At 67.4% G+C, this 57,671-nt stretch carries 46 protein-coding genes, 1 tRNA gene and 4 pseudogenes (1 of these 51 running past the window's edge); 33 read left to right on the top strand and 18 right to left on the bottom strand.

What is annotated here, in order from left to right; translation table 11 throughout:
- Window positions 1-82 precede the first annotated feature (82 nt).
- Window positions 83-880, bottom strand: a complete 798-nt coding sequence (locus BJF87_RS03775; protein WP_075862665.1) for a hypothetical protein — start codon at window positions 878-880, stop codon at window positions 83-85.
- A 171-nt stretch (window positions 881-1,051) separates the two neighbouring features.
- Window positions 1,052-1,125: transfer RNA gene (locus tag BJF87_RS03780), tRNA-Gly, on the bottom strand.
- Window positions 1,126-1,283: 158 nt separating this feature from the next.
- Here BJF87_RS03780 and BJF87_RS03785 point away from each other — a divergent pair.
- From BJF87_RS03785 to BJF87_RS03800, 4 genes and pseudogenes are all read left to right on the top strand, one after another.
- Window positions 1,284-2,783 (top strand): DUF222 domain-containing protein, encoded by a 1,500-nt coding sequence (locus BJF87_RS03785; RefSeq protein ID WP_075862666.1) that lies wholly within the window; start codon window positions 1,284-1,286, stop codon window positions 2,781-2,783.
- A 20-nt stretch (window positions 2,784-2,803) separates the two neighbouring features.
- Window positions 2,804-3,376: a dCTP deaminase gene (dcd, locus tag BJF87_RS03790; protein WP_006359909.1), complete on the top strand. Its 573-nt coding sequence runs from the start codon at window positions 2,804-2,806 to the stop codon at window positions 3,374-3,376.
- A 76-nt stretch (window positions 3,377-3,452) separates the two neighbouring features.
- Window positions 3,453-4,888 (top strand): annotated as a pseudogene (locus BJF87_RS03795) (UDP-glucose dehydrogenase family protein).
- Window positions 4,889-4,969: 81 nt separating this feature from the next.
- Entirely contained in the window at window positions 4,970-6,763 is a 1,794-nt protein-coding gene (locus BJF87_RS03800) for a hypothetical protein (protein ID WP_075862667.1), read from the top strand.
- Between the two features lie 12 nt (window positions 6,764-6,775).
- Here BJF87_RS03800 and BJF87_RS03805 read toward each other — a convergent pair whose 3' ends face one another.
- Complete coding sequence (locus BJF87_RS03805) at window positions 6,776-7,366, bottom strand: TetR/AcrR family transcriptional regulator (RefSeq protein ID WP_075862668.1); 591 nt, start codon at window positions 7,364-7,366, stop codon at window positions 6,776-6,778.
- A gap of 106 nt (window positions 7,367-7,472) precedes the next feature.
- Between BJF87_RS03805 and BJF87_RS03810 the strand changes: the two genes are divergently transcribed.
- A complete protein-coding gene (locus BJF87_RS03810; RefSeq protein ID WP_075862705.1) occupies window positions 7,473-9,098 on the top strand; it encodes a DHA2 family efflux MFS transporter permease subunit in 1,626 nt (541 codons plus the stop codon).
- Here BJF87_RS03810 and BJF87_RS03815 read toward each other — a convergent pair.
- From BJF87_RS03815 to BJF87_RS03840, 6 genes and pseudogenes are all read right to left on the bottom strand, one after another.
- A complete protein-coding gene (locus BJF87_RS03815; RefSeq protein WP_075862669.1) occupies window positions 9,060-10,187 on the bottom strand; it encodes a PDR/VanB family oxidoreductase in 1,128 nt (375 codons plus the stop codon). The genes BJF87_RS03810 and BJF87_RS03815 overlap by 39 nt on opposite strands.
- Before the next feature lie 9 nt (window positions 10,188-10,196).
- Window positions 10,197-11,108, bottom strand: coding sequence for a metal-dependent hydrolase (locus BJF87_RS03820; RefSeq protein WP_006359903.1), 912 nt, complete (start codon window positions 11,106-11,108; stop codon window positions 10,197-10,199).
- The gene (locus BJF87_RS03825) at window positions 11,105-12,883 is read right to left on the bottom strand and encodes an SDR family oxidoreductase (protein ID WP_035753012.1); all 1,779 of its coding nucleotides are present in this window, start codon (window positions 12,881-12,883) and stop codon (window positions 11,105-11,107) included. The genes BJF87_RS03820 and BJF87_RS03825 overlap by 4 nt, the downstream gene beginning before the upstream one ends.
- 185 nt (window positions 12,884-13,068) lie before the next feature.
- The gene (locus BJF87_RS03830; RefSeq protein ID WP_035752941.1) at window positions 13,069-14,322 is read right to left on the bottom strand and encodes a pyridoxal phosphate-dependent aminotransferase; all 1,254 of its coding nucleotides are present in this window, start codon (window positions 14,320-14,322) and stop codon (window positions 13,069-13,071) included.
- Between the two features lie 120 nt (window positions 14,323-14,442).
- Window positions 14,443-17,976, bottom strand: coding sequence for a (Fe-S)-binding protein (locus tag BJF87_RS03835; protein WP_075862670.1), 3,534 nt, complete (start codon window positions 17,974-17,976; stop codon window positions 14,443-14,445).
- A gap of 240 nt (window positions 17,977-18,216) precedes the next feature.
- Window positions 18,217-19,589, bottom strand: a pseudogene (locus BJF87_RS03840) (wax ester/triacylglycerol synthase family O-acyltransferase).
- Between the two features lie 230 nt (window positions 19,590-19,819).
- Between BJF87_RS03840 and BJF87_RS03845 the strand changes: the two are divergent.
- The 4 genes from BJF87_RS03845 (at window position 19,820) to BJF87_RS03860 (ending at window position 24,129) form a co-directional block, all read left to right on the top strand.
- Window positions 19,820-20,332 (top strand): vancomycin high temperature exclusion protein, encoded by a 513-nt coding sequence (locus BJF87_RS03845; RefSeq protein WP_051405908.1) that lies wholly within the window; start codon window positions 19,820-19,822, stop codon window positions 20,330-20,332.
- A 131-nt stretch (window positions 20,333-20,463) separates the two neighbouring features.
- Entirely contained in the window at window positions 20,464-21,489 is a 1,026-nt protein-coding gene (locus BJF87_RS03850) for an extracellular solute-binding protein (protein WP_006359897.1), read from the top strand.
- Between the two features lie 16 nt (window positions 21,490-21,505).
- Window positions 21,506-23,044, top strand: a complete 1,539-nt coding sequence (locus tag BJF87_RS03855) for an iron ABC transporter permease (protein ID WP_139319414.1) — start codon at window positions 21,506-21,508, stop codon at window positions 23,042-23,044.
- On the top strand, window positions 23,041-24,129 hold the full coding sequence (locus BJF87_RS03860) for an ABC transporter ATP-binding protein (protein WP_006359895.1): 1,089 nt from the start codon (window positions 23,041-23,043) through the stop codon (window positions 24,127-24,129). Before BJF87_RS03855 ends, BJF87_RS03860 begins: the two co-directional genes overlap by 4 nt.
- 21 nt (window positions 24,130-24,150) lie before the next feature.
- Here the strand turns inward: BJF87_RS03860 and BJF87_RS03865 are convergent.
- Window positions 24,151-26,378 (bottom strand): annotated as a pseudogene (locus tag BJF87_RS03865) (acyltransferase family protein).
- A 156-nt stretch (window positions 26,379-26,534) separates the two neighbouring features.
- Here BJF87_RS03865 and BJF87_RS03870 point away from each other — a divergent pair.
- The 3 genes from BJF87_RS03870 (at window position 26,535) to BJF87_RS03880 (ending at window position 29,656) form a co-directional block, all read left to right on the top strand.
- Window positions 26,535-27,086, top strand: a complete 552-nt coding sequence (locus tag BJF87_RS03870) for a dihydrofolate reductase family protein (RefSeq protein ID WP_035752932.1) — start codon at window positions 26,535-26,537, stop codon at window positions 27,084-27,086.
- A 122-nt stretch (window positions 27,087-27,208) separates the two neighbouring features.
- Entirely contained in the window at window positions 27,209-28,567 is a 1,359-nt protein-coding gene (locus tag BJF87_RS03875; RefSeq protein ID WP_006359892.1) for a styrene monooxygenase/indole monooxygenase family protein, read from the top strand.
- A gap of 156 nt (window positions 28,568-28,723) precedes the next feature.
- A complete protein-coding gene (locus tag BJF87_RS03880) occupies window positions 28,724-29,656 on the top strand; it encodes an oxidoreductase (RefSeq protein WP_035752931.1) in 933 nt (310 codons plus the stop codon).
- Window positions 29,657-29,735: 79 nt separating this feature from the next.
- Here BJF87_RS03880 and BJF87_RS03885 read toward each other — a convergent pair whose 3' ends face one another.
- Both BJF87_RS03885 and BJF87_RS03890 read right to left on the bottom strand, forming a co-directional pair.
- On the bottom strand, window positions 29,736-30,821 hold the full coding sequence (locus tag BJF87_RS03885; protein WP_006359890.1) for a dihydrodipicolinate reductase: 1,086 nt from the start codon (window positions 30,819-30,821) through the stop codon (window positions 29,736-29,738).
- Between the two features lie 30 nt (window positions 30,822-30,851).
- Window positions 30,852-31,916, bottom strand: a complete 1,065-nt coding sequence (locus BJF87_RS03890; RefSeq protein ID WP_035752929.1) for a Rieske 2Fe-2S domain-containing protein — start codon at window positions 31,914-31,916, stop codon at window positions 30,852-30,854.
- Window positions 31,917-32,126: 210 nt separating this feature from the next.
- Here BJF87_RS03890 and BJF87_RS03895 point away from each other — a divergent pair, with 210 nt between their 5' ends.
- Window positions 32,127-33,155, top strand: a complete 1,029-nt coding sequence (locus tag BJF87_RS03895; RefSeq protein WP_042375179.1) for an alpha/beta fold hydrolase — start codon at window positions 32,127-32,129, stop codon at window positions 33,153-33,155.
- Window positions 33,156-33,219: 64 nt separating this feature from the next.
- Window positions 33,220-33,876 carry a TetR/AcrR family transcriptional regulator gene (locus tag BJF87_RS03900; RefSeq protein ID WP_075862671.1) on the top strand — a complete coding sequence of 219 codons (657 nt, stop codon included), beginning with the start codon at window positions 33,220-33,222 and terminating at the stop codon, window positions 33,874-33,876.
- On the opposite strand, the gene BJF87_RS26565 is transcribed toward BJF87_RS03900, so the two are convergent.
- The gene (locus tag BJF87_RS26565) at window positions 33,873-33,998 is read right to left on the bottom strand and encodes a hypothetical protein (protein ID WP_262338850.1); all 126 of its coding nucleotides are present in this window, start codon (window positions 33,996-33,998) and stop codon (window positions 33,873-33,875) included. The two genes, BJF87_RS03900 and BJF87_RS26565, sit on opposite strands and share 4 nt — an antisense overlap.
- 228 nt (window positions 33,999-34,226) lie before the next feature.
- Between BJF87_RS26565 and BJF87_RS03905 the strand changes: the two genes are divergently transcribed.
- The 4 genes from BJF87_RS03905 (at window position 34,227) to BJF87_RS03920 (ending at window position 37,988) form a co-directional block, all read left to right on the top strand.
- Entirely contained in the window at window positions 34,227-34,871 is a 645-nt protein-coding gene (locus BJF87_RS03905) for a hydroxyethylthiazole kinase (RefSeq protein ID WP_040004270.1), read from the top strand.
- A gap of 64 nt (window positions 34,872-34,935) precedes the next feature.
- A complete protein-coding gene (locus BJF87_RS03910; protein ID WP_075862672.1) occupies window positions 34,936-36,312 on the top strand; it encodes an LLM class flavin-dependent oxidoreductase in 1,377 nt (458 codons plus the stop codon).
- Window positions 36,309-37,190 carry a sulfurtransferase gene (locus tag BJF87_RS03915; RefSeq protein ID WP_075862673.1) on the top strand — a complete coding sequence of 294 codons (882 nt, stop codon included), beginning with the start codon at window positions 36,309-36,311 and terminating at the stop codon, window positions 37,188-37,190. The genes BJF87_RS03910 and BJF87_RS03915 overlap by 4 nt, the downstream gene beginning before the upstream one ends.
- 132 nt (window positions 37,191-37,322) lie before the next feature.
- Window positions 37,323-37,988, top strand: coding sequence for a GntR family transcriptional regulator (locus BJF87_RS03920; RefSeq protein WP_075862674.1), 666 nt, complete (start codon window positions 37,323-37,325; stop codon window positions 37,986-37,988).
- 7 nt (window positions 37,989-37,995) lie between these two features.
- On the opposite strand, the gene BJF87_RS03925 is transcribed toward BJF87_RS03920, so the two are convergent.
- The gene (locus BJF87_RS03925; RefSeq protein WP_187346457.1) at window positions 37,996-38,709 is read right to left on the bottom strand and encodes a cutinase family protein; all 714 of its coding nucleotides are present in this window, start codon (window positions 38,707-38,709) and stop codon (window positions 37,996-37,998) included.
- A 161-nt stretch (window positions 38,710-38,870) separates the two neighbouring features.
- Between BJF87_RS03925 and BJF87_RS03930 the strand changes: the two genes are divergently transcribed.
- From BJF87_RS03930 to BJF87_RS03950, 5 genes are all read left to right on the top strand, one after another.
- Window positions 38,871-39,254 (top strand): SRPBCC family protein, encoded by a 384-nt coding sequence (locus BJF87_RS03930; protein WP_187346458.1) that lies wholly within the window; start codon window positions 38,871-38,873, stop codon window positions 39,252-39,254.
- 133 nt (window positions 39,255-39,387) lie between these two features.
- Complete coding sequence (locus BJF87_RS03935) at window positions 39,388-40,665, top strand: hypothetical protein (RefSeq protein WP_075862675.1); 1,278 nt, start codon at window positions 39,388-39,390, stop codon at window positions 40,663-40,665.
- Entirely contained in the window at window positions 40,662-42,017 is a 1,356-nt protein-coding gene (locus BJF87_RS03940) for a lipase family protein (RefSeq protein WP_042375195.1), read from the top strand. The genes BJF87_RS03935 and BJF87_RS03940 overlap by 4 nt, the downstream gene beginning before the upstream one ends.
- A gap of 196 nt (window positions 42,018-42,213) precedes the next feature.
- On the top strand, window positions 42,214-42,726 hold the full coding sequence (locus tag BJF87_RS03945; RefSeq protein ID WP_042375198.1) for an alpha/beta hydrolase: 513 nt from the start codon (window positions 42,214-42,216) through the stop codon (window positions 42,724-42,726).
- A 153-nt stretch (window positions 42,727-42,879) separates the two neighbouring features.
- The gene (locus BJF87_RS03950) at window positions 42,880-44,364 is read left to right on the top strand and encodes a DHA2 family efflux MFS transporter permease subunit (protein ID WP_075862676.1); all 1,485 of its coding nucleotides are present in this window, start codon (window positions 42,880-42,882) and stop codon (window positions 44,362-44,364) included.
- Between the two features lie 40 nt (window positions 44,365-44,404).
- Here BJF87_RS03950 and BJF87_RS03955 read toward each other — a convergent pair whose 3' ends face one another.
- Window positions 44,405-44,824: a MauE/DoxX family redox-associated membrane protein gene (locus BJF87_RS03955; RefSeq protein ID WP_035752906.1), complete on the bottom strand. Its 420-nt coding sequence runs from the start codon at window positions 44,822-44,824 to the stop codon at window positions 44,405-44,407.
- Window positions 44,825-45,109: 285 nt separating this feature from the next.
- On the opposite strand from BJF87_RS03955, the gene BJF87_RS26240 reads away from it, so the two are divergent.
- The 3 genes from BJF87_RS26240 to lon all read left to right on the top strand — a co-directional run bounded on the left by BJF87_RS26240 (window position 45,110) and on the right by lon (window position 48,386).
- A complete protein-coding gene (locus BJF87_RS26240) occupies window positions 45,110-45,253 on the top strand; it encodes a hypothetical protein (protein ID WP_006359874.1) in 144 nt (47 codons plus the stop codon).
- Window positions 45,254-45,321: 68 nt separating this feature from the next.
- Complete coding sequence (locus BJF87_RS03960; RefSeq protein WP_075862677.1) at window positions 45,322-45,927, top strand: glyoxalase; 606 nt, start codon at window positions 45,322-45,324, stop codon at window positions 45,925-45,927.
- A gap of 131 nt (window positions 45,928-46,058) precedes the next feature.
- Window positions 46,059-48,386 carry an endopeptidase La gene (lon, locus tag BJF87_RS03965; RefSeq protein ID WP_006359872.1) on the top strand — a complete coding sequence of 776 codons (2,328 nt, stop codon included), beginning with the start codon at window positions 46,059-46,061 and terminating at the stop codon, window positions 48,384-48,386.
- Between the two features lie 57 nt (window positions 48,387-48,443).
- Here the strand turns inward: lon and BJF87_RS03970 are convergent, their stop codons facing one another.
- The 3 genes and pseudogenes from BJF87_RS03970 to BJF87_RS03980 form a co-directional block, all read right to left on the bottom strand.
- Window positions 48,444-49,262, bottom strand: coding sequence for a DUF1353 domain-containing protein (locus BJF87_RS03970; RefSeq protein WP_006359871.1), 819 nt, complete (start codon window positions 49,260-49,262; stop codon window positions 48,444-48,446).
- A gap of 117 nt (window positions 49,263-49,379) precedes the next feature.
- The gene (locus BJF87_RS03975) at window positions 49,380-50,645 is read right to left on the bottom strand and encodes a sulfotransferase (RefSeq protein WP_006359870.1); all 1,266 of its coding nucleotides are present in this window, start codon (window positions 50,643-50,645) and stop codon (window positions 49,380-49,382) included.
- A pseudogene (locus BJF87_RS03980) lies at window positions 50,645-51,726 on the bottom strand (DUF1214 domain-containing protein). Before BJF87_RS03980 ends, BJF87_RS03975 begins: the two are co-directional and overlap by 1 nt.
- 500 nt (window positions 51,727-52,226) lie before the next feature.
- Between BJF87_RS03980 and dnaK the strand changes: the two are divergent.
- The 7 genes from dnaK to BJF87_RS04015 all read left to right on the top strand — a co-directional run.
- On the top strand, window positions 52,227-54,074 hold the full coding sequence (gene dnaK, locus BJF87_RS03985) for a molecular chaperone DnaK (RefSeq protein WP_035752900.1): 1,848 nt from the start codon (window positions 52,227-52,229) through the stop codon (window positions 54,072-54,074).
- Entirely contained in the window at window positions 54,071-54,694 is a 624-nt protein-coding gene (gene grpE / locus BJF87_RS03990) for a nucleotide exchange factor GrpE (RefSeq protein WP_035752899.1), read from the top strand. Before dnaK ends, grpE begins: the two co-directional genes overlap by 4 nt.
- A gap of 248 nt (window positions 54,695-54,942) precedes the next feature.
- Complete coding sequence (dnaJ, locus tag BJF87_RS03995) at window positions 54,943-56,139, top strand: molecular chaperone DnaJ (protein WP_035752897.1); 1,197 nt, start codon at window positions 54,943-54,945, stop codon at window positions 56,137-56,139.
- A 3-nt stretch (window positions 56,140-56,142) separates the two neighbouring features.
- On the top strand, window positions 56,143-56,541 hold the full coding sequence (locus BJF87_RS04000) for a heat shock protein transcriptional repressor HspR (protein WP_006359865.1): 399 nt from the start codon (window positions 56,143-56,145) through the stop codon (window positions 56,539-56,541).
- Window positions 56,542-56,595: 54 nt separating this feature from the next.
- On the top strand, window positions 56,596-57,063 hold the full coding sequence (locus tag BJF87_RS04005) for an SRPBCC family protein (RefSeq protein ID WP_006359864.1): 468 nt from the start codon (window positions 56,596-56,598) through the stop codon (window positions 57,061-57,063).
- 75 nt (window positions 57,064-57,138) lie between these two features.
- Window positions 57,139-57,441, top strand: a complete 303-nt coding sequence (locus BJF87_RS04010; RefSeq protein WP_006359863.1) for an antibiotic biosynthesis monooxygenase — start codon at window positions 57,139-57,141, stop codon at window positions 57,439-57,441.
- 40 nt (window positions 57,442-57,481) lie between these two features.
- Window positions 57,482-57,671, top strand: the beginning of a protein-coding gene (locus BJF87_RS04015; protein ID WP_006359862.1) for a hypothetical protein. It continues 905 nt past the right edge of the window; the window shows 190 of its 1,095 coding nt (coding positions 1-190); the start codon lies at window positions 57,482-57,484; its stop codon lies beyond the right edge, outside the window.

Genomic DNA, 57,671 nt, shown 5'->3' on the forward strand with positions numbered 1-57,671 from the left:
CCTACCACCGCCGCAGACGACAGGACCGCCTCGGCAGATTGACCCCCATTGAATTCGAGACCATCATCAACCACGAGGCCCCTCAGGCCGCGTGACTAACCCTGTCACCTATCCGTGCACCAGGCCCGTCCTTGACTTCCCGCCACTGGTTGGATTGTCCGTGACCGAGGAAGATACGTGTGCCCGCCTGTGCGTCTGTCATCACTTGTCTCTCCGGTTCGGTACGCCCAAGATGTTGAGCCGCGTGTTTAGCGCTCTGTGACAAGGACCGGGCGGTATCGTAAACAGCTTTGTAAGACCGGGCGAGTCCCATCATGTTGTGGTGCGGAGCAATTGTGAAACCGCCATCGATAGCAGCTTGGTCGCGACTCATGACGATTCTGCGTGGGGGCGTTAATGAACGGGCAAACGAGTTCTTGCTCCGCGGAAAAGTTTCCTCAACTTTCTTCTTGAGCTCCTTCAAATAGGCATCCTCGTTTGAACTCAGCGCAGTGCTTAGGATTGATATCAACGATTCCTTGTGATCGAGGACCTGTTCCCGGTCTTTCGAGGCGCGGTCTTCGAGGCGCGTAATGTCTACTGCGCCTGAGCGGGCGATTATCTCCGCGTTGACCTCATCCACGCTATACGTACGCCATGGGGTTTCAGATCCACGCATCATGAATCCCCATTCCTGGCTAAAGCGTTCGTTTGAATCAGGGAGCCTGAAGTCGGCGTAATAGACTCTCGACTGGTAGCCCACGTTTGATCCGGACCACGACTTTCCGACGTCCTCGCCGGCCCCGTCGAGCGCAGCGATGTCGGCGCTGACGTCGGTGTATCCGTCGGCCAATCCCTCAAGGTCTGTCGCGATCTGTTCAAGCTCCTGGATCAGGGTCATTGCGCTCCTTTGCCCGTGCGATGCGTACCGCCGCCGATCGTATCGGGGGGCCGCGACAGACCGCCGCGATCGGAGCCTGCAAACGCACCTGTTGGGTAGCACGGGGGTAGCACGGTGACCGCCGACGCAGGGCTGGAAAGTTATGAAACACCGCTCTACCTGCGGTTACGTTGGAGCCGATGACGGGAATCGAACCCGCGTATTCAGCTTGGGAAGCTGATGTTCTGCCATTGAACTACATCGGCGTGCGAGCGCTGGGCTCGCGATCGAAAGCCTAGCAAACTGCGGTCGGGGTCTCCGCGAGCGGCGCGAAGATTTCTTGCGGATCGGGTTGCGCACCTGCGTAGACGTACGTACACTCGAACATAGTTTCGAGTAAAGCCATGATGACGGGGGTTAAATCATGGCTTTCTGCGAGCCATCTGCATCACAACCACTTCTTCTCGACCAGTACGAGCGTCTGCACGCATTGCTGGACGAGATCAGCGAGACGGCGTCCACGGACTGTTCCGACACCGACCTGCTCAAGGTCGCGATCGAGCACGAGCGCGCCGAGCGTCGCATGCTCACCTCGTTCGCCGACCACATCATCGACATCGACGAACGCTCCGCGTACCGGAAAGCCGGCTGCCAGACCGTCACCAACTTCGTCACGAGCGTGCTCAACCGCAGCGGAGAGGCCAACCGGCTCCTGAATCGCGTGTGGGCAATCGGGAAGTTCCCCGACATGCAGGGCGAGGTACTCGAGCCGCGATTTCCGGAGACCGCCAAAGGCGTTGCCGAAGGCGGGATCTCGGGGAGGAATGTCGACGTCATCGTCGAGGTGATGAAAAAGGTCCCGGCCGCCGTCGACCCGGCCGACCGTGAAGCCGCCGAGGCGACGCTTGCGCATTACGCGCGCGACTACGATCCGTCGTCGCTGCGCCAGCTCGGCGCACGCATCCTCGCGCACCTCGACCCCGATGGGAGCCTCACCGACGATCGCGATCGCGCCCGAATGCGCGGCATGCGCCTCGGTCCGCAGGACGCACAGCTGATGTCCAAGCTGACGGCCACCCTCGATCCCAAGACCCGCGCCATGCTCGACGTCGTGCTGGCGGTGTGGGCAGCGCCGGGTATGAACAACCCCGACGACCCGGAGTCACCCGCCGGAGACCCAGGGAACGCAGATCCCGACGCCCTTGCGGCGGCCGCCGAACGCGACGACCGATCGGCCGAGAAACGCAATCACGACGCCTTCAGTGCTCTACTGCGCCTGGTGCTCGACAGTGGCGCGCTCGGCCGATCCCACCACGGGCTGCCGCCGCAGGTCATCGTCACGATCACCGAATCGGCGCTCCGCGAGCGGGCCGGGGCTCCCGCGCGCACTGCTACAGGCGCGCTACTGCCGATCAAGGATGCCGTCGAACTCGCCGCCGAGTCGCAGCAGTACCTCGAGGTGTTCCGCGACCACACCAGTGAGGTCCTCTACCTCGGACGCGCCAAGCGCCTCGCATCCCGGGCCCAGCGGATCGCCGCGGTGGGCCGCGACGGTGGCTGCACGTGTCCACGCTGCACCCGGTCGTCCTTCGACTCTGAACTCCACCACGTGGCCGAATGGACGGCCGACCACGGTCCCACCGACATCGACAACATGACCACCGCATGCGGACCGCACAACCGTGCCGTCGGCCCCGGCGAGGACCAGTGGGCCACCACGATCGCCACGGAGGGGGTCGACGCAGGTCGCGCTGTCTGGCACCCGCCGACGTCGCACCCGGATCAGACCCCCAGGGTCAATCACGCCAACCGCACCGACGAGGTCCTCAACCGCATGCGCGCCGACGCCCGACGGCGCCGGTCGGGCGGCCGCGGGGGAGGTGAATCGTCCGGGCCGTCGGACACCGCCGCAGATCCACCGTGACCATTCGATAACCTCGACACGTGCTGCTCTCCGACCGCGACATCCGCTCCGAGATCGCTGACGGGCGCCTCGCCATCGATCCATTCGATCCTGCGCTCGTCCAGCCCTCCAGCGTCGACGTCCGGCTCGACAGTCTGTTCCGCGTGTTCAACAACACCCGGTACACCCACATCGACCCGGCCCAACGCCAAGACGAACTCACCACCCTTGTCGAACCGACAGAGGGTGAGCCTTTTGTGCTGCACCCGGGTGAGTTCGTGCTGGGCTCCACCCTCGAGGTGTGCAGCCTGCCCGACGATCTCGCCGGACGCCTCGAAGGAAAGTCGTCGCTCGGTCGCCTCGGCCTCCTGACCCACTCGACCGCCGGCTTCATCGACCCCGGCTTTTCCGGCCACATCACCCTGGAACTCTCCAACGTGGCCAACCTGCCGATCACACTGTGGCCAGGCATGAAGATCGGCCAGCTGTGCCTCATCCGCCTCAGCAGCCCGGCCGAGCACCCCTACGGCAGCGAGAAGGTCGGCTCGAAGTACCAGGGACAACGCGGCCCCACCCCGTCCAAGGCGTACCTGAACTTCATCAAGAACGACTGACAGTTCACCCACCCGATCACCACACGCAACGCGACGGTTGGTTGGCGGCACACCTGCCTGGGTAATCGTTGCGACCATGAAGCTCACGGTGATCGGTTGCGGGTACCTCGGCGCGACGCACGCGGCCTGCATGGCCGAACTCGGCCACGACGTCGTCGGTATCGACATCGACCCGCAGAAGGTCGAACGCCTGCAGGCCGGCGACGTCCCGTTCTTCGAACCCGGGCTCTCCGACATCCTTCGCCGCAACCTCGACGCCGGGCGACTGCGCTTCACCACCGACCATTCGGTCGCCGCCGACCACGCCTCGGTCCACTTCATCGGCGTCGGCACCCCGCAGGAGGTGCGAGGACACCGCGCCGACCTGTCCCACGTCCACGCGGCCGTCGATGCGCTCGTGCCCACGCTGCGGGGCACCCACGTTCTGATCGGCAAGTCCACCGTCCCCGTCGGCACGTGCGAGGAACTCTCGCACCGCATCTCGCACCTCTCGGCCCCCGGAGCCGACGTCGATTTGGCGTGGAGTCCGGAGTTCCTGCGCGAAGCTTCGCCGTCGAGGACACCCTCGCGCCCGACCGGATGGTCGTCGGCGTCGGACGGCTCGTCGACGACCCGCGGGTCCCGCAAGTGGAATCCCTGGCCGGCGAGGTCATCCGGGACATCTATCGCGAAGTCCTCGAAACCGGTATCCCGCTCATCGAGACCGATTGGGCCACCGCTGAACTGGTCAAGGTGTCCGCGAACGCCTTTCTCGCGACGAAGATCTCGTTCATCAACGCGATGAGTGAACTGTGTGAGATCGCCGGCGCCGACGTCGGCACACTCGCTGACGCGATGGGCCACGACGCCCGGATCGGACGGCGATTCCTGAACGCGGGACTGGGATTCGGCGGCGGCTGCCTGCCCAAGGACATCCGGGCGCTGACCGCCCGTGCCGACGAGATGGGCGCACCTCGCGCGGTCGGGTTTCTGCGCGAGGTCGACGCCATCAACATGCGACGACGCGGTGCCGCAGCGGAACTGGTCGCCGAAGCGCTCGGGGGAGAGGTGCTGGGCCGCAACGTCGCCGTCCTCGGAACCGCATTCAAGCCGGAGAGCGACGACGTCCGGGACTCTCCCGCACTCGCCGTCGCGGGCCGTCTCGCACTCGACGGTGCATCGGTCACCGTGTTCGACCCTCAGGCCATGGACAATTCGCGTCGGGTGCAACCGATGCTGAGCTATGCGAGCTCGGCGCGCGCGGCCTGCGATCGAGCGGATGTCGTCGTCGTCGCAACCGAATGGGCGGAGTTCGTGCACATGTCCCCGGACGAGCTCGCACCGGTGGTGCGGCACAAGCGCATCGTCGACGCGAGGCGCTGTCTCGACTCTCAGGCCTGGCGGTCGGCGGGGTGGGACTACCGCGCGCTCGGCGGGCCCGTGCCCGCGCGAAAAACTGAGACAACTACTTCGTTCACGCAGGTGAACGGGTTGCCGTCGAAAGCGATTCCCCGCGTAGACGTGTTAGGTTGAACCCCGCGATTGATCAGGGGGGCACCTTCTCGCCGTGGGGGCGTGCTGGGCGAGGTGCACACAAGTGCAGGAATTAGTCAGATGACCGACACAGTGTTCGATTCGGCTGTGGGGCCGGCCTCTGCGGCAGCAGAGGTCCCGGTGGACCCCACAGTGCTCGACGACGTGCGGTCCAAACTCCGTTCGCGCGGTCTGGACGACGATCCTCAAGTGGTTCTCCTGGGGCTCGACGGGAACGGATGCGTGTCGGTCGGACGTTTCGACACATCCCGCGGCACGGTCGCCGACACGTACGCCGACGCCGCGCTGTCGCTCGGGGCGCTCGACCGTGCCATCGCCGACCACCTGACCCGGATCGGACGGGTCGAATCCCCGACCTCGCCCGAGTGGCAGGACGAACTCTTCGAGCTCATCTCGCGCGGACGTGAACGACTGCAGGATTCCGATGGCACATTTTTGATGGGACGCCGACACATTCGGTTGTTCCGGATGGCGCGGCGAGATGTCGAGGAGGCCGGTGGTGCGCTCATCGCACGCGGTGAAGAGTTGGCTCGTGCGGCGGTGGCCGGCGCGCAGGCCCATGCAGTCGTCATCGCCGACGGCCTGGGCGTGTGGCCGGGTCTCCGCGACGGGATCGCGAAAGCCGTACCGGTACCGATCGTCGACGCCGCTCCCGGTCCGTTGACCGACGCAGTACCAGCCGGGCCGCTCGGTGTACCCCAAGACAAGCCCGAGGTACGCCAAGACAAGCCCGAGGTACCCCAAGACGAGCCCGAGCCAACAGTGACCGCCGAGAGTGACGCGACCGGTACCGACAGCCCGCCCACGACCGTCGAGGAGCCCGCGGCCGACAGCAACAGCGCTGACTCCGCAGAGGTCGCCGACGCGACCGACAGCTCAGACCCGGCCGAGCCGAAACCCGTGGACGACCGAGACGAGACACCGGCGTCCATGCAGGCGGAGGCGGCCGAGACGTCGGACGGTCGCGAGTCCGACCGTGACGACAGCGAGGCCGACCGTGACGACAGCGAGGCCGAGGTCGAGGACGTCGTCGACTCTGCGCCAGAGGACCTCGTCGACGTGGCGCCCGAGCGTGCTGCCGTCGAGGTGACCGCACCGACCGCTCCGAAGGTGTTGTCCGGGTCCGTCGGGCCTGACGACGCCCCGACCGGCAAACTCTCGCTGCCGTTCGATTCGCCGTCCGGAAGCCCCGGTCGCTCAGGTGATTTCCCGGTCATAGGTGCCGAGCAGATGTTCCAGGCGCCTGTTGCGCGCCCGGTGGACCTTGCTCCCGCAACGGCATTCGGCGCCCTGACGGCACATTCCGGACCCCCGGCGGTTCCGGAACCCGTGCCGGTTCAACACCACACGCCGGTCTCACCCGAGGGCAGCTTCCGGACGCCGCGGCCCGATGCCGGCCATCCCGGTGCGGGCCCAGCCCCTGACATGCCACCGCATGCGAACGTCCCTGCACCGGAACCACTTTCATTGGTTAATCGGCCAGGTCCGGCGCCGGTTCGCCCTCGGCGTGAGGTCCCGGCGAAGCGGGTGTTGGCAGGAGTGGCACTGGTGTGCGCGCTCGCCATCATCGGAGTGGCGGTCGCACTGGCCGCGGGGAGCAACGGTTCCTTCCCGGCGCCGGTCGCCGGTCCTACCACGCCGACCACGACGGCGCCGACCACCCAGGAATACGCCGATCCGGCCATCTTCGCGGAGGCACGTCAACCGGCTCAGCGCTACACGCCACCGCCACCGCCCGTGGCGACGAACGAGCCGGCACCTGCACCTCGACCCCGCTCCCGCGCACCGCGACCGCAGCGTGGTGTGACGATCCCGAATCCGATCCCCGGACTGCCGCCGATCGTCCTGCCGTGATCGGGCAGGGGTTCACTCGGCAGGCTGTGCCCGCAGACCCCGCGCGATGAAGTCGAGTACGTTCTCGTAGTTCGTGTCGGCATCGACGTTCGGCGGCAGCGCACCCATGAGTTCCAGACTCACCGCCCCGTGCACCGCCGACCAGGTCTGCATCGCGAGCGTCGTCGGGTCGCCCGTCGCGACCACGCCCGCGACCTGGCCGTAGCGGATGACGTCGACCAGCACCTCGAACGCATGAGCCGCGACCTCGAGGTCCGGTGTGCACCGGGCGGAGAACATCAGTCCGTAGACCACGGGACTCGACGTGGCAAAGCGACGGTAACCGCGCCCCGAGTTCCGCAGGCGCGTGGACGGATCGTCGTCCGTCGCGGCCACCGCACGACCCAGCTCGGCGTAACCGTCGGTGACCAGCGCATCCAGCAGCCCGTCGCGGCCGTCGAAGTGGTTGTAGACGCCCATCGGCGCGACCTTCGCCTCGGCCGCCGCCGCTCGCACGGTCAGTCCCGCCTCGCCGTCCCGCTCGAGGATCGTGCGGCCGGCACGGATGAGGGATGACCGGACTTCGGTGGCTGAGGTTCGCGTGCGCGGCTTCGCGGGAGACATATTGACAAGCTACTAGCACGGTGTTCTTCTTGTATAGAACGGTGTTCTACAACAGTGGAGCGGCGTTCCATAACTGAACTCTCGCTCACGGAACAGGAGAATGCCGATGCGTACTGGACGTATGGGCTCACGCTGGTGGGCGCTCGGCGCCCTCAGCTTTGCCGAACTGCTGGTCATGATCGACAACACGATCGTCAACGTCGCCCTGCCGACGCTGGCCCGCGACCTCGACGCCGGGATCTCCGGCCTGCAATGGATCGTCGACGCGTACACGCTCGTCTTCGCCGGCCTCCTCCTGACCGGCGGCTATCTGGGCGACCGGTTCGGTCACCGGCGGATGCTCCTCACCGGTGTCATCGGCTTCATGGCGGTGTCGGTCCTCGCTGCGTCGTCGCAGAGCCTCGGACAGCTCATCGCTTCCCGCGGCGGCCTCGGACTCTTTGCGGCACTGGTGTTCCCAGCGACGCTGGCGATCATCACGACGATCTTCGTCGACGCCAAGGAGCGGGCGATGGCCGTCGGCATCTGGGCGGCCGTCTCGGGTATCGCCGTCGCCATCGGTCCCGTGACGGGTGGCTGGTTGCTCGAGCACTTCTCGTGGACCTCGGTGTTCTGGGTCAACGTCCCGTTCGGGCTGGCCGCGCTCGCCGTGATCCTCGCGGTCGTGCCCGGTACCCGGCCACTGGCGGTGCCCCGATTCGACGCTGTCGGAGTGAGTCTCTCGGTCGCCGGTCTGGGGTTGCTCACGTACACCCTGATCGAAGCGCCGAACGTCGGTTGGGGTGAGACCCGCACGGTCCTCGGAATCGTCGCTGCTCTTGCGATTCTGGCCGTGTTCGTCGTGACCCAACTGCGTATCGCCCATCCCATCCTCGACGTGCGGCTGTTCGCCAACCGGCACTTCGCCACCGCGGCCGGGATGATCAGCGTGGCGTTCTTCGCTCTCTTCGGGTTCATCTTCCTGATCACCCAGTTCTTCCAGGCGGTCAAGGGTTACGGCCCACTCGCCGCCGGTGTGCGAACCCTGCCGTTCGCCATCGTGATGGCGGTGCTGTCGCCGGTGGCGATGGCTCTCTCACACCGGTTCGGGGCGCGCTACGTCGCGGTGACGGGTGCCTTCCTGATGTCTGGTGGGTTCGCGCTCGTCGAGTTGTCCTCGCGGACATCGGGATACTGGGAGCTCATCGTCTGGGCGATGTCGCTGATGGCCGCCGGCCTGGCGTTCATCTCGGGTCCGTGCACGCAGCTCATCATGGATGCGCTGCGTCCGGAGCAGGCTGGTGCGGGCAGTGCGGTCAACGACACCACCCGCGAGATCGGCGGCACGCTCGGCGTCGCGGTACTCGGCTCGATCCTGACCTCGGCCTATGTCGCCGGCATCGGGGATCGGCTGTCGGGCAGTGGGTTACCGCGCGAGGTGGTCGCCACCGCGGAACAGTCGGTGATGGCCGGGGTCGAGGTCGCCGGCCGGGTGCCCGCCGCCATGAGCGACACGGTCCGCGCCGCGGTCCAGGAGGTCTTCATGGACGGCCTGCACAACGCGGTGTGGGCGGCGGTGGCCATCACCGCGGCAGCCGGTGTGGCAGCGGTGTTCCTGCTACGCGGCACGGTTGCCGGGCGTCACGTGCCCTTCGAGACGCATCCTCCGCAAGCTCCTCAGGGAACAGGGGTTGCGCGTGCGCGGGGGGATGTCTCACAGATCGAGCGTGAGGTTCCCGCCGGCACTGCGTGACACGCAGGTCAGCATCGTCCCGGCCTCGCGTTCGGGCTCGGTCAGGATGTTGTCGCGGTGATCGATGTCGCCGGACAACGTCCTGACCTTGCATGTGCCGCAGAAGCCTTGCTGACACGAGTACGGCACCGACGGCATCACCCGCCGGATCGCCGCGAGCGCCGACTCGTCGGCGGCCACCGGGATCTGTGCACCCGTGGACGCCAGCGTCACCGTGAACGGTGAGCCGTTCTCCACCGGAGGCGGACTGAAGCGCTCGTAGTGCAGTTCGATGTCGGCGCGGTCGGCCAGATGGCGGCGGAGGCTCTCCAGCATCGGCACCGGCCCGCAGCAGTACACGGCGAGATCGGCGTCGGAATCGGGGACCGGGCCGACCAGCTCCGACATGGTCGGGAGTCCGTGCTGATCGTCGGTCCGGATGGTGATGCGGTCGCCGAACTTCGCGACCTCGTCGAGGAAGGGGATCGAGTCCGCGGAGCGCCCGGTGTAGATCATCGACCAGTCCAGCCCGAAGCGCTCGGCCACCGCGAGCATCGGCAGGATCGGCGTGATGCCGATCCCGGCGGCGATGAAGCGAATCCGACGTGCGGGGGAGCCGTGGCCGGGAACCGCCAGCGGAAAAGCGTTGCGCGGACCCTTGATCGACACCACATCCCCGACCTCCAGGGCGTCATGGACCTCGATCGAACCCCCGCCGCCGTCGGGGATGCGACGCACCGCGATGCGGTGGTGCTCGCGATCGGCGGTGTCGCCGCACAGCGAATATTCTCGCATCCGCCCGGATGGCAGCAGCACGTCGATGTGGGCGCCGGCGTGCCAGGACGGCAACACGCCCCCATCGGCGGCGGCCAGCGTCAGCGCGATCACGTTCTCGTCATATGCGACGACTTCGCGATTCCCGATGCGCACCTGAGTGATCCCAGGGTTGACCGGTGCCGGCCTCAACGGGGACAGCGGGCGCCACGCAGGCCACCAGGCCCGCATGAACGCGGTGCCGACCGTGAGGATCGGATCACGGCGCCACCGCCCGTAGAGATGTGGGGGCGGTTGGGTCAGGCTCGTCGAATGTGGATGTGCGCGTTGATTCATCGGAGTCCCTCACGCGGCGTTGCGCGCGGCCGGCGACGAAGCGAGGTAGGCGACGGCCTGGGCGGTGCTGCCGATCTGCTCCGGGCGGAACCCGGGACGGAAGTAACTGAACGTGGAGAAGACGATGCTCCGCAGCGGCGGGAGCACGTCGGCGCGTACGCCGCGGTGGAACTGCCACTTCTTCTGGATGTAGTTGAAGGACACCGACGTGTCCTGCTTCATGATGAAGCGGTATCCGCGCTGCACCAGGAACAGCAGTATCGGGAGGACGGCGAGCATCGCGCGCCCGCGGCGCAGGTAGCTGTCCCCGAAGTACGCGGCGACGTCGTGCGCGACGGCGCGGTGTTCGACTTCCTCGGCGCCGTGCCACATGAACAGGTCGGCCATCGTCGGATGCGCGCCTGCCTCGATCCAGTTGTTGTTCAACGCGAAATCGCCGAGCACTGCGGTGTAGTGCTCGAGCGCCGCGATCAGCCACAGGCGCTCGACGAGGTGCTTGTGGCGGGCCTCGGTGGAGCCGCTCGTCGCCGGACCGAGAACTCGACGGAAGATCCACTCCATCTGCAACTGGTAGGGGCGGGGATCGATGCCGTGGTGATCGAGGAACTCCCACAGCACGTGGTCGTGGGCCTCGGCGTGCATGGCCTCCTGGCCGATGAAACCTCGCATCCGGGAGGCGAGTTCCTCGTCGGCGACCAGCGGCAGCGCCTCGTTGTAGGTCTGCACGAACCAGCGCTCACCCTCCGGTAGAAGGAGATTCAGCACGCTGATGAAGTTCGAAGCGACGGGGTGACCGGGAATCCAGTGCAGGGGGACGTCGTCCCAGTCGAAGGCCACATTGCGGGCGTGTAGTTCGACGGGTCCGGGATCGGCCTGATCGGTCGGGGACAGATCGGGACGCGGGCGTTCGACGGTGCTCATCCGGTGACCTTCTGTCGGGCGCCGATGCGCGACAACCACGGCGCGAAACGGTAGATGCGATAGCCGACCTTCGCCTCGGGCGTCACCGGGACGACGGCCTTGTTGTGCTCGATGGCCGAGACGATCTCGGTGGCCACCCGATCCGGGGTGAAGCCACGACGCTGATAGAAGCGGTCCAGGCGATCCCGTTGTGACTGTTCGGAAGCGGAGTCGAGACCGGCGATCGGCGTCGACGCCACGATGTTGGTGTCGACGATCCCCGGGCAGATGGCGCTCACGCCGATGCGGTGTTCGGCGAGCTCGGCCCGCAGCGACTCGGAGAACAGCAGGACACCGGCCTTCGACGCCGAGTACAACCCGAGACTGCGCGAAGGCGTGAACGCCGCGGCCGACGAGACGTTGACGATGTGTCCGCCGACCCCGCGTTCCACCATCTGCCGGCCGAACTCGCGGCTCCCGGTGATGACGCCGCGCAGGTTGACGTCGAGGAGTCGGTCGACCTGCTCGTCGGTTGCGGCGAGAGCTCCACCGGCCAAACCGATTCCGGCGTTGTTGAGCACGACGTCGGGGACGCCGTGCTGCTCGCGGACCGCCGCGGCGAAGGACACGAACGCGTCGGTGTCGGAGACGTCGAGCAGGTAGGCGTGAGCCACCGCCCCGGCGACCTTGCAGGCCTGCTCGGTTTCGGCCGCGGTGTCCAGATTCCGATCGGCGAGCACGAGTTCGCAGCCGCGCTCGGCGAGAAGAAGTGCGGTCTCCCGTCCGATACCGCTACCCGCACCGGTGATCACGACAAGCTTCCCGGCAAGGGGTTTCGGTTCGCCGAACACCCTCGACCGTTCGACGGTCGGCGGGGCGTCGCCGCCGGTCTGGGCGGCCAGGAAGTCCAGGACCGTCTCGGTCAGGTAGTCCGGGTGGGTGTACGGCAACCAGTGGCCGGTGGGGGTGTCGCGTCGCCACAGCTTCGCCGCAAAGGTCGGGGTGTTCTCGTAGATGGCCGGGCGCAGGGCGATGTCGCGTTCGTTGACCACCTGCAGGACGGGCACCGTTGTCGGGCGCGGCTCCGGGCGGAGGAGCTTCTGGCGGATGTTGGCTCGGTACAACGCGAGTCCGGTGATCATGTCGCGGCGTAGGGTTCCGGCGACGACGACGTTCTCCGGTGGTGTGCCCTCGACAGTGTGCAGGAACTGCTTCCACGCCCGCGGATTTCCGAGCGCGGTCAGCAGCACGTTCGGGAGTAGGGGAAGCTGGAACAATCCCGTGTAGGCCGACGAGAGTGATTGCGTCGCAATGGTTCGCACGCGGTGGGGTGTCGGACGGGTCAGCCCTTCGCGAAGCAAGTGGCCGAGGTGATCGAGATTCGGTCCGGAGACCGAGACGAAGGATGCGATGCGGGTGTGCGCCCGCGGCCGGCTCACGGCCTCCCACGCCTGGACCGAACCCCAGTCGTGACCGACGACGTGGACGGGAGCGTCGGGGCTGACAGCTTCGGCGACGGCGAAGAGGTCGTCGGCGAGTTCGGCCAGCCGGTACGCCCCGGCCGTGCGCGGGCGATCGCTCTCGCCGAAGCCGCGGCAGTCGTAGGCCACCACGTGGTACTTCTCGGCCAGCCGGGGCGCGATGTGCGTCCAGAGGTGGTGGGTGTCGGGCCAGCCGTGAACCAGCAGGACCGTCGGATTCCCCGGGTCGCCGAGCTCGAAGGTCGCCAGCGTGACGTCGCCGGACACCGTCCCCCGCCGCCAGTCGGGCCGCACCTGCACTGCCTGTTCGGACATCCGTGTCACCTCGCTGTAGACCCCGATTGGAGTTACACGTTACCAACGGTTACATAAATGTCCAGACCCTTGCGCGAACCCGTCTCAGTGCGGATTCCCCGGGTACGCGGACCGAAACCAGACCGGGACGCGAAAAGGCCCGGGTCCGTCGAGACCCGGGCCTGCCGCCGCGTGGGAGCTGCCGCCTACTGGCGGTACGAGGAAAGGAAGTTGCCGATCCGCTCGACGGCCTCTTTCAGGTCGCGTGACCACGGCAGCGTGACGATGCGGAAATGGTTGGTGTCATCGAGGTTGAACCCGCTGCCCTGCACGACGAGGATCTTCTCCTGCAGCAGGAGGTCCTGGACGAACAGCTCGTCGTCGTGGATCTCGTGCACCTCGGGATCGAGGCGCGGGAAGGCGTACAGGGCGCCCTTGGGCTTCACGCAGCTGACGCCGGGGATCTCGTTGAGCTTCTCCCAGGTGACGTTGCGCTGCTCGTAGAGCCGGCCGCCGGGGGAGACGAGCGCATCGATGGACTGATAGCCGCCGAGCGCCACCTGAATGGCGTGCTGCCCAGGCACATTCGCGCACAGTCGAGTGGAGGCGAGGATGCCCATGCCCTCGATGAATCCCTTGGCGTGTTCCTTCGGGCCGGTCATCACGACCCAGCCGGCGCGGTACCCGCACACCCGGTACGCCTTCGACAGGCCGTTGAAGGTCAGGCACAGCAGATCGGGAGCCAGCGACGCGACGTTCACGTGCTCGGCCTCGTCGTAGATGATCTTGTCGTAGATCTCGTCGGCCAGGATCAGCAGCGAGTGCTGACGAGCCAGTTCGACGAGCTGCTGCAGGACCTCGCGTGAGTAGACCGCGCCCGTCGGGTTGTTGGGGTTGATGATGACGATCGCCTTGGTGCGGTCGGTGATCTTCGACGCGATGTCGGCGATGTCGGGGTTCCAGCCGTTCGCCTCGTCGCACCGGTAGTGGACGGGGGTGCCGCCGGAGAGCGAGGTCATCGCCGTCCAGAGCGGGTAGTCCGGTGCCGGGATCAGTACCTCGTCGCCGTCGTTCAGCAGCGCCTGCATCGTCATCGTGATGAGCTCGGAGACGCCGTTGCCCAGGATGACGTCGTCGACGTCGAAGTACGGGAAGTCGGGGATCAGCTCGTATCGCGTCACCACCGAACGCCGAGCGGACAGCACACCGGCGGACTCGGAGTATCCCTGCGAGTACGGGAGTGCGTGAATCATGTCGCGCATGATCACGTCGGGTGCCTCGAACCCGAACAGGGCAGGATTGCCGATGTTCAGCTTGAGGATGCGATGGCCCTCCGCCTCGAGCCGCTGCGCGTGCGCGTGTACGGGTCCGCGGATCTCGTAACACACGTTCTGCAGCTTGAGCGACTGCTCGAGCGGCTTGAGGTTCTGGTTCAGATGCGACACATGGGGCCTACTCACGGGTTCAATTGTCGCAGCCGGACGCAAACGGGTTTCCGCCAGTGCTGTGCGACCGTGGTCTGGCCCACGAAAAACGGGCTCCGACCGCGGTGGTCGGAGCCCGTTCTCGGTATTGCGGAACTACTGGTGGCCGGGCCGCTTCTTGCCGGCCGCGATGCCGAAGCCCTTGGACTTCGACGCCCCGGTCTCGGCGATGGTCCGGGCGTCGCCCGAGCCGTTGCTCGACGGGGCCGGGACCTCGGTCCCGTTCGCCTCGGCCGGCGCCTCAGCGGCCGGCGCCTCAGCGGCCGGCGCCTCGGCTGCCGGGGTCTCCTCGACCTCGGGTGCCTCGGCGGGCTCCTCGGGTTCCGGAGCCGCCTCGGGAGCGGGAGCGGCCTCTGCCGGTGCCGCCGCTTTCGGAGCGGCCTTGCTCGCCCCACCGGGACGCTTCTTGCCCGCGGCCATGCCGAAGCCCTTGGCCTTGGCCGGCTTCTCCTCGGTCAGCGCCGCAGCCGAACCACCCTGGGGTGACTCCGCCGCCGGCTCGGCCTCGGCAGCCGGTGCCTCGGTCGCAGGGGCCTCAGCGGCGGGGGCCGCCACCGGAGCGTCCGCAGCCGCGGACGGCTTGGGAGCGGCCTTGCCGATTCCGCCCGGACGCTTCTTGCCCGCAGCCATGCCGAAGCCCTTGGCCTTGCCCGGCACTTCTTCCGTCGCCGCTGTGGCTGTGGCGGTGACCGACTCGGTGTCGACGGTCGGGGCGGCATCGGGTGCCGACTCGGCCTCGTCGACCTTGTTCTCGGCGGGAGCGGTCACACCGGCGTCGGCTGCTGCCGCGTTCGGGGTGGACGCCTTCTGGCCGGGACGCTTGCCCGCGGCCATGCCGAAGCCCTTGGCCTTGGCCGGCTTCGCCTCCGCGGTCTTCTCTGCCGGTGCCTCGGCCTTCACGGCCTCCGACGACTCGGCCTCGGCGGGAGCAGGAGCTGCCGAAGCGGCAGGCTTGCTCGCCGCACCCGGACGCTTCGCGCCGCCCTTCATGCCGAAGCCCTTCGAGGCGGGCTTCGTCTCGGCCGGTGCCTCAGCAGGAGCCTCGGCGGGTGCCGACGCGGCGGCCGGTGCTGCAGCCGCAGCACCCGGCTTCTTGCCGCCCTTCATGCCGAAGCCCTTGGAAGCGGGCTTCTTCTCGGCCGGAGCTTCCGCCGGTGCCTCGGTTTTGGCTGCGGCGCCGGGCTTCTTGCCACCCTTCATGCCCAGGCCGACCTTCGGCTTCGGAGCAGCCTCGGTGGTTGCGGTCGCGGTCGCGGCCGCTGCGGCCGGGACCTTTTCGGGTTCGGGCTCGGCCTCCGGCTCGGGAGCGCTCGGGCGCGGGCCGAGGTAACGGCCGCCGAGCTTGACCTCGGTCTTGCCGCGCTTGACCGAGTCGAGTAGCAGCTGTGCGACGTCGACGACCTCGACCTTGCCCTCGGACTCGGTGCCACTGGTCCGGGCGGTCACACCGTCGGTGAGCATCACGCGGCAGAACGGGCAGCCCGTCGCCACCTTCTTGACCTCGCCGGTGGTGTCGCCGAGGGTGTCGAGCGCCTCGTCGACCCGGTCGAGGTTGATGCGCTTGCCGATCTGCTCTTCCATCCACATGCGGGCGCCGCCGGCACCACAGCACATGGACCGTTCGCCGTGACGCGGCATCTCGGTGAGAGTCGATCCGGCCGCACCCATCAGCTCACGCGGGGCGTCGTAGACCTTGTTGTGGCGGCCCAGATAGCACGGGTCGTGGTAGGTGACGCCCTCGCCGAGCGGGGCGACCGGCACGAGGCGCTTCTCGCGGACCAGGCGGTTGAGTAGCTGCGTGTGGTGGACGACCTCGTACTTGGCGCCCAGCTGCGGGTACTCGTTGCCCAGTGCGTTGAAGCAGTGCGCACAGGTGACGACGACCTTCTTGCGCTGCTCGGGTGCGGTCGAGAAGACCTCGCCCAGCATCTCGATGTTCTGCTGCGCGAGCATCTGGAACAGGAACTCGTTGCCGGCGCGTCGTGCGGAGTCACCGGTACAGGTCTCGCCTTCGCCGAGGACCATGAAGTTGACCGCGGCCATGTCGAGGAGCTCGGCGACGGCCTTGGTGGTCTTCTTCGCGCGGTCTTCGTAGGCGCCGGCGCAGCCGACCCAGAACAGGTACTCGAAGCCCTCGAACGACTCGACGTCCTTGCCGAAGACCGGGATGTCGATGTCCATCTCGTCGATCCAGGCGGTACGCGCGGAGGCGTTCTGGCCCCACGGGTTGCCCTTGTTCTCGAGGTTCTTGAACATGCCGGCCAGTTCGGTCGGGAAGTCCGACTCGATCAGGACCTGGTAGCGGCGCATGTCGAGGATGTGGTCGACGTGCTCGATGTCGACCGGGCACTGCTCGACGCAGGCACCACAGGTGGTGCAGCTCCACAGGGTCTCGGTGTCGATGACCGCACCCAACGCCTCGGGATCGAATTCACCCTCGGCCGACTCGATGCCCTCGCCGCCGCCGATCTTGCCCTTGGACTCGCCGACCAGCTTGCGGGAAGCCTCGGCGCGAGCGGCCTCGGGGATCGCGTTGAGCTTGGCCTCGTCGACGTTGCCGTCGGCGTCGACCAGGCCGACCTCGTCGCCGCCCATGTCCTTGCGACCACCGGCCAGCAGGTACGGGGCCTTGGCGTTGCCGTGGTCGCGCAGCGACATGATGAGCAGCTTCGGCGACAGCGGCTTACCGGTGTTCCAGGCCGGGCACTGCGACTGGCAGCGGCCACACTCGGTACAGGTGCTGAAGTCGAGCCAGCCCTTCCAGGAGAAGTCCTCGATCTTGCCCGCACCGAACGCGTCGACGTCCGGATCGGCGGTCTCCATGTCGAGGACCTTGCCCTGGCTCATCATCGGCTTGGCCGCACCGAGGGCGACGCCGCCGTCGGCCTCACGCTTGAAGTAGATGTTGAAGAACGCCGAGAAACGGTGCCACGCAACGCCCCAGTCGGTGTTCAGGCCGACGACGGCCAGCCAGACCATGCCGCTCATCAGCTTGATGACCGCGAAGATCGACACCAGCGTCGGCGACGCGGGCAGGATCTTCGCCACGTTCATGGTGAAGAAGTCCGAGTAGGCGTTGGCGTGACCGTAGGTCGCGATCTTCGACGCCTTCACCAGGATCATGCCCAGACCCTCGAGCAGGACGACGGCCTCGACGAAGTAGGCCGCGCCGAAGCGGGATCCGGAGAACCGCGAGATGCGCTCGGGGACGCGCGGGTGGTTGAGCTGGCGGATGACGATCAGCACCATGATGCCGACCACCGTGCCGATGCCCAGGATCTCGTCCCACAGGTGCCACGCGAAGGTGTCACCGAAGACCGGCCAGTGGAACTCCGGGTTGATCGACTGGCCATAGGCCTCGAACCACAGCAGGGCGCCGCCCATGAAGCCGATCATGACCAGCCAGTGGGCCCAGCCCACCGTCCGGAACTTCACCATGCGGGTGTGGGCGATGAACTCCTTGATCATCGTCACCAGTCGCGGGATCACCGGCCAGAATCGGGACCCGTCGACCTTCTGGCCGAGTTTGATGGTGCGGAACATCCGCACCACTCCGCCGAGGAACAGGTACCAACAGAAGAGGCTGATCACCGCTGCTGTGGTGCCGATGGCAATCGTCGTGGCTGTCACGGGCGCGTACCGGCCTTTCGTCTAGGTCGTCCCGCCGCCGGAGGAAGCGCACAGAGTGCGCAGGGCTGTCCCCGCGGAGCGGTGTACTACAGGTAACCGTAATTCTTCGCGCCGGTGGCGCGCTGCCAAGGTTGGCCTAATTCTTGCTGGTCTAAACTCACACCGAATGATACTCGCCAGTAACTTACTGTCGAGTCAGGGTGGGGAGGATCCCAATTCGCTTCTCGGGCTGCTCCGGGGTCAGCGGACGTGGGCCACTTTCTCGAGCTCTTCGAGAGCGGTGTCCAGGTGTGTCAGCAGTCGCTGCAGGCTCGGGACCTGCGCGCGAGCGCCGATCAGCCCGAAGTTGATGTGTTCGGCGGTGCTGGTCACGGTGATGTTCAACGCCAGGCCCTCCATCGCGATGGAGACCGGGTAGAGGCCGTCGAGTCGAGCGCCATTCCAGTACAGGTGCTCCGACGGTCCCGGCACGTTGCTGATGATGATGTTGAACTGTGGCGGCACGTACTGGACGAAGCCGGGGATGGTCGCGAAGGCGAGCGGCGCGAAATTGGCCGCGCCGAGCGCGAGCGCCTGCAAGGGTCTCAGGCCGCGGACGACGTTCTTGGCCTGGCGGGCGGATGCGACGACCGAGTTCAGCCGGCGTTCGGGGTCGGGCTGGTCGGTGGCCAGGTCGACCATGATCGCGGTGACGGCGTTTCCGTCTTTCTCCTCGTCGGTGTGCATCGACACCGGAACCGCGGCGACCAGCGGGGAGTCGGGCAGAGCGTCCTGATCGACGAGGTATGACCGAAGTGCGCCCGAACACATCCCCACGACGACGTCGTTGAGTGTGATGTCCAGGCGTCGGCGACCGCGCGCAGCCGACCGAGTTCCCATTGCTGGGCGGCGAACCGCCGCGCACTGCCGATCGCCACGTCGAGGATGGTTCGCGGCGCGCGGGACACCGGCGGCACGAAGTCCGGTTCCCGCACGCCGGCGAGTGCCACCTTGACGGCCGCCGGGCCGAGGCCGGCGATCTGTAGCCCGGTATCTGCGAGCCCGGACAGCCGTTCGCGCAACGACGTAGCCGGTCGGGGACGCTTCTGGCCGACGAGGGCCGGATCCCACGGCGCGGATCCGGATCTGTCGTCAGGGTCGGGCGAGAGCATGCGCTGCAGGAGGCGAAGCGCTGACACGCCGTCCACGATCGAGTGATGGATTTTGGTGTAGATCGCGACCCGGCCGTCCTCGAGCCCCTCGATGATGTGCAGCTCCCACATCGGGCGGTAACGGTCGAGAAGCGCGCCGTGACTGAGTGAGACGTATCGCAACAGTTCCCGGATGCGCCCCGGCCTGGGGAGAACCGTGCGCCGGACGTGATAGTCGTAGTCGATCTCGGCGTCGTAGGCCCAGGCGAAGTTGCCCAGCATGGTGACCGGCGGGGCTGGGCGCTTGCGGAACAGCGGATGGACCTCGGCGCACGAGGAGAACGCCTCGATGACCTCTTCGACGAGTTCGGTCGCCGACTGGCCCTCGCGCGGCACGAACAGTTGAAGCCCGCCGACGTGCATCGGCTGCTCACGTGTCTCGGCGAGGAGGAACATCGACGAGGTCACCGGCATGTACTGCATGCACACTCTCTTCCACGGTTGTCGGATGCGCGGGTGTCGGATACGCGTCGGGGCTGAGCGCAGCAGATGAGTTCAGTATCGGTCCGGCGTCACGGGAGCGGCGTCGAATGGTGATCTTGGGTGAGATGTGTTCGTACACCTAGGTTGTACAGGTGAGGTCAGCAGCTCGACTCGTCGCGCCGGTGTTGCTGGTGGTCGTCGAACTGTGGATCACCGTGGCGGCTACCTGGATGTACGTCGTGGCCGGTGACCGGGTCCTCGACGCCGAGCAGGTGCCGGACGGGTCGACGCTACTGGTGCTCGGTTCACTGGTGGAGGACGGCGTTCCCGGTGACTACGTCCGCGGCCGGCTGGACGTTGCGGCCGAGCTGTACCGGGATGGGCGAGTCGTACGAATCATCAATTCCGGCAACGGTTCTCCCGCAGCGGGCGACGAACCGGCGGTGATGCGGAGCTACCTCGAAGCCGCGGGGGTCCCGGCGCAGGTCATGGTCGACGACCCGCAGGGACTCGACACCGCGACCAGCTGTCGCCGGGCGCGGGGGGTGTTCGGCGTCGACCGACTGGTCGTCGTGACCCAGGACTTCCATCTCCGGCGCGCCATCGCGCTGTGCCGTGGCGAGGGGGTCGACGCCCGCGGCGTCGAAGCCGAATGTGACTGTCCGTCATGGACATTGGTGCGCAACCACATTCGTGAGACGGTGTTCGCGGGCCCGAAGGCGGTGCTGAGCCGCGCCGGCTGAGGTCTCTGGGTGCGTGCGCCGCGTGCGGAACCGTCGAGTCCTGTTCTATGCGGGGTCCTAGTTCGGTTAGGCTAGCCAAGTCCAGAGGGCGGTCGCTTCGACGGGGAGCGGCCGGAGGAAAGTGAGAGCGCATGAGGACCACCGGCCTGATCCGACGAGCGATCGCGACGGCCGGGGCCGCGCTCATCGCCACGAGCGTCCTCGCGGCCTGCTCGGGGGGAGACTCGGCGGGAGACGACGAGACTCTCGTTCTGTACTCGGGCCGCTCGGAATCGCTGGTCGGACCCCTCGTCGAGCGCATCAACGGAACCATTCCGGTGACGGCGGCCTACGACAAGAAGGCTGCGCAGATCCTCGAGGAGGGCGAACGCTCACCCGCGGACCTCTTCTTCGCTCAGGACGCCGGTGAGCTGGGCGCACTGGCCGACGCCTCGCTGCTCGAACCGCTACCAGCGGATATCGCCGAGAGTGTCCCCGAGGCCTACCGCTCGGAAACCGGTGCCTGGGTGTCGACATCGGCGCGCTCGCGAGTCCTGATCTACGACCCGCGACAGCTGCCCCAGAACGAACTGCCCACCGGTATCGACGGCCTGCTCGCACCCGAGTTCCGTGGCAAGGTCGGATACGCGCCCACCAATGCGTCTTTCAAGTCCTTCGTGACCGCGCTGAGGTTGACCCGGGGCGAGGACGGGGCCCGGGAATGGCTCACCGCGTTCCTGGCGAACGACCCCCAGGCGTTCGAAGGAAACGGGCAGATCGTGGAGTCGGTCAACAACGGGCAGCTCGCCGCAGGTCTGACCAACCACTACTACTGGGTCCAGGAAGTACAGGAGAAGGGCATCGAGAACGTCCCCGGCCGGTTGCACTTCTTCTCGGACGGAGATCCGGGTGCGCTGGTCAACGTGGGTGCCATCGGTGTCCTGAAGACCGCCGGGGACAAGGAAGCGGCCTTCGACTTCGTCCGGCAGTTCCTCACACCCGAAACCCAGACCTACTTCGCCACCGAGGTCGGGGAGTATCCGGTGATCGGCAACGAACCGCTCCCGGTCGACGGGCTGCCGACGCTGAACCAGCTGTCGCCGCCGAAGATCACGCTCGACCAACTCGCCGATGTGGCCGGTACCGACAAACTGCTCAACGAGGTCGGCGCTGTCTGATCGTCTGAAACGCGCGGTGTTTCGTCGTCCCGGCCGGACCATCCGGTCGGGACGACTGCTGTTGGGATTCGTCAGCGTCATCATCGCCCTGTTGCTCGTCACTCCGGTGGTGTACCTGGTCGTCCGGGTGATGGAGATCGGGGCGGACGACGCCCTCGCCTACCTCTTCCGGCCGAGAACCGGCCAATTGCTCTGGCGGACAGCGCAACTCGCCGTCCTGGTGACGTCCGCCTCGATCGTGATCGGTGTGGGCGCGGCGTGGTGCGTGACCCGCGGCGTCCGTCGTGGACGCGCGGTCGTGGTCGCCCTGCTCACCGCACCACTCGCGATTCCGTCGTATGTCTCCGGCTTCGTGTGGACACGGTTGTTCCCCGGATTCGAAGGTCTGTGGGCCGCGGTGCTCGTGCTGACCCTGGCCTGTTACCCGCTGGTCATGCTGCCGGCGATGGCAGCTCTCGCGGGGACCGGGGGGAGAGAGGAAGAGGCCGCTCGCACTCTTGGATGCAGCGCGCCGACCGCGTTCCTGCGGGTGACCCTGCCGAGAATTCGTACTGCGGTCCTCGCCGGCGGACTGCTTGTCGCGCTGTACTCGATCAGCGACTTCGGCGGCCCCGCGATCGTGAGGTTCGAGCCGTTCACGGTCGGTATCTACAACGCCTACAACGGGACTCTGGACCGATCGGTCGCCGCGTTGTACGGGCTCGTGCTCGCCACGATCGCCGTCGTCCTCGCGCTGGCCGAACGACGCGTACGTCGTGATGTCGATTCCGGTGCCACCCCGCCCCGGAGTCGCGACGCCCGTGACCGGCCCGTCGCCTGGACCCTCGTGACGCTGACCGTTTCGGTCGGCGTCTGCGTCCCGATCATCGGCCTGCTGACCGAGATCCGTGAATCCCGCAGACTCGGCTTCGACGACTTCGGTGAGCTGCTCGCGTGGGTCGCCCCGTACACCCGCACCACGCTGGAACTGTCGGCACAGGCGGCCGTCGTGATCGCGATCCTGGCACTTCCGCTGGCGTTCTTCATATCCCGTCCGCGTACTCGCACCGGGGACTCCGTGGAGCTCGTGTCCTACCTCGGTTACACACTGCCGGGTGTGACGGTCGCGCTGTCGATGGTGTTCCTGGGGACGAGGGTCCTGCCGTCCTACTACCTCACCGCGGGAATGCTGATCGCGACGTACGTGGTCTTGTTCCTGCCGGTGTGCCTCGGTCCCGTCCGATCCGGTGTCGACGCCATCCCGCTGCACGTGGCCGATGTGTCGCGAACCCTGGGCGCCGGACCGCTGGCCACTGCCGTCCGCGTGCAGTTGCCGCTGCTGATGCCGGCGGTGCTGGCCGGGTCCGCGCTGGCGTTCCTGTCGGTGGCCAAGGAACTCCCGGCCACCCTCATGCTGGCACCGATCGGCACCCGGACGCTGGCCACCGACATGTGGAGTCTCAGCAACGACCTGAACCACGGGCGGGCGGCTGTCCTCGGCCTTGTCCTGATCATCGTCGCGTCGATACCGACCGCGGCTCTGTCCACGCTGTTCGGAAAGGGCGTTGACCGATGAATGACGCTGTGCGGGTCGAGAACATCTCGGTCGTCCTCGGTGATGCGACCATCCTCGACGGGGTCTCCCTGCGGGTGCCCGCCGGGTCGATCACCGCGGTCATCGGACCCTCCGGGTGCGGGAAGACGACGCTGCTGCGCACGATCGCGGGCCTGGAACCGCTTCGGTCCGGACGAATCGAGATCGGCGGCATCGAGGTCGCGTCGGTACGCGGTGACGGAGGTCGTGACGTCGACATCCCCACCGAGCGCCGGAGTTTCGGGCTGGTCCCGCAGGAGGGCGCCCTGTTCGGCAATCTGAGTGTCGCCGGGAACGTGAGGTTCGGTCTGGGCCCGTGGTGGCGTCGGACCCCCGGACGCGCGGCGCGCACCACCGAGTTGCTGGAAGTCGTGGGGCTCAGCGAGTTTCGCGGTCGCCACCCCAGCGCATTGTCCGGCGGTCAGCGGCAACGGGTGGCGCTGGCCCGGGCGTTGGCCCCGCGGCCCGCGGTGATCGGCCTCGACGAGCCGTTCTCCGCACTCGACGCCCAGTTGCGCACCCGCCTGCGCGACCATGTGCGTGACACGATCCTGGCCGAGGGCTCGAGTGGTCTGCTCGTGACGCACGACCGTGAGGAGGCCATGGCGATGGCCGACGAGATCGTCGTGTTGATGGCCGGACAGGTGCGTCAGGTCGGGTCGCCCGAAGAGGTGTATCTGGCGCCGGCGGACGCCGAGGTCGCGCGGATGTTCGGCGAGGTCTCGGAGCTTCCCGGCGACGCGGACGGGGATGTCGTCCGGTGTTCGGCCGGACTGTTGCGATTGCGGAGGCCGGCTCGGGGTCCGGGGACGGTCATGCTCCGTCCCGGCGACCTCGACGTCGCGACGTCCCCGGACGGGTCGGAGCTCGGTCGTGCGACAGTTCTCTCGGTCAGGCCGTGCGGGGAGCACATCGAGGTCAGGGTGTCGCTGACGGCTGCCGATCCGGCCCGACACGACGACGGCGTCGAACTGTTCGTGCGGGCGGAACCGGAGTGGGCCGGTTCGCCGGGGGATCAGATCGCGTTCCGGCAGCGCCGTCCGGCGCACTTCTGCCCGGCCTGCTGACACCGACCCTCGTCCCGGGTCTCACCACCAGCCGGTGGCCTTCTGCAGGTCCGCCTCGATTGCCGGGATGAGGCTGCGCACGAACGTGGCAGACAGATGGTGGTAGTCGTGCCACATCAGGATGTTGCCGACCACCGCCGGGCAGTAGGTGTCGTCGCACATGGCGTCGGTGTAGTCCAGGAAGGTCATGTTCGGGAACTCGTCGGCGAGCGCGGCGGCCGGGTCGGTGGGCGCCATGGCCTGTGCGCGCGAGACCCCGCACACCTCGGGCTTGCGGCCGCTGGCGAGGCACTCCGGCGGCTTCAGCTTGCCGGTCGACCACGGGTTGTCGCGGATGCCGATCACCTTCTGCCCGCGGTCGCGGAACCGGGCGAAGATCTCCTTGTAGTCCTTGGGCACGTTGTCGCCCTTCTCGGACCCCTGCGGAGGACGCGTGGATGTGGTGAACACGTAGTCCGGCTTGTCCACGGCCAGGCGTTCCATCACACGATTCGACCAGTCGTTGCACTGGTAGTACTTCTGCCCGAACCAGGTGAAGACATGCTCGGTGGTGAGCGCGCAGCCCACCTTCAGATAGGTCGTCACGCGGAAGTTGTGCCGCTTGCCGATGTCGTTCAGCGCGGTGATCCACTGCTCGGCATGCGAGCCGCCGACCAGGGCGATGGTGCGGGTGGCGTCGACGTCGCCGTAGTACCCGACCTTGATCGACGGGTCCTTCCAGCCGCTGATGATCGAGTCGTAGGAGGTGATCGGCCAGTCCATGCCGACGACGTCGGGACTCGGCTGGGCGGTCACCTTCGGGACCGGCGCACCGTTGAGGAAGGCCCGTCCGCCGGGGTAGAGGCGGGGGTCGAGGTTCTCGGTGTCGAGGGTCGCGTTGGCGGCGTCGCGCTGCCAGGTCACCGCGGCGCTGCCGGCGGCCACGCTGATGACCAGCAGGATCGCGAGAAGGGCGCCGCGGTAGCCTCGCGAGTTCTGGAAGCCGGGCTTGTCCGTCTGCGTGGGCTTGATCGTCGTGTCCGGCGCGGCGTCGCCGTCGGTCGTTCTTGCGACGGTCTTCTTACGCCTGAGCGATCCAGACCGTAGCGGGGCCTCCACGTACTTGGTGGTGAGCCACGCGATCAGGACCGAGACGCCCAGGATTCCGGTGCCCTCGAGCCAGGACACCTCGTCCTGATAGCGCCACGCCATGTAGAAGATCAGCAGCGGCCAGTGCCACAGGTAGAGCGCGTAGGCGATGGAACCGAGCCACACGAGTTGCGGATGGGCGAGACCGCGACTCACCCGGGCCTGTCCCTCGGCCGGTCGGGCGGTGGCCGGGGAGCCCGCCCAGATCAGGATGAGCGTCGCGCCGACGGGCACGAGCGCCCACGCCGCGGGGTACTCCTGGACACCGGCGATCCACCAGCCGCAGGTGATGATCAGCCGAGGGCGACGAGGCTCAGCAGGTTGCGCAGGCGCGCGGACAGCGCGAGCTTCGGCATCCACACCGCGAGCAGGCCACCGGCGAGCGGCTCCCACAGTCGGGCGACGGTGTCGTAGTAGGTGAACGGCTGGTTGATGCCGTGGCGGTAGTTCGCCCAGGCGAAGGAGACGAGCGCGACGCCGAGGAGCGCGAACCCCACGATGCCGCGCACGACCCGCGGGCGTCGGAAGAACTCGACCTTGAGTGACAGCGCGCGCAGCAAGCCACCGAGAGCGAGCGCGCAAAGCAGCGTCAGCACGAAGAACTGGCCCTGCATCGACATCGACCACAGGTGCTGCATCGGGCTGTTCGCGGAGTCGGCGGCCGCATAGTCCTGCGACTCGAACGCGAGATGCCAGTTCTGGTAGTACAGCGCGCTGGCCTGCAGCTCGGCACCGAGCGGACCCCACCGGGTCGTCGGCATCACGAGGGCGATCAGCGCGGCGGTGAACGCCAGCACCAGGAGCAGCGCGGGGAGCAGTCGTCGGACCAGGCGCCAGAACCGCGGCCACGGGTTGATCGCCCGGCCCCACGACGCGGAGGCGGGCTGGGTGGCGAGCACGTGCTTGAGTAGCGAGGCGACGAAGAAGTAGCCCGAGAGCGTCAGGAAGACGTCGACGCCACCGGAGACCCGGCCGAACCAGACGTGGAAGACGGCGACGAGCGCGATCGCGATACCGCGCAGGCCGTCGAGGTCGAGCCGATAGCCCGAGGTGTTACCGGTCGCGGCGTCCTCGTTGGGCGTCGCGACGACCGGGGTCACTTCGGGAACGGGCGTGCGCACAGAGGGCGATGGTACTTGTCCAGGACGGGGCCACGCCGCCGCCGCGGCGGGTGTCGGCGGACCCACAGGAGGTTCGAAGGTTCGCTTTGTCGGGCCTACCTCGGAAAACAGCCGTAGCCTCGGACAATCCCCTCGAAACCGACTGTGAGGAGTTGCATGCTGATCTACACGATGGGTGTCTCGGTGGACGGTTTCATCCACGATCGCGACGACGACTTCGACTGGCCGGGACACAGCGACGAACTCTTCGCGTTCCACACCGACCGCGTCGGCAGCCTCGGTGGCACGATCCTGGGCCGCCGGTTGTACGAGACGATGCGGGTCTGGGAGACCGACCCGGCCATGCGCGACACCGAAGCAGGAGCCGTCTTCGCCGACATCTGGACCGCGCTGCCCAAGGTCGTCTTCAGTCGCACCCTCGACGCGGTCGAGGGCAACGCCAGGCTCGCCCGCGCGGCTGTCGCCGACGAGGTCGCGGAGGTCGTCGCCGCGACGGACAGGGACGTCGAGATCGGGGGTGCGGACCTCGCGTCGCAGGCCTTTGAACTCGGGCTGGTCGACGAGCTGCGAATCTTCCGGTATCCGGTCGTCGTCGGTGGCGGCGCCCCGTTCCTGCCACCGGTCACCGATCGCGTCGACCTCGATCTGGTGGAGACCCGACTGTTCGGTGTCGTCGCATACGAGCGCTACCGGGTGCACCGCGACTGACGCCGCCCGGCGACCACCCATTTGTTCGTGCTGCGTCTAAACCTTCAGCGACGACGATCGCCCCGGCACCCTGTCTCCCAGTCATCACACGCAGTGCATGCAACCGATCTCAGGAGACACACATGACCACACGACGATCCGTCGCGATCATCGGGGCCGGACTCGCCGGGACCACTGCCGGTCTCGGATTTCTCGACGCCGGCTTCGACGTCACGATCTACAGCGACCGCGACCGTGACTCGCTGCGCAACAAGGTGCCGCCGACCGGCGTCGGCGTGCTCTTCGGCAAGTCCCAGGATTGGGATGCCGAGATCATCGAGGATCTCTACGAGGTCGGCAAGACCACCGGCATGAGCGTCCGCCTGTACGGCGGCGCGGGGGAGGATCGCGCCCCCGTTCTCGAATACGACCCCGACTACGGTTACATCTCCGCTGCCGTCGACCTCCGCCTGCGTGCCGACGACCGCCTCGGCCGGTTCCTGGACCGCGGCGGACGATTCGAGGTCACCACCGTCGACCTCGACAACCTCGACGAGATCGCCGGGGCGGCCGACCTCACCCTCGTCGCCACCGGCAAGGGCGGACTGTCGACGCTGTTCCCGGTCGACGAGTCGCGCACCAAGTACCGCGAGCCGCAGCGTCGACTGCTGCAGGTCACGTTGACGGGCGTCGACCACGGACCGGACGTGTTCGCCTACCGCTCGCAGGCGGGCGGAGGTCACTCGCTGTACAACCTCGACAGCGAGAACGGTGAGCTGTTCGTCGGTCCGTTCCTGCACAAGGACGAGGGTGCGACCTGGTCGTTCATCGTCTTCGCGAAGCCTTGGGGCGCCTGGGCGGCGCGCATCGACGACGTCCACGACGCGGTGGGTGCCCGTCGTACCATCGCCGGCATCTTCGCAGAGTTCTTCCCGGAGGACGCGCCGGTCATCGAGCAGCTCGAGGTCATCGAGTCCGACCCGGTGTCGTGGCTCAAGGGTGCGGTCACCCCGACCGTGCGTCGGGCCGTCGCGACCACCAGCGGCGGTCACGCGGTCGCGGCCATCGGCGACACCGCGATCTCGTTCGACCCGGTCGCCGGTCAGGGTGCACAGAACGCGCTCATCCAGGTCGCCGAGCTGGTCAAGGCCGCGCGCGCCCACGACGGTGAGTTCACCGCGGACTGGCTGGCCGAGGAGTTCGAGAAGCATTGGGAGCGTCGTGGTCACGCGGCCACCGAGGTCACCCGCCTGTTCCTCGGCGACCCCGACTTCGCGACCCACCTGGAGCTGTCGTTTCCGGCTGCCGCCGTCGATCCGAACGTCGCGCAGGCACTGCTCGGCCTGCTGTCCGACCCGAATCCGCTCCTCGGTCTGCGGACCCGTGAGGATGTCGAGAACTTCATCACAGCTGTGGCGGGAGAGCCGTACGACCAGGTCCTCGCCAGGTTCGCGCCGGCCGGTCAGTTCAGCGGCGCCGCCCCAGCGCCCGTGACGGTCTGACCCTTTCGTCGCACGACCACCGGGTGCACCGCACCCCGACTGCGTTCTCCAGAACGCGGCCGGGGTGCGGTCGCGTGTGACACCCGAACCGGAACTGTCACATGAGATGTGATACGAACAACAGCGTCCGTTGTGCCGGAATCAGAGGGGGAGCGCGTGAAGACGGGTTGGACATTGGCCGACGCGCCTCCACAGACCGGGCGGGTCGCCGTGGTCACCGGAGCCAACGGGGGCATCGGCCGTGAAGCCGCCCGCGGGCTCGCCACTCTGGGCGCCACCGTGGTGCTGGCGTGCCGCAACGCCGAGACCGCCGCCGCCGCACGCGACGACATCGTCGCCGAGGTACCCGGCGCGGAGGTGGAGATCCTCGACCTCGATCTCGCCAGTCTCGACTCCGTCCGCGCAGCCGCCGAGGAGATCCGGCGATGCCATCCCCGCATCGACGTGCTGGTGAACAACGCCGGCGTCATGCGCGCTCAGCGCGACCTGACTCCCGACGGTTTCGAGATGGACTTCGGTACCAACTATCTCGGTCATTACGCGCTCACCGGGTTGCTGATGGACCGGTTGCTCGCCGCCGACGCCGCGCGGATCGTCACCGTCGGCAGTCACGCCCACCGCGCGGGCAACATCGATTTCTCAGACCTGCCCATGGACCGCACGTTCACCAGTGCCGGGGCGTACTCACGAGCCAAGCTCGCTCAGATGCTGTTCTCGCTGGAGCTCGATCGCCGGCTGAAAGCGGCTGGGGCCACGGCGATCTCGCTCGCCGCCCACCCCGGTGGCACGCGGACCGGGGTGATGCGCGAGCAGAACAAATTCCTGCAGTGGGCGTATCACGCGCCGTCGCTGCGGTGGCTCACCGATCGGTTCATCATGGATCCGCCCGAAGGGGCCCTGCCGATCCTTCGGGCAGCCACCGATCCGAAGGTCTCGGGCGGCCAGTATTACGGTCCGACAGGGAGTTTCGGCCTCGCCGGCCCGCCGATGCTCGTCGAGCCGTCGCCGAAGGCCAAGGATCGCGCGGTCGCCGAACGGCTGTGGGATATCGGCGCCGAGCTCACCGGCATCAGTATCGATCTCGGCTGAAGGGGATTCCCGAAGAGGCTTCTCGAGGGAGGGAACCCGAGGGTGGATTCACCCAGGTCGATACCGACACCGCGCCGGCTCAGCGCTTGAAGCGGCCGGCGAAGCTTCGTAGCGGGAGATCGGCACTGGTCACGATCCCGGGCGGGGCCGCGACCACCGATCGGATCGAGTTGAGTGCGGGCAGGCCCGTGACGGTCATGCCGATCGACGCGAAGTTCTCCGGGTTGGAGAGGTCGAATCCCTTGCGCGGGAAGATCATGTGCTTGGAGTAGATGTTGGGGTCGCCGGTCACCTGGGTGATGTAGCAGGCCTGAATGTTCCACGACGGGTCGGTGTGCGGTGTCATCTGCCATTCCAGATGCGATTCGACGCGCGGCACACCGTCGACCATTCCCTGGTACTTGATGTAACTACCGCCCAGCGACCCGGCGGGGAGCTGGTACCAACCGAGGTCGACGTCCTTGGTGCACGCACCCAGTTCGTAGGAGAACGCCACCTCGTCGAGTTCGAGATCGAAGGCGTCGGCCATGAGGTACACCGAGTCGGCGAAGACGGCGGTGTACTTGTAGAGCGAGTCCGGGATGGACGGGTCGTCGACCGGCAGGCCGTAGCCGACGGCCTTCCAGGTGTCGACCGAGTGGTGGCAGGAGACGTCCACCGACTCGGTGACCGTGACGTTCTCGATCTCGGCGACGTCGGCGGTGTGCACGATGCCGAGGATCTGTGCCAGACCGGGATTCATGCCGGTTCCGTAGAAGGTGGCACCGCCCTTCGTGCAGGCATCGGCGATGATCTCGCTGACCTTGCGGCCGGAGTGGTGCGGATGGTTGGTGTCCCGGTGGAAACCGGTGATCCAGTCGGCGGTGGTCACGATGTTGATCCCGGCTTCGAGGACCTGGACGTAGAGGTCCTCGTCGGGGAACACGCCGTGGAAGGTGAGCACGTCGGGTCGTGCGGCGATGATCTCCTCGACGGTGCCGGTCGCGATCACACCGACCGGTCCGATGCCGACGATCTCGCCGGCATCACGGCCGACCTTGTCCGGTGAATAGCAGTGCAGACCAACCAGTTCCAGGTCCGGATGATTGCGGATGCGGTCGATCATCTCGGTGCCGAGGTTGCCGGTGGCCACCTGGAAGACCCGGATCGGTTCGGGTGTGGTCATCGTTTGGTCCTTTCGGGACGGGCGTGGAAGTCAGGATTGCGCTGCCGCGCGAAGTGCGTCGAGCTCTGAGCGACGGATACGGACGAACTCGTCGGCTGACGCGCCGCCGTCGGGATAGAACTGTCGGGCCCATTGCCGCAGCGCGGTGAATCCGGCGTACTCCTTGCGGGACAGGGCGGGTGGATCGGAGTAGCGCTGGTGCGCCCAGATGTCGATGTCGGCGGCGAACTGTTCGATGACCAGGTCGGCCATGGTCTTTCCGTATCGGGTGATGTCGCCGGTCTCCTCGCCGGGCTTGCGGCCGATCCAGACGGTGAAGCGCACGTCCGAGGTGTGCTCGTCGACCGGCGTCACCGCGGGCATCGTCCGGTTGTCGACCATGCCCCAGCTCCGGGTGACCGAGCAGCCGAGGCCGGCGTTGATGGATTCGACACCGCTGGTGGCGTTTTCGAGGGTGGCGCCCTCGTCGAAGGCGATGGTGAAGTCGACGTAGGACACCGGACCGGAGAAGTCGTGCCGGGTGAAGTCCGGCATGAACGGTGTCTTGTGGACGAACTTGAAATGTGCGAAGTCGACGCCGTTCTCCATGATGTACTGCGGATGGATCTCCAGGCCCGGTCGGAAGAGCGTCGCGGCGGGCACCGGCGGGTAGTAGTCGTCGGCGGTGGCCTGCCCGTTGTCGCTGCCGAAGTCGGCGAAGATGTCCGGGACGTCGAAATGCGGTGAGCGCCCGTCGACGTCGTGCCAGATCCAGACGGCCTCGTTGCGTTCGACCACGGGGTAGCTGCGGATGCGCCGACCCTTGTTGGGGTGGTTCTCGTAGGGGATGCAGACGTTGCGTCCCTCCTGGTTCCACTCCCAGCCGTGGAAGGGGCAGACCAGGTTCTCGCCCTCCACGTGACCTCCGTGGCCGAGGTGGGCGCCGAGATGTTCACAGTAGGCGTCGAATACGGAGATCCGGCCGGACCGGGATCTCCAAGCGACCATGTCGCGACCGAAGTACTTCATCGTGTGCACGGTCCCGACGGCGATCTCGGTCGACCATGCGACCTGAAACCATCCGGTGGGTGTCATCGACAGCGGCGTTCGCGCCATGCGGTCACGGTAGGACGCGCTGGGCAGGAATACAAGAGGGTTCTGTGAAAAGGGTGAAACCCGCGTTCAAATGGAGGTTTGAGGGGTGCCTCGACCGGTTACTCGGGTGTCTACAATTTCCCTTCGAAACTGTTGGAACATTCAACGCTGGTTTGTATCATTGGACCGGTGCTGTGACGTGGCTTACAGCAATGACGCCGGGAGGCCGAGATGAACGCAGGTGGAGGGATCGGCGCTGCACGATTGGCGCTGACCGGACTGGTACGACCGGCTGAGGCCCGTCGCCGGCTGCGCAATCAGCAGTTCGAGAACGCGCTGTACAACTCGCGTGCGCCCGAACGCGCCTCCTGGGCCCTCACCGACGACGGTGCCCGGCTTCGGGTCCACCACTACGGTCCGGCCGATGCCCCGGTCCTGGTCCTGATCCACGGCTGGTCGTGCTGCATCGAGTACTGGAACCCGCAGATCAACGCCCTCGCCGAGCGTTACCACGTCATCGCCTATGACCAGCGGGGCCACGGGGAGAGCACGTGGGGCGGCCGCACGTTCGACGCCGACGTGCTGGCCGACGACCTCCAGTCGGTGGTCGACCAGTCCGTGCCGGTCGGGTCGAAGGCTGTGTTCGTCGGCCACAGCATGGGCGGCATCACCGTGCAGTCCTGGGCGTACCGTCACCGCGACCGGGTCGAGGAACACGCCTCCGCGCTGGTTCTCGCGAACACGACGTGGGGCGGGATCGTGGACGAGACACGCGTCCTGCCGCTGCTCAACAACCTGTGGAAGGCGCCGGCATGGCTCCCGCAGGCAGCCCTCTCGGTGCCCTTCCCGCTGCCCGGCGGCCGGTTCGCCCGCAGCCTTGTCCGGACCCGCATCCTCAACGGCCGGTCCGCGACCGTCGACCACGCCGCCTTCGTCCTCGCGATGACACGCTCCTGCGACCCGGCCGCCCGCGCGAAGGCCGCGGTCGGGCTCACCCGGCTGGCTCTCGGACCCGTGGGTGCCGAGGCGATCACGGTGCCCACCACGGTCATCGGTGGACGCCATGACCTGTTGCTGCCGCACGCGATGACCCAGCGCATCGCCCACACGCTCTCGATCCGGGGCTACCTCGACCAGCTCGTCGTGCTCGACACCGGTCATGCCTCCAACATCGAGGCGGCAGACGACTTCACCGCCGAGATCCATCGGGTCATGTACTCGGCATCGACGCCTCCCCGGTTGGAGGGTGCCGCGAGCTGAGCGGCCGGGTCTTCGCCGAGCGGCAGGGTCGAGGGTGGGTTCGCAACGGATACCATCAGCGTCCATGCCACCCGTCGATGCCGGTCGGCCGCCGGTTACTGCGGCGGCTGCCGCCCGCCGCGTGAACCGTCGCGGCCAGGCCACCCGCGACGCGATGCTCGACGCCGCGATCAGTTCGCTGGCCTCGGGTGACCCCGCGTCGGTGTCGGGCAACCGCATCGCCAAGGACATCGGCGCCACCTGGGGTGTGATCAAGTATCAGTTCGACGACATCGACGGCCTCTGGGCGGCGGTGCTGCACCGGACCGCCGAACAGCGTGGCGACCTACCTGTCAGTGTGAAACCCGAAGCGCCACTGGGCGAACGGGTGGAGGCGATCATCGAGCTCATGTACGAGGGACTGACCGCGCCGGAATCCCGCGCGATCGAGACACTGCGGGCAGCCTTGCCGCGCGATCCCGACGAACTCCGGCGACTGTTCCCCAAGACCGCCGCCGAGTTCGCCTCGTGGGGGCCGTCCTGGACCGAATCCTGTCAGCGCGCCTTCGCCGACCTCGACGTCGACCCGGAACGTGTCCGGGAGGTCGCGGCGTTCCTGCCCGGCGCCATGCGAGGTCTGGTGTCGGAGAAGCAACTGGGCAGTTTTCAGGATCAGGTGCTGGCCCGCCGCGGTCTCGCGCGGGCGATCGTCGCACTCCTCGCCCCTGCCCGGTTCGGCTAGCCTCGCCAGGCGTCCGAGGTCCGCGAGACGACGGTCTCGACGGTGAGGATCACGACGCACAGCATGGCGACCGTGCCCGGGATGAAGACCAGCAGGAGGACGGCGAACACCGACAGGAGCACTCCGGGTCGTCGGGTGTGAGGTCACGCATGGCATCCATCGTCGCCCAGGTCGGGGCGGATCGGAGTGAGGCCGCGTGGCTCGTTTCAACCCGGCGTGAATTTAAGTACGACCTCGCTGGCGAACTCCGCATCCAACTGTATACAACTAAATGCAGTTGTCGCCGTGCGATCACCTGGCGTCGTGAAGCGGACATCCCAGACTGGATCAACCAAGGAGTGAAGGTGGAGATGGAGACGACGACCATCGAGTCGTCCGAGGTGAAGACAGCCATCGCACGCCTTCGGGAGAAGGCGCCGTTCGTCTACGGCCTCACCAACTACGTCGCGGCGAACCTCAGTGCTAACGTGCTCCTCGCGCTGGGTGCCGGCCCCGCCATCGGGTCAGCGCCCGGGTGGGCCGCTGCGTTCCCCGCCGGTGCCGGCGCCGTCTGGATCAACGGTGCGGCCCTGATGTCGTCGGTGACACCCGACGAGCTCGACGAGGCGGCCGCGACGGCGCACAAGGCCGGTACTCCATGGGTGCTCGATCCGGTGGCGATCGGTGCCGGTGCGAGCGAGTACGACGCGATCCTCGCGTCGCTCGCCCGGCGTCTCGACGCGGTCATCGCGGTGTCCGGTGAGGTCGACTATCTCTGCGACCCGGCGGGTCGCGCGACCGCCGTCCCCGGTGGCGACGCGAAGATGCCGCAGGTCACCGGGACCGGATGCAGTCTGGGTGCACTCAGTGCGGCATTCTGCGCGGTCGTCGATCCGTTCACTGCCGCGGCCGCCGCACATGTGGCGTTCGCAACCGCCGGCGAGCGGGCCGGTGAGCGTGCGACCGGCACCGCGTCCTTCGCCATCGCCTTCGTCGACGAACTCTCCCTCCTCTGACGCCGACCGCCTCCGACGTCTGCCGAACCGCCCATCGCCGATCACTCGCAAAGGAGCGAATGAGATGCCCAGCAGGAAGATTCATCTGGCCGCGTTCATGAACGCCGGCCCGCAGGGGACGGTCGGTTGGCGGCACCCGGACGCCGGTGACGGTTTCCTCACCGCCGAGCACTACCAGCACATCGCGCGGGTTCTCGAGGCGGCGCGCTTCGACATGGCGTTCGTGCCCGATGCGCTCGCCGTACCGCGCAGCCTGGGCGGCTCCTTCGCTCCGGCCGTCAGATTCGGTTCGGGCACACCGCGTCTGGACCCGATGACGGTTATCACGCTGATGAGTTCGGTGACCACGAAACTCGGGGTGGCCGCGACGATGTCGACCGGCTACCAGGAGCCCTACAACCTCGCTCGCAGCATGGGCACCCTCGATCACCTGAGTGGCGGTCGCGCCGGGTGGAATGTCGTGACCAGCTTCCAGGATGCGGAGGCGCAGAACTTCAACCAGGACAAGCTTCCCGACCGTGAGGAGCGCTACGCGCGAGCCGAGGAGTTCCTCGAGGTCACCACCCGATTGTGGGACTCCTGGTCCGACGACGCGTTGATCCGAGACAAGGCGTCGGGCCGCTTCGGTCATCCCGATCAGGTGGAGGCCATCGATCACAAGGGTCGGTTCTTCCGCGTTCAGGGACCGCTCGGCGTCCCGCGCCCGCCGCAGGGCTATCCGGTCATCGTCCAGGCCGGCGCGTCGCCGACGGGCCGTGACTTCGCCTCTCGCTGGGCCGATGTCGTGTTCTGCAGTCACGAGTCGCTCGACAGTGCGGTCGCCTTCTACCAGGACATGAAGCAGCGCGCGGCAGCCCACGGTCGAGATCCCGAGCAGCTCAAGATCCTGCCCGCCGCGACCACCGTCGTCGGCACCGACTACCGCGATGCGATGGCCAAGCACGAGGCGTTCTTCGATCTCGTCGACCACGAGGCGGGCCTGTCGCGACTGGCCTATCACGTCAACGTCGACCTCACAAAGTACGACCTCGACGGTCCGCTGCCTTCGCTCGAAGTGGTTGGTGTGGAAGGCCACTACCGCGAGGTCGTGGAGTTCGCCGAGCGGGAGAACCTGTCCGTCCGCGAGATCGGGCGCTGGTACGGCGCCCGCACCGAGGGCAACATGATCGGCTCGGCCACCGACATCGTCGACACGATGGAACAGTGGCTCGACGCCGGTGCGGCCGACGGTTTCATGATCCAGGCGACGCACGTCCCGGCAGCCTTCGAGGACTTCGCCACCCTCGTGGTGCCGGAACTGCAGCGGCGCGGGCTGTTTCGCACCGAGTACGAGGGCGACACCCTGCGCGAGAATCTCGGTCTCGCGCGCCCCGAACGCGGTGAATGGCGCAACCGCGCCAAGAGTGTCGCCGACGCCGCAACTGGTGGGGCAGGTGCGTGACCGGTACCGAGAGCGCCCTCGTCTCCGCCGGATGGCTTCATCGCCGGCTGGATTCGACGATCGTCCTCGACGCGAGTGTCGAACGCTCGGTCGACGACAACGGGCAGACCGTCTTCGCCCCCGGTGGTGAGGTGTTCCGCACCGCCCACATCCCGGGAGCGCGGTTCGCCGACCTTTTCGCGGTCTTCTCCGATCCCGCGGCGGCGGTCCCCTTCACGCGGCCGACTGTGGCGCAGATGGCCTCGGCTGCGGAGCAACTGGGCATCACGCCGTCGGACGAGATCGTGGTCTACGACCAGCTCAGCGGTGCGTATGCGGCGCGGGTGTGGCTGGTGCTGCGGTCTTTCGGCTTCGACCGGGCCAGGGTACTCGACGGCGGGTTCGCCCAGTGGGTGGATCAGGGGTACCCGGTGGCCGATGGCGATGCATCGGGTGAGACGGCCGAACCGCGCATCGAGGTCCACCTGCGCGATCTCACCGGCCGGGCATTCGCCGACCTGGACGAGGTCCGGGCGGTGGCCGTCGACGAACAATCGTCCACGACGCTCGTGTGTGCGCTCCGCACCCCCGACTACACCGGTGAGTCCGGCGGCGCGCGTCCCGGCCACATCCCCGGCAGCGTGAGCGTGCCCTACCCCGACCTGCTGAACGACGACGGCACGTTCTCGACCGACCGAACCCGAAAGGCACTGCGGGCATCCGGGATCGACGCCGGTTCCGAGGTGATCCTCTACTGCGGCGGCGGGATCAACGCGGCCGGAGCCGCCTTGGCGTTTGCCGAGGCCGGATACCCGCTACCTCGTGTCTACGACGGATCGATGAGTGAATGGCGCGCTCATCCCGAACTCCCGCTGGTGACGGGTCCGCATCCACGATGAGGTCTGTCGCGCCCGGACACGGCCACCGGCTGGGGGCCCACCGCAACACGTGCGGTGTCACGGCCGGTCTGTCTGCGAGGATCGAGGGGTTCGTCTGCCCGCCCCGCACGACCCCACGGAAGGTGACCGCCGATGAAGAGCGCCCGCGACGCGGTCTACGAAGCGCTGCACGAGCGGCTGACGCACGGCCACTACCCGGCCGAAGCGACACTGATCCCGCAGGCGTTGAGCGAGGAGTTCGGGGTGTCGCGGACTCCTGTTCGGGAGGCGTTGGGGCTGCTCGAACGCAAGGGACTGCTGGTCGCGGCGTCTCGGGGTTTTGTCCTGCGCATCCGCGGCGACGAGGAGATGCTCGAGATCTTCGAGGTGCGGGCCATTCTCGAGTCGAGGGCGGCCGCGGCGGCCGCTGAGCGTCACACGCCGGTCGACATCGCACGACTCAAGGAAGCGTTGGCGCTGAGTTCGAACTACACCGAACCCGCCGATATTCGGCAGGCGCTCAACGTCTTCCACGACTGTGTGCTCCGCGCCGCACACAACCAGACGATCTACGACATGGAACGAGACCTGCGCGACCAGATCAAGGTCAGTGCACCGTGGTTCACCCCGACCGGCCGCGAGAGCTTCGAGAGTTCGGTCAGCGAACACGAGCAGATCCTGTCGGCGATCATCGGCGGATCGGCTGAAAAGGCTCGGTTGCTGATGCTCGAACACCTGAATCACGACAGGGACGTGCGTATCTCGCAGCTGGTCTCCCGGACGATGGGCGGCGTCGCGGGGGAGAGCTCCGCTCCCTGAGCGGCAGTCAGGCGCGTCGGGCGACGAAGCGCGCGGCGTCGAGCGTCATGCCGTTGACCGAGTAGAGCGTGTGCAGGGCGTTCGGGCCGCCGACCGGCGAGCCGTCGCAGATGGTGTCACCGGCGACGCAGTAGCGCACCGTCTTGCCGCGGTAGGGGGTCGACACCCGCACCGGGGGCGCTCCGATGTCGGTGATGAAGCGATCCGACGGGGCTCCGAAGAAGACGATCGCCGCAACGTTGCGCGAGAGGGACGCCGGCAGCGGCGGCGGGACGAAACGGTCGTAGGCGGCGTACCGCGCCGGCAGGTCCAGGCCGGCGTGGACCGCATACCCCGCGACGACGGCGCCCTGGGAGTAGCCGCCGAGAACGACCTTGGTGCCCGGGCACTTGGCGGACAAGTACTTCACGCGGTTCTGCGTGGTGCGGACCCCGTCGGCGACGGTTTGGGCGAACTTCAGGCGGTTGCCGAACTGGTCACTCGCCGGGTACGGGACGCCGTAGGCGGCCACCGACTTGCCCGGCAGCTGGCTCCGAACGGCCTCGACGAACGACAGACCGGTCAGTCCCAGCGGTGGCGCGGGCTCGATGGTCCCGCGTGCGAACACGACCTCGACGTCGGGGCAGCCCGGCCTGGCCTCGGCCGCCGGGCTCCCGGCGATCACCGACCCGGCGACGGCCGCGATCAGGGAGGCGGCGGCGATGCCCAGTCTGGTGATCATGCCTGTCGGCCGGGTCGTTCGTGGGTTCGCGTCGTGGTTCATTCTGATCCCGTCGGTGGTGGAGTCGCTCGTCGTCACGGTTCGCATGGGGTGACCCCCGTAGTCGTGACCATTCCAGGTTCCCCGTCATGTGTGCCACCAAACGCGGAATACTGTTCGCCATGCGGAGTCGTCATGTGAGCACGGTGATCGGTGCGTCCGCCGACCTGGTGTACGACTTCGTCTCCGATCCCGGCAATCTCCCGAAGTGGGCGGCCGGACTCGCGAGTTCCGAGGTCGTCCGACGCGGCGACGACCTCCTGGCCGAGTCGCCGATGGGCACCGTGACGGTCCGGTTCGTTCCGCGGAACACTCTCGGGGTCGTCGACCACGACGTGATCCTCCCGAACGGCGACACCGTGCACAATCCGCTTCGCGTGCTGCCCCATCCGGAGGGGGCCGAGGTGGTGTTCACTCTGCGGCAGCTGGCGATGTCCGACGCGGAGTTCGACCAGGACACCCGCATGGTGGAGGAAGACCTGGAGCGCCTCAGGGCGCTGTTCTGAGAGCTTCCTGCCAGAATCTTGGTCCGGCCGAACGTATTTCGGGGGATTCCTCCCGATTTACCGATGTCGAATTGCCGTCTGACTACATCAACGACTAGATTCCCTCCAGTTATACGAATGTGATTCGGCCGTGATGGTCGGGGGCCTGAACGGGAGCGTCGTGAACAAGGTCGTACGGGTGTCGGTCTGCGCGGCGGTGACAGTTGTCGTCGCGCTCGGTTCGCTGGTCGGCGGGGGTTCGGCAACCGCCGACTCCCTCTCGCGGTATCTGAACCTGCCGCTGGTCAATCGTGATGCGTCGCAGGGGCCGGGCGGTGTGCACCCGGCGCTGCCGACGGATGCCAGCACTCTGCAGCGGTTGGTCGACCAGGCCCGCGATCGCGGACTCGACCCGTCGTCGTATGAGGCGTTGCTGTTCCAGTACTGGCTTGTCGAGACCACGACTCGCGCCGGCATCGACCTCGCATCGTGGAACCCGCGCGACGGCGTCGGCGCCAATCATCAGAATCTGCTGAAGTCCTACCGCTACTACGAGGATCTGCAGCTCGCGCATCGCGAACTGCAGTGGGCCGGGATGGGCGGCCTGGTCGGCGGCGACTTCGGCGGTGGCCTGCTCGACTACAAGGACGCCACCGAGATCTTCGAGTTCAGCCGGCTGCAGCCCGTCGCACACGCGATCGTGGCCCGCGCCAACGAACTCGCGGGACCGCAGGCGGTCAACAGTCTGCCGGGCGGACTGCGCGCGCTGGCTCGCGTGGGCGCACAGATCACCGCCGACGATCTGCGCCAGGTCCAGGGCCAGATCCTGGTGATGCAGAAGAACATCTTCTCCGACCTGATGCCGATGCATCGCGCGTACGTCGTGGGCGGGCTGCCCGCGCTCCGGGAGATGAACGCCGCGGGCCTCTTCGACGACGAGATCATGCGCGCCTGGGAGGGTATCGCCTCCAAGGAACCCGCCGCGGTCGCGGCCGGCAATGCCCGACTGCTGCAGCGTGAACAGGGCGAGGTCATCGCGAAGCAGTGGGACGCCACCCGCAACTACAAGGGCGACGTCGGCGAGGCGATGACCTACGGCAGCACCGTGGCGGCCGCGCCGTCGGTTGCCGGTGTGGTCCCGCCGCGCGACATCCGTCAGCTGACGGTGCCGGGCCGTGCGCCCGACGGCCGTAAGGTGATCGTGAGTCTTCCACTGCCGGAATGGAACTGGTCGGTCTACGAGGACCGCTGGGTCTACATCTCCACCGAGCTTCTGCCGAAGTACCGCAAGCAGGTCGAGTACAACTGGCCGGCACTGAGCGCAGCCATGAGGGCTCCGTACTTCGAGCAGATGGAAACGCACCGACCCACCCGTAATCTGCTGCCGCTGATGCAGTCGGTCCTGACCTCGATCAAGGTGACCTACCAGTGATCTCATCCTTCTCGCGCATCTCCCGACGCGCCTCGCTCGTGGCCGTGCTGGTTCTGGTCCTGTCGGGTATCGGATTGGTCGCACCGGCCACCGCCGCACCCAACCGGACGCCGGGCCTCGACGAGGTGTTGAACGGCTTCGTCGTCGGCGCGCTGCGCGACGGCCGTCTCGCCAGCCCTCAGGAGGTCATCGATCCGCTCGTCTCCGGCGACCCCTTCTACGCCGAGCCGCGTCTGACCGGCCGCGAAAAGCCCGGTGACGTACTGAAAGCCAAGAAGGTCGCCGTCCAGTTCATGGGTGTGCGTCCCGGCAAGCTCGACGCCTACAAGCTGATGTACGTGACCCGCGGACTGCACGACGAGCCGGAGATCTCCACCGGCCTGCTGATGGTCCCGCGCGACGGACGCTCCGACGCCACCCGGCCGCTGATCGGATACCAGCTGGCCAACGACAGCGTCGGCGCCTACTGCCATCCCTCCACGATGTGGACCGGCGGCGATCCGATGGACGGCGCGTCGTGGTCGGCGCTGGGCCCGCTGGCGCAGTTCTTCGGCAAGGGTTACGCGGTCATGATGAGCGACGTCGGCAACGACGGCGATCCCAAGCCGCACGGCGTCTTCGCCGGCAAGTTCGCGAGTAAGGCGCTGCTCGACGGTCTGCGAGCTGCGCTGCGGCACAAGGACAACGGCCTCTCGGCCGAGTCGCCGCTCGGTGTGTTCGGCATCGCCGGCGGTGGCGTCGGCGCGGCCTTCGCTGCGGAGGAGGCGAAAACCTATGCGCCCGAACTGGATATCAAGGGCGTCGTCCTCGAGGGAATGGTCGTCGACCAGAAGAACTTCATCGCCACCGCCGACGGCTCGGTCGGTTCGGCCTTCGTCCTCGCGACGCTGCTCGGTCTCGAACCGCGTTACCCGGCAATGAAGCTCGACGAGAAGTTCACCCCGGCAGGCAAGGCCATCGCCGACGTCTTCCGCACCCAGTGCCAGACGCCGGCCTACTTCACCATGCCGTTCGTGCCGATGAACACGCTGTTCAAGAGCGGGGAGAACCCCGCCGACATCGCCGACTTCCAGGCGGTCTACGAGGACAACAAGCTGGGTCGCAAGTCGCCCACCGCACCGGTACTGATCGCCTCGTGCGCGAAGGACGACTCACCGATGTCGCTGGTGCCCGCGAAGGACTCCCGGAAGCTCGCCGCCGACTATCGCCGCGGCGGCACCGAGGTCGACTACCAGCCCACCGACTGCAGCATGGTCCGGTTCCTCACCAACCTCTACGGCTGGGGCACCGACCTGTTCGGCATGCAGACCGTGGACTGGCTGGCCGAGAAGCTGGCGGTCCCGGCTCCCTGAGCTGCGAGCGCTACCCCTGCTCCCTGAGGTGCGGACCCACCCCTGCTCCCTGAGCTGCGAGCGCTACCCCTGCTCCCTGAGGTGCGAGGAGCGTTAGCGACGAGCCACGAAGGGCTCGCAACCGGTGAACCCGGCGCGATGATTTCGTGTCCCCGCTTGAGTCGATCTCTCTGAGAGCATCGTTCGAGGAGGTCCGATGAGTCAGACACGGCTGCTGTTCATCCACGGCGCAGGTGGTTTCACCGACGACCGCCGGATCGCCGACGGTCTCGGGGACGCCCTTGGCCTGCCGGTCGACATGCCGGAGTTCTCCAGTGGCGACATGTCCTTGCAGGCCTGGGCGGATCCGCTGCGCACCCGGTTGTCGACGTTGGGCGCCGACGACCTGCTGGTCGCGCACTCGTTCGGCGCGACGATCCTGCTCCATGTGCTGGCCGAGCCGGAGTACGCCGGACCGAGACGCGCCGTCCTCCTGGCGATGCCGAACTGGGGGCCGGACGGATGGGACGTCGACGAGTACGACTTCGACGGACAACCGCCGCGCGGCGTCGCGCTGTCCCTGCACCACTGCGTCGACGACGAGGAGGTCCCGATCGGGCACCTGGACCTCAACGCGGCACTGCTCCCGGACGTGCAGCTGCACCGCCACGAGACCGGCGGTCACCAGTTCGTCGGGCAGGTGGACGCCGTCGCTGCCAACGTGCGATGACTTGCCGCCACCGGTCGACCTCACGTCGACTGCCAGACCTCGATCGAAGTCTGCCCGTCGAGCTGACGTCTGCCCGCGCCGGCGGTGGTTGCGCGTACGCGTTCCGGCCCCGACCCTGGGTAGACAGCGACCCGAGGCGTCGGGAAGGCAAGCATGACCGCGAACCGTCCGGCGGATGCAGTCCCAGGCGGGATACCGGCTGCGTCGACGGGGGGCCGATGGCTGATCGTCGCGGCGGTCCTGGGGTCCGGCGTCGCATTCCTCGACGGCACGGTCGTGAACGTCGCACTGCCGGCCATCGCACGTGACCTCGACACCGGACTCCGGGGACAACAGTGGGTGCTCGACGGCTATCTGCTGACCCTGAGCTCACTCCTGCTGCTGGGCGGCGTCGCCGGCGACCGCTATGGCCGTCGGCTGATCTTCACCGGCGGCCTGGCGATGTTCGCGGTGGCGACGATCGGCTGCGGAATGGCCCCGACCGTCGAATGGCTGGTGGTCGCCCGGCTCGTCCAGGGTGTCGCCGCGGCGGCCGTCGTGCCCGGCAGCCTGGCACTGATCAACGCGGAGATCGCGCCCTCGGATCGTGGTGCGGCGGTGGGGTTGTGGGCCGGGATGTCTGGTGCGACCAGTGCACTGGGGCCGTTCGTCGGCGGCTGGCTCGTCGACGCGGCGTCGTGGCGCTGGGCGTTCTTCCTGAGTGTGCCTCTGGCGTTGGGTGCGCTGGTCATCGCGATCAGACATGTGCCGGAGTCGCGCGATCCGTCTGCGCCGAGGCGGCTCGACGTCGCGGGAGCCGTGACGATGACCCTCGGTCTCGCAGGCGTCATCTACGCGCTGATCGAGGGCCCGTCGCGCGGGTGGTCGACCGGAACGATCGTCGCGGGCCTTGCGGGTGTGGCGGTGCTTCTCGCGTTCGCGGTCATCGAGACGCACGTGCGGTCACCGTTGTTGCCGCTGAGACTGTTCCGCTCGTCGCAGTTCACCGGCGCCAACCTGACGACGCTGCTGGTGTACGCAGCGCTGGGCGGAGCGCTGTTCCTGCTCGCTCTGCAACTGCAGCAGAGTCTGGGCTACTCGGCCTTCGAAGCGGGCGCGGCGATGTTCCCGAGTACGTTCATCATGCTGTTCGGGTCTCCACTCGTGGGAAGGCTCGCCCAGACCACCGGGCCGCGGCTGCCGATGACCGTCGGCCCGCTCATCGCCGCCGGCGGCTTCGCGTTGATGGCGCGCGTGCAACCGGGCACGGACTACCTGGCCCAGGTGCTGCCGGGCGTCCTGCTGTTCGGGCTCGGCATGACGGTGACCGTCGCGCCGCTGACCGCGGCCGCGCTGGGAGCGGTCGACGACGCCCTCGCCGGCACCGCGTCGGGCGTGAACAATGCGGTGGCTCGCGTCGCCGGGCTGCTGGCCGTGGCGGTGTTGCCCGCGGTGGCCGGGATCGACGCCGGGCCCGGCGAGCCGCTCGGCGACGGATTCCGGACAGCGATGTACATCTGCGCGGCCTTCTGTGCCGTTGGCGGGCTCGTCGCCGCGCTGACGATCAGCTCCGGTGCGGGCTTCCGGCCGCAGGTCCGGTCCGGGGTGGACACCGCCTGCCAGGACGCCTGCACCCGTGAACGCGCAGCCAACTCATAGCTCGAAACCGCGGTGACCGCGGCTTCGAGCTACAAGACGGTTAGTCAGAACGCTTCCCGGTTCCAGCCGCGATCGCCCACAGCACCAGTACGGGTTGGAAGAACAGACGCGTCAGGCGCTTCTGGTCGGAGTCGAGACCGAAGGCGTCGATGTGCTCGACGTACTGATGGATGTTGCCGGGGAACACCGCGACGAAGAACGCCGCCACGATCCACGAGACGATCTTGCGGTGCCGCGGCAGGGCGATGAGCGCCGCACCCAGCGCGATCTCCACCCCACCCGACGCCAGCACCACGAAGTCCTTGCTGAAGGGAACCCAGTCGGGGACCTGCGCCTGGAACTCCTCGCGCTGCGCGGTCAGATGACCGATGCCGGCGATCGCCAGGATCGCTCCGAGCGCGATCCGGGCGATCGCGCGCCCCAACGGCTGACGGGCGGTGGTGGGGGACAGGATCGACATGCAGGCTCCTCGGATGGTGACGTGTGCGTTGCGTTCCCGGTGGTTCGTGGCCGTTGCGGTCAAGGACTGGCCGGGAGGGCGATTTGTCTGACTCATCCTTGGGCGGCGACAGTCGAAATTTAGTCGCGGTACCTAGTAAATGTGTGATACATATGTGATCCCGGACACTGTCGTCCGGGATATTTGTCCGCACGGAGGTCAGCCCATGCCCCTCGACTCGATGTCGGTCCGCCGACACCCGTCCATCGTCCACTCGTTCGCCACGACGCGCCTCGGAGAACGGTCATGACGCTGAAGTCGGTGTGGGATGCGCTGAAGGCTTCCGCGGGAGTGGTCATCACGGCGGCGGCGTTCGCCGTCGCGCTGGCGGTACTGGTCGTCGCTCAGGTCGTCGTACTCGCGACCCGCCTCGTCGACCTTCCCGGCTGAGCGGCCCGCCTGCTGATCGGTCAGGAATCGAGAAGCGGAGGCAGTTCGACGCGCCATAGCGTCGAAGCATGACGAACATCAACGCACTCACCCTCGAAGTTCCCGACCTCAGCGCGGCGGAGGTCTTCTACGACAAGGCTTTCGGACTCGGCGACCGACTTCGGTTCCGAGTAGCCGAATCACCCAGCCAAGGCTTCCGCGGCTTCGTGATCTCGCTCGTGGTTGCCGACCCGACGGTCGTCGACTCCTTCCTCGAACCCGTGGTCGACGCCGGCGCCACCGTGCTCAAACCCGCCAGAAGGTCCTTCTGGGGCTACGGCGGCGTGGTCCAGGCGCCCGACGGCACGATCTGGAAGGTCGCCGGCTCGTCGAAGAAGCCGACCGGTGCACCCGCGCGCAGGGCCGACGACCTGGTCCTACTCCTCGGCGTGGACGACGTTGCCGCCACCAAGCAGTTCTACGTCGAGCGTGGATTCACGGTCGGGAAGAGTTACGGCCGCAAGTATGTCGAGTTCGAGAGCGACCCGAACTCGGTGAAGCTCGCGCTGTACGGCCGCAAGGCCGCGGCGAAGGACGCCGGCGTCGACCCTGCGGGGGCCGGGTCGCATCGGCTGGTGATCGGCGGCGACGCCGGGCAGTTCAGCGACCCGGACGGATTCACCTGGGAGTGTTGAGCCCTCGGTGGCATCACCACTGGGCGGCGCTCGCTCGTTGACCTCACCCCGTTCGCCCCTGGCATAAATCAGTCGGGAACAAACTTCCAGCCATCTCAGTTGAGCCGATCAGACTTAACTCTGGAGGTTTCATGTCGCAGACATATTCACTGCCGGTCCTCTTCGTCCCGGACGTCGTCGTCCTGCCCGGCATGGTCGTGCCGATCCCGCTCGACGATGCAGCTCAGGCCACCGTCGACGCCGCCCGGGCGAGTGAGAGCGGAAGACTGCTGGTCGCCCCACGCCTGGACGACCGCTACCCCACGTACGGGGTGATCGCCTCGATCGTGCAGGTCGGGCGCATCCCGGGCGGCGGTCTGGCAGCCGTCGTCAAGGGTGAGAAGCGCGCGCAGATCGGGGCGGGAACCCCCGGCCACGGCGCCGCGCTGTGGGTCGAGGCCACCGAGGTCACCGACCCCGAGGTCACCGATGAGGTGCGGACCCTGGCCGGCGAGTACAAGAAACTCGTGCTGGCCATGCTGCAGCGCCGCGAGGCGTGGCAGCTGATCGACGCCGTCAACAAGATGTCCGACCCGTCGAATCTCGCCGACACCTCGGGCTACGCGTCCTGGCTCACCGACGAGCAGAAGCGCGAACTCCTCGAGACGCCGGACACCGCCGCGCGGCTGCGGCTGTTGATCGAGTGGACCGGCGACCATCTCGCCGAGTCCGAGGTCAGCGAGAAGATCGCCGAAGACGTCCGCGCGGGGATGGACAAGCAGCAGAAGGAGTTCCTGCTCCGTCAGCAGCTCGCCGCCATCCGCAAGGAACTCGGTGAGGACGAGCCCGAGGGGGCGGACGACTACCGGTCGCGCGTCGACGAGGCCGACCTGCCCGAGAAGGTGCGCGAAGCCGCACTGCGCGAGGTGGGCAAGCTCGAGCGCGCCAGCGACCAGTCGCCCGAGACCGGGTGGATTCGCACCTGGCTCGACACCGTCCTCGACCTGCCGTGGAACACGCGCACCGAGGACTCCACGGACATCAAGGGTGCCCGCGAGATCCTCGACGCCGACCACCACGGCCTCGACGACGTGAAGGACCGGATCGTCGAATACCTGGCGGTGCGTGCTCGACGCGCCGAACGCGGCCTGCAGGTCGTCGGCGGACGCGGATCGGGTGCCGTCATGGTGCTCGCCGGCCCGCCCGGCGTCGGCAAGACGTCGCTCGGTGAGAGCGTCGCCCGGGCGTTGGGTCGCAAGTTCGTGCGCGTCGCCCTCGGCGGTGTGCGCGACGAGTCGGAGATCCGCGGTCACCGACGTACCTACGTCGGCGCACTGCCCGGCCGCATCGTGCGTGCCATCGGCGAGGCGGGATCGATGAATCCCGTTGTGCTGCTGGACGAGATCGACAAGGTGGGCTCGGACTACCGGGGCGACCCGGCCGCGGCGCTGCTCGAGGTCCTCGACCCCGCGCAGAACCACACCTTCCGCGACCACTATCTCGATCTCGACCTCGACCTGTCCGACGTCCTGTTCCTCGCGACCGCCAATGTCATCGAGAACATCCCGTCGGCCCTGCTCGACCGCATGGAGCTCGTCACCCTCGACGGTTACACCGAGGACGACAAGGTGGCCATCGCCCGCGACTACCTGCTGCCCAGGCAGGCCGAGCGTGCGGCACTCACCACCGACGAGGTGACCGTGACCGACGCGGCGCTCCGCGAGATCGCGGCGAACTACACCCGGGAACCCGGTGTGCGACAGTTCGAACGGTTACTCGCCAAGGCTTTGCGCAAGGCAGCCACCAACCTCGCTCAGGAGAGTGCCACGGCACCGATCACCATCGACGAGCCCGACCTGCGCGACTACCTCGGCCGGCCCCGGTTCACCCCGGAATCGGCCGAGCGGACCGCAGTGCCCGGTGTCGCAACGGGTCTCGCCGTCACGGGAATGGGTGGCGACGTCCTCTTCATCGAGGTCAACGCCACCGACGGCGAGCCCGGACTCAAGTTGACCGGCCAGCTCGGCGACGTGATGAAGGAGTCGGCGCAGATCGCGCTGTCGTACGTGCGGGCGCACGCCGAACAGCTCGGCGTCGACCCCGAGTCGCTCAACAAGACCGTCCACGTGCACGTTCCGGCCGGAGCGGTGCCCAAGGACGGTCCGAGTGCGGGCGTCACCATGGTCACCGCGCTGGTGTCGATGGCGACGGGTCGACGGGTGCGCGCCGAGGTCGGCATGACCGGAGAGGTCACGCTGAACGGTCGCGTCCTGCCGATCGGCGGGGTCAAGCAGAAATTGCTTGCCGCGCAACGCAACGGGCTGAAGACCGTCTTCATCCCGCAGCGGAACGAGCCCGACCTCGACGACGTGCCGGCCGAGGTCCTCGACGCCCTCGACGTGCGTCCGATGACCGACGTCGCCGAGATCGTCGCGCAGGCTCTGGAACCCGCAGCAGGAGAACAGGTCAACGCGGCCTGAGGCAGATACAGGAGCGGGGCATCGTTCGGAACAAGCCGGACGGTGCCTCGCTTCTCGTCATCGAAGCCCCACCGTGCGGGCGGTCCACTCCAGCACGCGATACACCACCCAGGCGAGACTCGTCACGGCAGCGGCAGGCACCAGCCATAACGCGCCGACGGCCGCGATGAGACTGGCGGCCCACTGCCGTCCCCACAGTGGCGCGGCGACGAAGATCATCAACAGCGCCACCACGAACGACCAGCCCGGCGACGACACCGGCCACGGCCGATCGAACAGAAGCGCGCCCGCAGAGCCGACGGTCGCGGCGATCCCCACCACGCTCAACAACAACCACAACACGATGCTCCAGCGACGGTAACCACCTGCAACCCAACGGGTCCGGAGTGCCACGGCCGACCACATGATCCAGCGCTTCAACCACGGGACCCCAGAGGTTCGCATCATCTCCCGGAAGAACCGGTCGGACAGGGTGTCGCTGCCGAGCGCGCCCGAATTGACGGTGTCGGTGATGAGTTCGTCGTGGATCAACGCAGCGAGGGAGTGCCTTCCGTACGAGTCCTCGAACCAGCGCATGAAACGCGGCACCGATGCCAGGTCTGTCGGATTGTCCTCGCGCGGAACGAACGTCCGGGCTTTGTCGATCGCCGCACGGGCCTCCGGTTCCTCCATGCCACCGCGAACCAGCTTGGTGAGCAGGTCGTTCTCGACGACCTCGTCCGAATATCGAAAGGTGTTGAGGACGACGAATTGTCGCTCGTTGATCTGGACGACACCGACGCTGCCTCTACCGGTCGGGTCGTCGACCTCGAATCCCGAGGCCGGTGCCACGCGCCAGGGCGCCCACCGTGTGACACTCGATGTGGTCTCACCCATCTCGACCTCCCGACATCGGAATATCCGACGGTAGCGCCGCATGAGACAGCTCTACCGGGAACCCGACGGACGGAGACCCAAGTGCAACCCGACGTTGCGGGATCCGCGACCCGGCGATCACCGTGGGGTGGGGCTCGACGTCCATTCGGCGACGGCATCGGTGTAGAACGCCATCCGTTCCCTGAGCGCGTCGGGCTCGATCCCGAACTCCTCGGGGCTGTACCGATGTCTGCCCTTCCCGTGACGCGGTTGTTCCGCGTTGTGCTCGGCGAGCATCGTCGCCACGTCTGGAGCATCGAGATCGGCTGCTGCATAAACCCGTTCGATGGTCTCTGCGGGCCGGGACACCAGGTCCTGGTAGTCGATGTCGACGACTGTCGCCGATCCGGCCGCGCGGGAGTCGCGGAACTCGAGCGCACGCCGGAACCACAACTCCGACTGCTCGATCTGGAATCGACCGACGTCATGGCCGTCGACCTCGTCGCTGTAGGTCGAGCGGTAGGTCGCGAACAGGCTCGCGCCCGACGCCACGGTCTCCACGACGTCGCGATGCAGATGGACGATGCAGACGCCGGGATATGTCTGGGCAAGGTCGACCAGCTCGGGCGTGTGGGCCGGTGCCTTCAGCAGCCAGCGTCGTCGAGAGCCGTCGTCGAGGATCTGCAGCATCGTCCGATGCGCTGCGTATTCACCGGCGAAGTCCTGGTCTGCCAGCCACCGGGAGTAGCTGTCGAGGCGCATCGTTGAGCTGAATGCCCAGTTGCGCAGGGTCGTTCCCATGCCGAGTACGCATTCCTCGGGGAGCGCCGGTCCGGAATCGTGGACCGCGGCCATCGCCGGATTCAGCAGGTGCAGCGGGTTGGGCTCGGCGGCCTGGGTCTCGATCAACCGTTCGCGTTCTTCCGGGGACAGCTTCGCGACCCGCCACGGGGCGTACAACTCCACGGGCCGCGGTGCGCGGAGCCGGGGGTCGCGGGCCATCAGCCGGTACAGGAACGTCGTCCCGGTGCGCCACCCGCCGATGATCACGATCGGCGGGAGCACCGCACGCTCGGCCACCTCCGGGTTCTCCACCAGGGTCTTGTCGAAGATGGAGCGCGCCCGTAGCTTCCCGATCACCGCGTCCTGCGCATTGCGGACGCCGACTGCGTTCAGACGCCCGTCCTCGGCTGCCGAAGCCAGGTACCGCTCCAAGCCAGGCCGCCACAGCGCCGGGTCGCCCAACCCCTCGACACCGTGCTCGGCAGTGGCCCGTTCGACGATCGCGTCGGTTGCCTCGACCCCCAGCCGGTACCGCTCGGGGCGGGCAAGCCGATCGGCTTCCGCGGCCGCGTAGATGTCCTCGGCGACCTCACTCCGCTGCGGCGGCGTCCACTTCACCATCACTCACCTCGCAGTTCGACGAGCGGGACAACCCGAGCGGACGGCAGGGGAGGGGGCGCGGCCGGCTGCAGGAAACGCATCACGATGATCCCGAAGTCGCGCCCCTCGGAATCGATCCAGTCGCCGACCTCGGGGCTCTCGGCGGCAATCACGAACCGATACCGGCCGTCGACGACGGTGGCGGTGGCACCCGTATACGACACCGGCCGGTACCGGAAGTCGAGGGAGTTCAGAAAACGACTGTAAGCCAGGATGTTCCAGTACCTGCACTCGACGACGTCGCCCTCGATCACCAGCGCCTGGCCCGGTTCGAGTTGCCAGCCGCCGCGAACGTAATGGATGCCGGGTTCGGTGAACACCGCGCCGCCGGCCATCTCCGACCAGTGCCGCAGGACGTTTGGCGGATCGAGATCGTCCTTGGTCGACATCTCGAAGATCGTCGGCAGCATCGAGGTCGTGGCCGCCAGTGTGCCCAGCGACGACACGAACCTCCCCGGGTCGATCGCCGGTGGCACCGGCGGTTCGACGATCGGTTCGATACCGCACCACCCCATTTCGTCCCGATGCACGTCGTCGTGGAAGACCCGGACCCAGATGACGCCGGACTTCTCCGGCAACTCCAGCCAGTCGCCGGCCCCCGGTGCGGTACCACCGAGGACGATCTCGAAGCCGCCGTCGTCGTCGAATCCGATGGCGTCGTTGTCGATGCGGGCGGTTGCCTCGGCGCCGAGGCCGCCCGTCCGCTGGTAGACGGTCACCGAGACGTACGACGCATCGCCGCGGTTGCCGCGGATGCGGTAGGCGCGGTCACCACGAACCTCGCCGACCCAGTAGCGGAAATCGGGGTTGTCCATCAGGAACTTGTGTCGCCACCCGTTGAACGGCACGAGCTCCGGGCGTTCTCGATCGACCTCGAAGCGCGACAACTGATTCGACAACCCGCGCACCAGGCGCGGAATCCGTCGGCCTGCTCGGCCGGGTCCAGGTCCGCGGTGTCGGCGGCGACCTTGTCGCCCGCGGAACGGAGTGCGTCGACCAGACCGTTCCACGCGGCGACCTCCGGCCGAGCGTCGTCGGTCACGAGCGCCGGACCCGGGCGTCTCGCCGGGCGCACACCACCCCGAAGGTGGGGTCGCCCACCTCTCCGGGAACCCAAACAGCGACGCGATGCGGACGCCGGTGTGGGGAGTGCGTGGTGCCCTTCGTCCGGGTGGGGCTGGTCTGCGGCATGGGCAGTCCTCGGGAACGGTGGAAGAGGAATCGCTTGTTTCCTGTTGGAGGAAATCTGCCCGGTGCGTACAGGTGTGTCAAGAGTTACGCCGGCTGGGGCCTCTTGAGTGAAATTCGCTCAACTTTTTCCCGCGATCCGGGAACAAAGGCCACCGGGGCCCCGTTACACACTTCGAGAAACCTGAGCGATCCAGACTCAAGTAGGTTTGACTCATCGCCCTGAATTCAGTAGGACATGAGTCGGACGCACTGAAGTTCGGTCCCGCTGGGTTTCGGACATCATCCCCGCGTCATCGAACCGCGGGGCCAAAGGACTTGGGTGCACACCCACAAACTAGGAGGAAGCCAAACATGTCTCGTGCTGTTGGAATCGACCTCGGCACCACCAACTCCGTGGTTTCGGTGCTCGAGGGTGGCGAAGCATCGGTCATCGCCAATGCCGAAGGGTCGCGGACCACGCCGTCCGTCGTCGCCTTCGCGCGTAACGGAGAGGTGCTCGTCGGTCAGCCGGCCAAGAACCAGGCGGTCACCAACGTCGACCGCACCATCCGCTCGGTCAAGCGCCACATGGGTGAAGGCAACTGGACGATCGAGATCGACGACAAGAAGTACACCCCGCAGGAGATCAGCGCGCGCACGCTCATGAAGCTCAAGCGCGACGCCGAGGCCTACCTCGGTGAAGACGTCACCGACGCCGTGATCACCGTCCCCGCGTACTTCAACGACGCCCAGCGTCAGGCCACCAAGGAAGCCGGCCAGATCGCCGGCCTCAACGTTCTGCGCATCGTCAACGAGCCCACCGCGGCCGCCCTGGCCTACGGACTCGACAAGGGCGAGAAGGAACAGACCATCCTGGTCTTCGACCTCGGTGGCGGCACCTTCGACGTCTCGCTGCTCGAGATCGGCGACGGTGTGGTCGAGGTCCGCGCGACCTCTGGTGACAACCACCTCGGTGGTGACGACTGGGATCAGCGCGTCGTCGACTGGCTCGTCGAGAAGTTCAAGAGCCAGCATGGCGTCGATCTGACCAAGGACAAGATGGCCCTGCAGCGTCTGCGTGAGGCTGCCGAGAAGGCCAAGATCGAGCTGTCCAGCTCGCAGAGCACCTCGATCAACCTGCCCTACATCACCGTCGACGCCGACAAGAACCCGCTGTTCCTCGACGAGCAGCTGTCGCGCAGCGAGTTCCAGAAGATCACCTCTGATCTGCTCGAGCGCACCCGCGCGCCGTTCCAGGCCGTCATCAAGGATGCGGGCATCTCCGTCGGCGACATCGACCACGTCGTGCTCGTCGGTGGTTCGACCCGTATGCCAGCCGTCACCGACCTGGTGAAGGAACTAACCGGTGGCCGCGAGCCCAACAAGGGCGTCAACCCGGACGAGGTCGTCGCCGTCGGCGCCGCCCTGCAGGCCGGCGTTCTCCGCGGCGAGGTCAAGGACGTGCTGCTGCTCGACGTCACCCCGCTGTCCCTCGGTATCGAGACCAAGGGCGGCGTGATGCACAAGCTGATCGAGCGCAACACCACCATCCCGACCAAGCGCTCGGAGACCTACACCACGGCCGAGGACAACCAGCCGTCGGTGCAGATCCAGGTGTACCAGGGTGAGCGTGAGATCGCCTCGCACAACAAGTTGCTCGGCAGCTTCGAGCTGGGCGGCATCGCGCCTGCGCCGCAGGGTGTCCCGCAGATCGAGGTGACCTTCGACATCGACGCCAACGGCATCGTGCACGTCACCGCGAAGGACAAGGGCACCGGCAAGGAGAACTCGATCCGCATCCAGGACGGTTCCGGCCTGAGCAAGGACGAGATCGACCGCATGATCAAGGACGCCGAGGCGCACGCCGACGAGGACCGCAAGCGTCGCGAGGAGGCCGAGACCCGCAACCAGGCGGAGTCGCTGGTCCACCAGACCGAGAAGTTCCTCAAGGACAACGAGGACAAGGTCCCGGCCGATGTGAAGGACAAGGTCGAGGCCGCGGTCAACGACGCGAAGGAAGCGCTGAAGGGCACCGACTCGGCCGCGATCAAGACCGCGATCGAGAAGCTGTCGGAGGAGTCGCAGGCTCTCGGCCAGGCGATCTACGCCAGCGCCGCTGCGGAGTCCGCCGACGGTGAGGCCGGTGCTGCCGCCGACAACGATTCCGATGTCGTCGACGCCGAGGTCGTGGACGACGCCGACACCAAGGAGAACAAGTGACCGCAGGATCCCATTCGTCGAATGGGTCCGGCGAGGAGCCGGTGACGGTGACCGACCGTCGTCGCATCGACCCGGAAACGGGTGAGGTGCGCGACGAGCCGGCCGCCGGCCCCGGCCCGGCCGACGCCGAACCCGTCGTGGACGAGTCCGACACCGAGCAGCCTGCCGACGGGGCGTCCCCGGACGCCCGGCTCGTCGAGCTGACGGCCGACCTGCAGCGGGAACGCGCCCAGTTCGCCAACTTCCGGCGACGAGCTGCCGAGGAGAAGCAGGGATCGGTTGCCTACGGCAAGCAGATCCTGATCGACAAGCTCCTCCCGGTTCTCGACGACCTCGACCGTGCCCGCGAGCACGGCGATCTCGAGACCGGCCCGCTTCGGGCCGTCGCCGACAAGCTGGCCGCAGTGCTGAACGCCGAAGGTCTCAAGTCCTTCGGTGCCGCGGGTGACGAGTTCAACCCCGAACTCCACGAAGCGGTCCAGCACGACGGCACCGGTGACCACCCGGTCATCGGCGCGGTGTACCGCTGCGGTTACCGCCTGGGCGAGAAGGTGATCCGCACCGCCATGGTGACGGTCACCGATCCCGAACCCGCCGGCGACCAGACCGGTGCACAATAAGGCAACAGTCGCCCGTGCATGAGGGGCGATCCGACCACCGATCCCTGAGGTGCGAGGAGCGCAAGCGACGAGCCACGAAGGGCGACGAACCCTTCGTGGCTCGCTCCGCTCGCACCTCAGGGAGCGGGTGGGCTCGCTCCGCTCGCACCTCAGGGAGCGGGTGGGCTCGCTCCGCTCGCACCTCAGGGAGCGGGGAACAACTGAAACACCAATCCAGACAACAGAAGACCTGAAGGAGGTGACGTCTGGTGGCTCCACAACGTGAGTGGTTGGAACATGACTTCTACAAGGACCTGGGCGTTGCTTCTGACGCTTCGGCTGAAGAGATTCAGAAGGCCTATCGCAAGCTCGCCGCTGAGCTCCACCCCGACCGCAATCCGGGTGACGCGGAAGCCGAAGAACGATTCAAGCGAGTGTCCGAAGCAAAAAGCGTGCTGACGGACCCGCAGAAGCGCAAAGAGTACGACGAAACCCGTGCCATGTTCGCCGGCGGACGATTCCGCGGCGGCGGCAACGGCTTCCCGGGTGGATTCCCGGGCGGCGGCACGACGTACACGACCGGCGGCAACGACTTCGACCTCGGCGACCTGTTCGGCGGCGGTCAGGCCGGCGGCGGTGGCGGATTCGGCGACATCTTCGACGGACTCTTCAACCGTGGCGGCGGATCCCAGCGCACGTCGACGGCCAGCCGTCCCCGTCGCGGCAAGGACCTCGAGACCGAGACGACGCTGTCCTTCAAGGACGCAGCGCTCGGCACGACGGTCCCGCTGCGGGTGACCAGCCCGTCCCCGTGCACCACCTGTCACGGCTCGGGTGCCAAGCCGGGCACCAGCCCGCGAGTGTGCCCCAACTGCAACGGCTCCGGTTTCGTCAGCCGCAACCAGGGCGCCTTCGGGTTCAGCGAACCCTGCCAGGACTGCCAGGGCACCGGCTCGCGGATCGACGACCCGTGCACCGACTGCTCCGGCAGCGGCGTGAAGAACCGGACGCGCACCATCAACGTGCGCATCCCCGCCGGAGTCGAAGACGGACAACGGATCAGGCTCGCCGGACAGGGCGAGGCCGGACGCCGCGGAGCGCCGTCGGGCGACCTCTACGTCGTCGTCCACGTCACCCCGCACAAGCAGTTCACGCGCAGTGGCAACGACCTTCGGGTGCAGCTCCCGGTGCGGATCTCCGAACTCGTTCTCGGCGCGACGGTCTCGGTACCGACGCTCGAGGGCTCGGTCGGTGTCAAGATCCCGCCGAACACCACCGACGGCCGGACGCTTCGCGTGCGCGGCCGCGGCGTCCCCAAGCGATCGGGTGGCGCAGGCGACCTGCTCGTGACGGTCAAGGTCGCGGTGCCGGACAAGCTCGACGACGCCGCGATCGAGGCGATGCGCGCCTACGATCAGGCCGAGCGGGCAAGCGGGTTCGATCCACGGGCGAACTGGGGGAGATGAGTCATGGCCGGCCAGAAGAACTTCGACGCCGACGGCGCGACCTTCATGATCTCGGTGGCCGCCGAGCTCGCCGGCATGCACGCCCAGACCCTGCGGACCTATGACCGCCTCGGTCTGGTCACCCCGCAGCGGACGAGTGGCGGCGGTCGTCGCTACTCGTCACGCGACGTCGACCTCCTGCGTGAGATCCAGCGTCTCTCGCAGGAGGAGGGTGTGAACCTCGCCGGGATCAAACGGATCATCGATCTGAGTAATCAGGTCGAGGCGCTGCAACAGCGGGTCCGTGAGCTCACCGACGAGGTCGCCGCGTCGCGGAACCGCCGCGGAGGCGAGCTCGTCCCGGTGCCCCGGACCAATGCCCTCGTCGTGTGGCAGCCGCGGCGCAGACGATCCGGCGACTGAACGGTCTGACTCGTTCCACGAGGGTGATCGGCAGGGCCCGCGTACGTTGGATGTATGGCTTCCGACACCGTCATCACCGTTGACACGGGCCCGCACCGCGTTTCACGGCGCATCGTCGTTGACGCGCCGGCCGCCGAGGTCTTCGCCCTCATCGCCAACCCGCATCGGCATCCCGAACTCGACGGTTCGGGGACGGTGCGCGACACACCCGTCAAGGGCCCGGAAAGACTCACCCCCGGTGCGCGATTCAGCGTCGGGATGAAGCAGTTCGGCGTCCCGTACACGATCACCTCCACCGCGACCGACGTCGACCCCGACCGGGTCGTCGAGTGGAAGCACCCCATGGGTCATCGCTGGCGCTGGGACCTCGTCGCCACGTCGCCGACGACCACGCAGGTCACCGAGACCTTCGACTACTCCACGCTCAAGGTCCCGAAGATCATGGAACTGATCGGCTACGACAGGAAGAACGGTCAGGGCATCGAGGGCACACTCCGGGCTCTCGCGAACCGCTTCGGCTGATACCACCGCCATCTTGCCGACATCGTGTCGGTAAGATGGCGGAGACCTATCGGACCCGAACCAGGAGTCGACGAGATGTTCGTGATCACCAACCGCATCGATGTCACCGAGAACGCCGAGGCCTTCGAGAAGGCATTCTCGGACTCGATGCGCACCACGCTGAAGGGTGTCCCCGGCCTGCACCGCGCGACCCTGATGCGTCCGGAGGCCGAGGGCCTGCCCTACGTCTCCACCATGGAGTTCGACGCCAAGGACGACTTCCTGGCGTGGCTGAAGTCGGATTCGTTCCGCGCCTCGCACTCCGATGACCAGGCCCCGGGCATGCAGGCTCCGTCGGCCGTCGAGCAGCACACCCTGATCGAGACCTTCACCGCCTGACCAGGCCGTCCCAGGGCGGCCGCGAAAGGAAGCCCTCTCCATGGAGTTCGAGGACGATACGCCGACATCAGACGACGAAGCGGTGGTCGTCCTCGGAGTCGTGGCCGCCCCCGGGCAACCGATCGGGTTGGCGCGTAAGCTCGTCGACGCGAACCTGATCGAGCACGTCCAGACCAGCTTCCCCGGAGCCCGATGGCAGATCGAGATCGTCGAGGCATCCGTGGTGCAGC

Origin of the sequence: Gordonia sp. CNJ-863, from assembly GCF_001942325.1 — a bacterium.
Taxonomy (GTDB): domain Bacteria; phylum Actinomycetota; class Actinomycetes; order Mycobacteriales; family Mycobacteriaceae; genus Gordonia; species Gordonia alkanivorans.

Excerpts from the sequence above, each read along its gene's own strand:
- BJF87_RS26240 (WP_006359874.1), top strand. The coding sequence starts at position 45,110 with ATGACGCTGAAGTCGGTGTGGGATGCGCTGAAGGCTTCCGCGGGAGTG.
- BJF87_RS03960 (WP_075862677.1), top strand. The coding sequence starts at position 45,322 with ATGACGAACATCAACGCACTCACCCTCGAAGTTCCCGACCTCAGCGCG.
- lon (WP_006359872.1), top strand. The coding sequence starts at position 46,059 with ATGTCGCAGACATATTCACTGCCGGTCCTCTTCGTCCCGGACGTCGTC.
- BJF87_RS03890 (WP_035752929.1), bottom strand. The coding sequence starts at position 31,916 with ATGGCGCGAACGCCGCTGTCGATGACACCCACCGGATGGTTTCAGGTC.
- BJF87_RS03895 (WP_042375179.1), top strand. The coding sequence starts at position 32,127 with ATGAACGCAGGTGGAGGGATCGGCGCTGCACGATTGGCGCTGACCGGA.
- BJF87_RS03945 (WP_042375198.1), top strand. The coding sequence starts at position 42,214 with ATGAGTCAGACACGGCTGCTGTTCATCCACGGCGCAGGTGGTTTCACC.
- BJF87_RS03870 (WP_035752932.1), top strand. The coding sequence starts at position 26,535 with ATGCTGATCTACACGATGGGTGTCTCGGTGGACGGTTTCATCCACGAT.
- BJF87_RS04000 (WP_006359865.1), top strand. The coding sequence starts at position 56,143 with ATGGCCGGCCAGAAGAACTTCGACGCCGACGGCGCGACCTTCATGATC.
- BJF87_RS03925 (WP_187346457.1), bottom strand. The coding sequence starts at position 38,709 with ATGATCACCAGACTGGGCATCGCCGCCGCCTCCCTGATCGCGGCCGTC.
- BJF87_RS03930 (WP_187346458.1), top strand. The coding sequence starts at position 38,871 with ATGCGGAGTCGTCATGTGAGCACGGTGATCGGTGCGTCCGCCGACCTG.
- BJF87_RS03875 (WP_006359892.1), top strand. The coding sequence starts at position 27,209 with ATGACCACACGACGATCCGTCGCGATCATCGGGGCCGGACTCGCCGGG.
- BJF87_RS03950 (WP_075862676.1), top strand. The coding sequence starts at position 42,880 with ATGACCGCGAACCGTCCGGCGGATGCAGTCCCAGGCGGGATACCGGCT.
- BJF87_RS03775 (WP_075862665.1), bottom strand. The coding sequence starts at position 880 with ATGACCCTGATCCAGGAGCTTGAACAGATCGCGACAGACCTTGAGGGA.
- BJF87_RS03825 (WP_035753012.1), bottom strand. The coding sequence starts at position 12,883 with ATGTCCGAACAGGCAGTGCAGGTGCGGCCCGACTGGCGGCGGGGGACG.
- BJF87_RS03850 (WP_006359897.1), top strand. The coding sequence starts at position 20,464 with ATGAGGACCACCGGCCTGATCCGACGAGCGATCGCGACGGCCGGGGCC.
- BJF87_RS03955 (WP_035752906.1), bottom strand. The coding sequence starts at position 44,824 with ATGTCGATCCTGTCCCCCACCACCGCCCGTCAGCCGTTGGGGCGCGCG.
- BJF87_RS03785 (WP_075862666.1), top strand. The coding sequence starts at position 1,284 with ATGGCTTTCTGCGAGCCATCTGCATCACAACCACTTCTTCTCGACCAG.
- BJF87_RS03800 (WP_075862667.1), top strand. The coding sequence starts at position 4,970 with ATGACCGACACAGTGTTCGATTCGGCTGTGGGGCCGGCCTCTGCGGCA.
- BJF87_RS03920 (WP_075862674.1), top strand. The coding sequence starts at position 37,323 with ATGAAGAGCGCCCGCGACGCGGTCTACGAAGCGCTGCACGAGCGGCTG.
- BJF87_RS03905 (WP_040004270.1), top strand. The coding sequence starts at position 34,227 with ATGGAGACGACGACCATCGAGTCGTCCGAGGTGAAGACAGCCATCGCA.
- BJF87_RS03805 (WP_075862668.1), bottom strand. The coding sequence starts at position 7,366 with ATGTCTCCCGCGAAGCCGCGCACGCGAACCTCAGCCACCGAAGTCCGG.
- BJF87_RS03885 (WP_006359890.1), bottom strand. The coding sequence starts at position 30,821 with ATGACCACACCCGAACCGATCCGGGTCTTCCAGGTGGCCACCGGCAAC.
- BJF87_RS03810 (WP_075862705.1), top strand. The coding sequence starts at position 7,473 with ATGCGTACTGGACGTATGGGCTCACGCTGGTGGGCGCTCGGCGCCCTC.
- BJF87_RS03900 (WP_075862671.1), top strand. The coding sequence starts at position 33,220 with ATGCCACCCGTCGATGCCGGTCGGCCGCCGGTTACTGCGGCGGCTGCC.
- BJF87_RS03910 (WP_075862672.1), top strand. The coding sequence starts at position 34,936 with ATGCCCAGCAGGAAGATTCATCTGGCCGCGTTCATGAACGCCGGCCCG.
- BJF87_RS03975 (WP_006359870.1), bottom strand. The coding sequence starts at position 50,645 with ATGGTGAAGTGGACGCCGCCGCAGCGGAGTGAGGTCGCCGAGGACATC.
- BJF87_RS03815 (WP_075862669.1), bottom strand. The coding sequence starts at position 10,187 with ATGAATCAACGCGCACATCCACATTCGACGAGCCTGACCCAACCGCCC.
- BJF87_RS04010 (WP_006359863.1), top strand. The coding sequence starts at position 57,139 with ATGTTCGTGATCACCAACCGCATCGATGTCACCGAGAACGCCGAGGCC.
- BJF87_RS03970 (WP_006359871.1), bottom strand. The coding sequence starts at position 49,262 with ATGGGTGAGACCACATCGAGTGTCACACGGTGGGCGCCCTGGCGCGTG.
- BJF87_RS03935 (WP_075862675.1), top strand. The coding sequence starts at position 39,388 with ATGGTCGGGGGCCTGAACGGGAGCGTCGTGAACAAGGTCGTACGGGTG.
- dnaK (WP_035752900.1), top strand. The coding sequence starts at position 52,227 with ATGTCTCGTGCTGTTGGAATCGACCTCGGCACCACCAACTCCGTGGTT.
- BJF87_RS03845 (WP_051405908.1), top strand. The coding sequence starts at position 19,820 with ATGTACGTCGTGGCCGGTGACCGGGTCCTCGACGCCGAGCAGGTGCCG.
- BJF87_RS03820 (WP_006359903.1), bottom strand. The coding sequence starts at position 11,108 with ATGAGCACCGTCGAACGCCCGCGTCCCGATCTGTCCCCGACCGATCAG.
- BJF87_RS03860 (WP_006359895.1), top strand. The coding sequence starts at position 23,041 with ATGAATGACGCTGTGCGGGTCGAGAACATCTCGGTCGTCCTCGGTGAT.
- BJF87_RS04005 (WP_006359864.1), top strand. The coding sequence starts at position 56,596 with ATGGCTTCCGACACCGTCATCACCGTTGACACGGGCCCGCACCGCGTT.